At 70.6% G+C, this 54,958-nt stretch carries 51 protein-coding genes (1 of these 51 cut by a window edge); 26 read left to right on the forward strand and 25 right to left on the reverse strand.

Translation table 11 applies throughout. The features are described from left to right. The 4 genes from I7X39_RS23355 to I7X39_RS19595 form a co-directional block, all read left to right on the forward strand. Positions 1-212: hypothetical protein (locus tag I7X39_RS23355; protein ID WP_232352076.1), on the forward strand; the 212-nt coding region annotated here is incomplete at its 5' end. Further along, on the forward strand, positions 193-663 hold the full coding sequence (locus tag I7X39_RS19585; RefSeq protein WP_198112871.1) for a DMP19 family protein: 471 nt from the start codon (positions 193-195) through the stop codon (positions 661-663). The genes I7X39_RS23355 and I7X39_RS19585, both read left to right, overlap by 20 nt. Before the next feature lie 108 nt (positions 664-771). Beyond that, a complete protein-coding gene (locus tag I7X39_RS19590) occupies positions 772-1,296 on the forward strand; it encodes a P-loop nucleotide/nucleoside kinase family protein (RefSeq protein WP_198112872.1) in 525 nt (174 codons plus the stop codon). A gap of 512 nt (positions 1,297-1,808) precedes the next feature. Continuing rightward, entirely contained in the window at positions 1,809-2,291 is a 483-nt protein-coding gene (locus tag I7X39_RS19595; protein ID WP_198112873.1) for a hypothetical protein, read from the forward strand. 1,181 nt (positions 2,292-3,472) lie between these two features. On the opposite strand, the gene I7X39_RS19600 is transcribed toward I7X39_RS19595, so the two are convergent. The 15 genes from I7X39_RS19600 to I7X39_RS19670 form a co-directional block, all read right to left on the reverse strand. Further along, entirely contained in the window at positions 3,473-4,231 is a 759-nt protein-coding gene (locus tag I7X39_RS19600) for a TSUP family transporter (protein ID WP_198112874.1), read from the reverse strand. 12 nt (positions 4,232-4,243) lie between these two features. Next, entirely contained in the window at positions 4,244-5,743 is a 1,500-nt protein-coding gene (glpK, locus tag I7X39_RS19605; protein WP_198112875.1) for a glycerol kinase GlpK, read from the reverse strand. Beyond that, positions 5,740-7,215, reverse strand: a complete 1,476-nt coding sequence (locus I7X39_RS19610) for an NAD-dependent succinate-semialdehyde dehydrogenase (RefSeq protein WP_198112876.1) — start codon at positions 7,213-7,215, stop codon at positions 5,740-5,742. The genes glpK and I7X39_RS19610 overlap by 4 nt, the downstream gene beginning before the upstream one ends. 169 nt (positions 7,216-7,384) lie before the next feature. Further along, positions 7,385-8,971: a glycerol-3-phosphate dehydrogenase/oxidase gene (locus I7X39_RS19615; protein ID WP_198112877.1), complete on the reverse strand. Its 1,587-nt coding sequence runs from the start codon at positions 8,969-8,971 to the stop codon at positions 7,385-7,387. Continuing rightward, the gene (locus tag I7X39_RS19620) at positions 8,971-9,759 is read right to left on the reverse strand and encodes an SDR family NAD(P)-dependent oxidoreductase (protein WP_198112878.1); all 789 of its coding nucleotides are present in this window, start codon (positions 9,757-9,759) and stop codon (positions 8,971-8,973) included. The genes I7X39_RS19615 and I7X39_RS19620 overlap by 1 nt, the downstream gene beginning before the upstream one ends. Then, on the reverse strand, positions 9,756-10,670 hold the full coding sequence (locus I7X39_RS19625; RefSeq protein WP_198112879.1) for an SMP-30/gluconolactonase/LRE family protein: 915 nt from the start codon (positions 10,668-10,670) through the stop codon (positions 9,756-9,758). The genes I7X39_RS19620 and I7X39_RS19625 overlap by 4 nt, the downstream gene beginning before the upstream one ends. After that, positions 10,667-11,536 carry an aldose 1-epimerase gene (locus I7X39_RS19630; RefSeq protein ID WP_198112880.1) on the reverse strand — a complete coding sequence of 290 codons (870 nt, stop codon included), beginning with the start codon at positions 11,534-11,536 and terminating at the stop codon, positions 10,667-10,669. The genes I7X39_RS19625 and I7X39_RS19630 overlap by 4 nt, the downstream gene beginning before the upstream one ends. Continuing rightward, complete coding sequence (locus I7X39_RS19635; RefSeq protein WP_198112881.1) at positions 11,530-12,651, reverse strand: Gfo/Idh/MocA family protein; 1,122 nt, start codon at positions 12,649-12,651, stop codon at positions 11,530-11,532. The genes I7X39_RS19630 and I7X39_RS19635 overlap by 7 nt, the downstream gene beginning before the upstream one ends. Further along, a complete protein-coding gene (locus tag I7X39_RS19640; RefSeq protein WP_198112882.1) occupies positions 12,648-13,493 on the reverse strand; it encodes a carbohydrate ABC transporter permease in 846 nt (281 codons plus the stop codon). The genes I7X39_RS19635 and I7X39_RS19640 overlap by 4 nt, the downstream gene beginning before the upstream one ends. A 2-nt stretch (positions 13,494-13,495) precedes the next feature. Further along, positions 13,496-14,410 (reverse strand): carbohydrate ABC transporter permease, encoded by a 915-nt coding sequence (locus tag I7X39_RS19645; RefSeq protein ID WP_198112883.1) that lies wholly within the window; start codon positions 14,408-14,410, stop codon positions 13,496-13,498. Positions 14,411-14,421: 11 nt separating this feature from the next. Further along, positions 14,422-15,669: an ABC transporter substrate-binding protein gene (locus tag I7X39_RS19650; RefSeq protein WP_198112884.1), complete on the reverse strand. Its 1,248-nt coding sequence runs from the start codon at positions 15,667-15,669 to the stop codon at positions 14,422-14,424. Continuing rightward, positions 15,666-16,742, reverse strand: coding sequence for an ABC transporter ATP-binding protein (locus I7X39_RS19655; protein WP_198112885.1), 1,077 nt, complete (start codon positions 16,740-16,742; stop codon positions 15,666-15,668). Before I7X39_RS19655 ends, I7X39_RS19650 begins: the two co-directional genes overlap by 4 nt. Positions 16,743-16,749: 7 nt before the next feature. Further along, a complete protein-coding gene (locus I7X39_RS19660) occupies positions 16,750-17,544 on the reverse strand; it encodes an HpcH/HpaI aldolase family protein (RefSeq protein WP_198112886.1) in 795 nt (264 codons plus the stop codon). Continuing rightward, a complete protein-coding gene (locus I7X39_RS19665) occupies positions 17,544-19,844 on the reverse strand; it encodes a TonB-dependent receptor (RefSeq protein WP_198112887.1) in 2,301 nt (766 codons plus the stop codon). Before I7X39_RS19665 ends, I7X39_RS19660 begins: the two co-directional genes overlap by 1 nt. 41 nt (positions 19,845-19,885) lie before the next feature. After that, the gene (locus I7X39_RS19670) at positions 19,886-21,625 is read right to left on the reverse strand and encodes an IlvD/Edd family dehydratase (protein ID WP_198112888.1); all 1,740 of its coding nucleotides are present in this window, start codon (positions 21,623-21,625) and stop codon (positions 19,886-19,888) included. A 118-nt stretch (positions 21,626-21,743) separates the two neighbouring features. Here I7X39_RS19670 and I7X39_RS19675 point away from each other — a divergent pair, with 118 nt between their 5' ends. The 7 genes from I7X39_RS19675 to I7X39_RS19705 all read left to right on the forward strand — a co-directional run bounded on the left by I7X39_RS19675 (position 21,744) and on the right by I7X39_RS19705 (position 29,238). Continuing rightward, on the forward strand, positions 21,744-22,805 hold the full coding sequence (locus tag I7X39_RS19675) for a LacI family DNA-binding transcriptional regulator (protein WP_198112889.1): 1,062 nt from the start codon (positions 21,744-21,746) through the stop codon (positions 22,803-22,805). Between the two features lie 133 nt (positions 22,806-22,938). Beyond that, on the forward strand, positions 22,939-24,096 hold the full coding sequence (locus tag I7X39_RS19680; RefSeq protein ID WP_198112890.1) for a maltoporin: 1,158 nt from the start codon (positions 22,939-22,941) through the stop codon (positions 24,094-24,096). Positions 24,097-24,116: 20 nt separating this feature from the next. Beyond that, positions 24,117-25,355 (forward strand): ABC transporter substrate-binding protein, encoded by a 1,239-nt coding sequence (locus I7X39_RS19685; RefSeq protein ID WP_198112938.1) that lies wholly within the window; start codon positions 24,117-24,119, stop codon positions 25,353-25,355. A 118-nt stretch (positions 25,356-25,473) separates the two neighbouring features. Next, a complete protein-coding gene (locus tag I7X39_RS19690) occupies positions 25,474-26,352 on the forward strand; it encodes a carbohydrate ABC transporter permease (RefSeq protein WP_198112891.1) in 879 nt (292 codons plus the stop codon). Next, positions 26,349-27,194, forward strand: a complete 846-nt coding sequence (locus I7X39_RS19695; protein WP_198112892.1) for a carbohydrate ABC transporter permease — start codon at positions 26,349-26,351, stop codon at positions 27,192-27,194. Before I7X39_RS19690 ends, I7X39_RS19695 begins: the two co-directional genes overlap by 4 nt. A 3-nt stretch (positions 27,195-27,197) precedes the next feature. Next, complete coding sequence (locus I7X39_RS19700; protein ID WP_198112893.1) at positions 27,198-28,259, forward strand: ABC transporter ATP-binding protein; 1,062 nt, start codon at positions 27,198-27,200, stop codon at positions 28,257-28,259. Positions 28,260-28,266: 7 nt separating this feature from the next. Further along, a complete protein-coding gene (locus I7X39_RS19705) occupies positions 28,267-29,238 on the forward strand; it encodes an aldo/keto reductase (protein WP_198112894.1) in 972 nt (323 codons plus the stop codon). A 59-nt stretch (positions 29,239-29,297) separates the two neighbouring features. On the opposite strand, the gene I7X39_RS19710 is transcribed toward I7X39_RS19705, so the two are convergent. After that, a complete protein-coding gene (locus I7X39_RS19710) occupies positions 29,298-30,002 on the reverse strand; it encodes a cytochrome b/b6 domain-containing protein (RefSeq protein WP_198112895.1) in 705 nt (234 codons plus the stop codon). Positions 30,003-30,106: 104 nt separating this feature from the next. On the opposite strand from I7X39_RS19710, the gene I7X39_RS19715 reads away from it, so the two are divergent. The 4 genes from I7X39_RS19715 to I7X39_RS23360 all read left to right on the forward strand — a co-directional run bounded on the left by I7X39_RS19715 (position 30,107) and on the right by I7X39_RS23360 (position 33,040). Beyond that, positions 30,107-30,439 (forward strand): PepSY domain-containing protein, encoded by a 333-nt coding sequence (locus I7X39_RS19715; protein ID WP_198112896.1) that lies wholly within the window; start codon positions 30,107-30,109, stop codon positions 30,437-30,439. Positions 30,440-30,441: 2 nt separating this feature from the next. Further along, entirely contained in the window at positions 30,442-31,098 is a 657-nt protein-coding gene (locus I7X39_RS19720) for a response regulator transcription factor (RefSeq protein ID WP_198112897.1), read from the forward strand. Further along, the gene (locus tag I7X39_RS19725; RefSeq protein WP_198112898.1) at positions 31,095-32,465 is read left to right on the forward strand and encodes a sensor histidine kinase; all 1,371 of its coding nucleotides are present in this window, start codon (positions 31,095-31,097) and stop codon (positions 32,463-32,465) included. Before I7X39_RS19720 ends, I7X39_RS19725 begins: the two co-directional genes overlap by 4 nt. 86 nt (positions 32,466-32,551) lie before the next feature. Then, positions 32,552-33,040: a PepSY domain-containing protein gene (locus I7X39_RS23360; protein ID WP_232352078.1), complete on the forward strand. Its 489-nt coding sequence runs from the start codon at positions 32,552-32,554 to the stop codon at positions 33,038-33,040. Here I7X39_RS23360 and I7X39_RS19735 read toward each other — a convergent pair. Further along, positions 33,032-34,456 carry a hypothetical protein gene (locus I7X39_RS19735; protein ID WP_198112899.1) on the reverse strand — a complete coding sequence of 475 codons (1,425 nt, stop codon included), beginning with the start codon at positions 34,454-34,456 and terminating at the stop codon, positions 33,032-33,034. The two genes, I7X39_RS23360 and I7X39_RS19735, sit on opposite strands and share 9 nt — an antisense overlap. A 66-nt stretch (positions 34,457-34,522) precedes the next feature. Next, on the reverse strand, positions 34,523-35,257 hold the full coding sequence (locus I7X39_RS19740; protein WP_310739950.1) for a spermine/spermidine synthase domain-containing protein: 735 nt from the start codon (positions 35,255-35,257) through the stop codon (positions 34,523-34,525). 83 nt (positions 35,258-35,340) lie between these two features. Between I7X39_RS19740 and I7X39_RS19745 the strand changes: the two genes are divergently transcribed. After that, the gene (locus tag I7X39_RS19745; protein ID WP_198112900.1) at positions 35,341-36,687 is read left to right on the forward strand and encodes a ferredoxin reductase family protein; all 1,347 of its coding nucleotides are present in this window, start codon (positions 35,341-35,343) and stop codon (positions 36,685-36,687) included. Positions 36,688-36,888: 201 nt separating this feature from the next. Here the strand turns inward: I7X39_RS19745 and I7X39_RS19750 are convergent, their stop codons facing one another. Beyond that, a complete protein-coding gene (locus I7X39_RS19750; protein WP_198112901.1) occupies positions 36,889-37,437 on the reverse strand; it encodes a phasin family protein in 549 nt (182 codons plus the stop codon). A 139-nt stretch (positions 37,438-37,576) separates the two neighbouring features. Here I7X39_RS19750 and I7X39_RS19755 point away from each other — a divergent pair, with 139 nt between their 5' ends. From I7X39_RS19755 to I7X39_RS19770, 4 genes are read left to right on the forward strand one after another with little or no spacing between them, the layout of a single operon-like run. Further along, entirely contained in the window at positions 37,577-38,545 is a 969-nt protein-coding gene (locus I7X39_RS19755) for a histone deacetylase family protein (protein WP_198112902.1), read from the forward strand. Continuing rightward, complete coding sequence (locus I7X39_RS19760) at positions 38,514-39,218, forward strand: nitroreductase (protein WP_198112903.1); 705 nt, start codon at positions 38,514-38,516, stop codon at positions 39,216-39,218. The genes I7X39_RS19755 and I7X39_RS19760 overlap by 32 nt, the downstream gene beginning before the upstream one ends. A gap of 7 nt (positions 39,219-39,225) precedes the next feature. Beyond that, complete coding sequence (locus I7X39_RS19765) at positions 39,226-40,623, forward strand: sodium:proton antiporter (RefSeq protein WP_198112904.1); 1,398 nt, start codon at positions 39,226-39,228, stop codon at positions 40,621-40,623. Beyond that, positions 40,620-41,576: a 2-hydroxyacid dehydrogenase gene (locus I7X39_RS19770; protein WP_198112905.1), complete on the forward strand. Its 957-nt coding sequence runs from the start codon at positions 40,620-40,622 to the stop codon at positions 41,574-41,576. Before I7X39_RS19765 ends, I7X39_RS19770 begins: the two co-directional genes overlap by 4 nt. A gap of 15 nt (positions 41,577-41,591) precedes the next feature. Here I7X39_RS19770 and I7X39_RS19775 read toward each other — a convergent pair whose 3' ends face one another. Both I7X39_RS19775 and I7X39_RS19780 read right to left on the reverse strand, forming a co-directional pair. After that, on the reverse strand, positions 41,592-42,329 hold the full coding sequence (locus I7X39_RS19775) for a hypothetical protein (protein WP_198112906.1): 738 nt from the start codon (positions 42,327-42,329) through the stop codon (positions 41,592-41,594). A gap of 3 nt (positions 42,330-42,332) precedes the next feature. Next, positions 42,333-43,214, reverse strand: a complete 882-nt coding sequence (locus I7X39_RS19780; protein WP_198112907.1) for an alpha/beta hydrolase — start codon at positions 43,212-43,214, stop codon at positions 42,333-42,335. 83 nt (positions 43,215-43,297) lie between these two features. On the opposite strand from I7X39_RS19780, the gene I7X39_RS19785 reads away from it, so the two are divergent. Both I7X39_RS19785 and I7X39_RS19790 read left to right on the forward strand, forming a co-directional pair. Next, the gene (locus I7X39_RS19785; protein WP_198112908.1) at positions 43,298-44,713 is read left to right on the forward strand and encodes a DNA recombination protein RmuC; all 1,416 of its coding nucleotides are present in this window, start codon (positions 43,298-43,300) and stop codon (positions 44,711-44,713) included. Continuing rightward, a complete protein-coding gene (locus I7X39_RS19790) occupies positions 44,710-45,870 on the forward strand; it encodes an MFS transporter (protein WP_198112909.1) in 1,161 nt (386 codons plus the stop codon). The genes I7X39_RS19785 and I7X39_RS19790 overlap by 4 nt, the downstream gene beginning before the upstream one ends. A 35-nt stretch (positions 45,871-45,905) precedes the next feature. Here the strand turns inward: I7X39_RS19790 and I7X39_RS19795 are convergent, their stop codons facing one another. Continuing rightward, complete coding sequence (locus I7X39_RS19795) at positions 45,906-46,937, reverse strand: GlxA family transcriptional regulator (RefSeq protein ID WP_198112910.1); 1,032 nt, start codon at positions 46,935-46,937, stop codon at positions 45,906-45,908. A gap of 87 nt (positions 46,938-47,024) precedes the next feature. On the opposite strand from I7X39_RS19795, the gene I7X39_RS19800 reads away from it, so the two are divergent. After that, a complete protein-coding gene (locus I7X39_RS19800; protein ID WP_198112911.1) occupies positions 47,025-47,828 on the forward strand; it encodes an MBL fold metallo-hydrolase in 804 nt (267 codons plus the stop codon). Positions 47,829-47,843: 15 nt separating this feature from the next. Here I7X39_RS19800 and I7X39_RS19805 read toward each other — a convergent pair whose 3' ends face one another. The 3 genes from I7X39_RS19805 to I7X39_RS19815 all read right to left on the reverse strand — a co-directional run bounded on the left by I7X39_RS19805 (position 47,844) and on the right by I7X39_RS19815 (position 50,260). Then, positions 47,844-48,905, reverse strand: a complete 1,062-nt coding sequence (locus I7X39_RS19805; RefSeq protein ID WP_198112912.1) for an ankyrin repeat domain-containing protein — start codon at positions 48,903-48,905, stop codon at positions 47,844-47,846. A gap of 84 nt (positions 48,906-48,989) precedes the next feature. Next, positions 48,990-49,610, reverse strand: a complete 621-nt coding sequence (locus tag I7X39_RS19810; protein ID WP_198112913.1) for a LysE family translocator — start codon at positions 49,608-49,610, stop codon at positions 48,990-48,992. Further along, positions 49,610-50,260 carry an NADPH-dependent F420 reductase gene (locus I7X39_RS19815; RefSeq protein ID WP_198112914.1) on the reverse strand — a complete coding sequence of 217 codons (651 nt, stop codon included), beginning with the start codon at positions 50,258-50,260 and terminating at the stop codon, positions 49,610-49,612. The genes I7X39_RS19810 and I7X39_RS19815 overlap by 1 nt, the downstream gene beginning before the upstream one ends. A gap of 104 nt (positions 50,261-50,364) precedes the next feature. Between I7X39_RS19815 and I7X39_RS19820 the strand changes: the two genes are divergently transcribed. The 3 genes from I7X39_RS19820 to I7X39_RS19830 form a co-directional block, all read left to right on the forward strand. Continuing rightward, positions 50,365-51,279: a LysR family transcriptional regulator gene (locus I7X39_RS19820; protein ID WP_198112915.1), complete on the forward strand. Its 915-nt coding sequence runs from the start codon at positions 50,365-50,367 to the stop codon at positions 51,277-51,279. A gap of 58 nt (positions 51,280-51,337) precedes the next feature. Then, complete coding sequence (locus I7X39_RS19825) at positions 51,338-52,813, forward strand: peptide MFS transporter (protein ID WP_198112916.1); 1,476 nt, start codon at positions 51,338-51,340, stop codon at positions 52,811-52,813. Positions 52,814-52,905: 92 nt separating this feature from the next. Continuing rightward, positions 52,906-54,958: the 5' portion of a bifunctional salicylyl-CoA 5-hydroxylase/oxidoreductase gene (locus tag I7X39_RS19830; protein ID WP_198112917.1), read on the forward strand. The gene runs 278 nt beyond the window's last position; only the first 2,053 of its 2,331 coding nucleotides appear in the window; the start codon lies at positions 52,906-52,908; the stop codon falls past the right edge of the window.

Raw genomic sequence — 54,958 nt, forward strand, 5'->3', positions numbered from 1 at the left:
TGCAGGGCAAACACGTTCTTCGCCAGGTCGATGCCGACGCACACAATGGCCATGGACTTCCCCTTTCGAGTCAGTTGATGAGATTTCGCAACCCCATCGTGGCACTCGTTGCCGTTTCCCGCTTATTGCGGGCCGCTCGGGACGGGGAAGTCCCTTTCATTCGTTGGGCCGCAAGCAATGCCAAGAAATCAAATGCCTTCCGCTCCATTTGAGATTGCCGACGCAACTGCGTTCTGCAGCGCGCTCAACGCGGCAATTTGGTCACGGGTGCCGGAGACTGGCGCATTGGCTCAAAGGCTCTCGTTACTAACGCATCACGAGCGGGCATTTTTGTCGGTCGACATGTTTGGGAGAGACGCACTCTGTGAAGGGGTCGGGCACTTCTTTGAGCATGAGCAGGGTGAGCTCTACGAGGTGGTCATTTCGGGGCTTCGGGAAATCCGAGCTGATGCTCTCGCTGAGACGCTAATAAAATACGTTTCTATAGTATTTGGCGAAACCGTGCCGACGGATGAATTCCAACGCCAAAGGATATTGGACGCGAATCGCGAGGCTGAGGAAGAAGCAGATGAATTGTTTCGTCACTTTCTCGACATGCACGGCGAGTTGGAGAAGCGGCTTTCTGAATGGTCCCGCGCCAACAGGCAGCATTTCCGTGTGTAGGCCCAACCCGGCGCTCAAGCCGAACGGCCGCAAGAAGCGCGGCCGTCGTCTTGGCTGACGCATACAAGGGCTTCCCCACTGATTGCAAGCACCAAACAACCTACCGTGATGCCCATTGTTCGAATAATTGAAGGCCCTGTGGGTGCGGGCAAGTCAACGTTCTCTGCCTCGCTTGCCAGTCGTACTGGCGGCGTGCACATCGCCCTTGACGCATGGTTTGCGAAACTGTTTAGTCCAGATCGACCTACAGGCGATTTCATTCCTTGGTACGTGTCGAGGAAAGACCGTCTTCTCGACCTCATCTGGATTCATAGCCAAGCAATTCTTACCTCTGGCTCCGATGTGATCCTGGAACTTGGGCTCATTCAGCGTCAACCGAGAATGGATTTCTGCAGGAAGGTGATGGGCAGTGGCTTTGGTCTACTGATGTACGAACTTGATGCACCAAGAGAGGAGCGTTGGGCTCGGGTTCAGCGGCGGAATTCAGAGAAGGGCTCGACCTTCTCCATGGTTGTTCCAGCGCAGATCTTTGAGCTTGCAAGCAATATGTGGGAGCCCTCCGATTCACTTGAGCGCGAGGAGTACGAGATTGAGTTGGTATCCACAGGCTCCTGCGAAGAGGGAGATGGCTAACCGGTCGCTCGAGCCGACTCGCATGGGCAAGCCTCGGACTGCGGCTCCGCTTCAACGTTGAGCATCATGATGACCCGATACCGAGGCTTTATGCACTCGTCGACCTAAAGCTGTCTGCTCAGCGCGGAAGCAGAGGCGGAGCATCGGCAAAAGGGGTTGCTTCAAACTGATGCGGTGCTGCTCTGGGAATTCGATGCGGCCACTTGGGAAGAAGCGATGTCCATTCATCACCTTCGAATGGGTTTTGAGCCATATGAGCCATCCGGGGAAGGGCAGCCGTGCCCAAACTGCCAAGCTGTTTTCTATCCCGAAGGCTCAGCACAATGCTGGCGCTGTGGATCCATATGCTGAACGGGTGGATCAACTTTTCATAACAGCGGACTTGCGCAAGCTTCGCCGGCCAGTTCGCTTACGCGAACGTTAATCGCTAATTCATTAGAGGCAAGCCGCACTTCAACTTCGGCCGCCTGCGTTTAACCCCTCGATATCTCAAATCCATCAGGCGGACCCCCATGAAATGGCTCTCTTCAACCCTGGTCGCGATCTCTCTCGCCCTGGCGGGACCCGCCTATTCCGAGCCGATCGGACATTCAGGCTTGATCGGCAAATGGGCGGTCGATGTGTCTCGTCTGCCAATTCCTGCGGAGGTGCGGCCCAAAAGCGTCTCCGTCACGTTTGCAGAGGCGGAGGGCGGGCGGCTTTTCACGCGGGTGGAGGTGGTTGACCCGAACGGTGCGGTCCTCTATGCCGAGAGCGTCGCTGAGCTCAATGGCACGCCGGTGGTCGTCAAGGGCAATCTCGAGGCCGACACGGCCGCCGTTTCCATGCCGGCCCCAGGCGTGCTGGTGATGCAGCTTTCGAGGGCGGGCGTGCCGGGCTCGACGCGCATCTACACGGTCGCCGCCGATCGAAAGTCGATGACGGAGACCGCCGCCAACTTTGGTGAGGATGGCCGTCCCGTGATGCGGACCCATCAATTCAGCCGCGTTCAGTAGGTGCGCGCTCACGGCCCGCTCGGCTGACATGCCCCCGCGGCCGCCCCCTTCTGCCCAGGGGCCGGGTCTGCGGCAGGCTTCTTGCGTCGATCGCTGACCTGCAAGCCTCCGGCGGGGCCGCTCCGTGCCATCCCGGGCCGATGCGGGTCGAAGTCTTCCCTCGCGAGCCCCGTCGCTGGACTGGGTGATGCCGGCCTCGCCCCCAGACCGTGCGCCGCTGGCGCCCTTGCCGGCTGAGAATGGCCGCTCCCCCGCCGCCTCCGGCCCTCAACACCCCATGCCGATCCCCGCTCTGCCAGCGACCGGTTTTCCAGCGCCCAGGCCCGCGCGTGGCCGTGGCTGGCTGGCGGGGCTGCTGCTCGCCCTGGTGGCCGGGGGCAGTGCGGCGCAGACCACGGTGCGCTACCCGGCGCCGGAGATGAAGGCCGATGCGCGTGGTGACTACCCGGTGCAGGTGCTGGAGCTGGCGCTGCGCAAGAGTGGCCAGTCCTGGGAGGCCCGGCCGAGCCCGCAGCCGATGGTGAAGGGCCGGGCGGTGCTGGAGCTGCTGCGGCCGGATGGCGGGCTCGACGTGATCTGGGCGCAGAGCAATGCCGAGCGCGAGAACCTGCTGCGGCCGATCCGCCTGCCGATCGACCGCGGACTGATCGGCTGGCGCGTGGCGCTGCTGCGCGCGGGCGATGCCGAGCGCCTAGCGGCCGTGCGCGAGCTGGAGGATTTGCGCGCGCTGAAGGCCGGCCAGGGGCATGACTGGCCGGACCTGAAGATCCTGCAGGCCAATGGGCTGGAGGTGAGCGCCGTGAACAGCTACCCGGCGCTGTTCAGCATGCTGGCGCTGGGCCGTTTTGACTACCTGCCGCGCTCGCTGGGCGAGTACCGCGAGGAGCTGCGCCAGCTGGAGCCGCAGCAGCTCAAGCTGGACCGGTACCTGCTGCTGCACTACCCGGCGGCGCTGTACTTCTTCGTGCGCAAGGACAACGCCGCGCTGGCCCAGGCCCTGACGGACGGCCTGAACCAGTCGCTGCGCGACGGCAGCCTGAAGGCCTTGTTCGACAGCCATTACGGCGCGGCGATCCGCGCGGCCGACATTGCCAACCGCCGCGTGATCCGCCTGCACAACCCGCTGCTGCCCACCGAGCTGCCGCTGGCCCATGCCGATTGGTGGTGGCAGCCCGAGGAAGCTAAGTCCAGCCCGCCGCCGCTCGCAACGCCAGGCCCGCAGCGGTCAACACCAGCAGGGCGCAAACCAGGCGGCGCAGCGTCGGCTCCGGCAGCGGGGCTGGGCGGCCGGCCATCCAGCGGCTGAGGCCCCAGACCACCGGGAAGGCCTCGGCGCTGAGCTGCAGCACCGTGGCATCCAACTGGCCGGCGCCGCCCAGCAGGCCCAGGCGCAGCAGGGCGTTGACGGCAAACACGGTGACGAGCGCGTCGCGGATGCGTGCCAGCGCCAGCGGCTGGCGGTAGAAGTGGTAGACGAGCGGCGGCCCGGCGGTGGAAAACAGCCCGCCCAGCAGCCCGCCCAGCAGACCAAAGCCGGCGAAGGAGGCTGCCGTGGCAACCTGCGGCTGCGGGCGCTGCTGGCGCAGCAGCTGCAGGGCGGCCAGCAGGATGGTGAGCGCCAGCAGGGCCTGCAGCAGCGGCAGCCAGCGCTGGCTCAAGAGCACCAGCAAGCCCGCGCCCAGCAGCACGCCCAGCAGGCTGCCGGCCAATGTGGGGCCCATCACCCCGGGCGGGAACTGCGGGCGCGCGCGCCAGAACAGGCCGGCGGCGTTCACCAGCACCAGCACGCTCACCGCATGCGTGAGTGCGGCCAGCGGCGCCACCTGGCTGACGGCCACCAGGCCCAGCAGCACCAGGCCGAAGGCAAAGCCGGTGAGGTTCTGGATCACGCTGGCCAGGGCCACGAAGGCCAGAAACAGCGCGTGGTCTGCCAGGGTCATGGGGTGAAGGAATCAGCGCGTGCGCGCTTGGCGCACCGCCTGCTCCCAGCGCGCCAGGTGCTCGGCGGCCTGGGCGCGCGAACCCTGCGGCTCGAAGCGGCGGTCGACGCGCCACAGGCTGGCCAGCTCGTCCAGCCCGCTGTACAGGTCGGCGCCCAGGCCGGCCAGGCCGGCGGCGCCGAAGGCGGTGGTCTCCACCACCTGCGGGCGCAGCACGGGGATGCCGAGCAGGTCGGCCTGGAACTGCATCAGCAGGTCGTTCACCGCGGCGCCGCCATCCACGCGCAGCTCCTGCAGCGCGGCGGTGCCGCTGCGCTGGGCGTCGGCATTCATGGCCTGCAGCAGCACGGTGCTCTGCAGCGCAATGCTTTCCAGCGCGGCGCGGGCGATGTGGGCGGCGCTGCTGCCGCGCGTCAGGCCCACGATGGCGCCGCGCGCGTCGGCGTCCCAGTAAGGCGCGCCCAGGCCGGCGAAGGCGGGCACGAAGCAGACGCCGCCGCTGTCGGGCACGCTCGCGGCCAGGGCCTGCACCTCGCTGCTGCTGCGAATCAGCCCGAGGCCATCACGCAGCCACTGCACCACTGCGCCGCCGATGAACACGCTGCCCTCCAGCGCGAACTGCGGCGTGGCGTCGGCCTGTGCGGCGCGTGTGGCCAGCAGGCCGTGCTGCGAGTGGCGGCGCTCGCTGCCCGTGGCCAGCAGCAGGAAGCAGCCGGTGCCATAGGTGTTCTTGGCCAGGCCGGGGCGGAAGCAGGCCTGGCCGAACAGCGCAGCCTGCTGGTCGCCGGCGATGCCGGTGATGGGAATGGGCACGCCGAACAGCGCGGCATCGGTGTGGCCGAAGGGGTGAGCCGAGGGGTGCACGGCCGGCAGCAGCGCGGTCGGCAGCTGCAGGCGCTCCAGCAGGGTGTCGTCCCAGGCGTCGCGTTCGATGTCGAACAGCAGGGTGCGTGCGGCGTTGCTGGCGTCGGTGGCGTGCACCCGGCCGCCGGTCAGGCGCCAAAGCAGCCAGCTGTCCACGGTGCCGAAGGCGAGCTCGCCGCGCTCGGCGGCGGCGCGGGCGCCGGGCACCTGCTCCAGCAGCCATGCCAGCTTGGTGGCGCTGAAATAGGGGTCGATGACGAGGCCGGTGCGCTCGCGCAGGCGCTCGGCCAGGCCTTCCGCGCGCAGCTGCTGGCACAGGGGCTCGGTGCGGCGGTCTTGCCAGACCAAGGCGCGGTGCAGGGGCTGGCCGCTGCGGCGGTCCCACAGGCAGGTGGTCTCGCGCTGGTTGGTGATGCCGATGGCGGCGATGTCCTGCGCCTGCAGGCCGGCCTGCTGCAGGGCCTGGCGGGCGGTGGCCAGCTGGGTCTGCCAGATCTCTTCAAGGTCGTGCTCCACCCAGCCGGGCTGCGGGTAGTGCTGGGTAAATTCCTGCTGTGCCTGCGCCACCAGGCGGCCGTCGCGGCTGAAGACGATGCTGCGCGAGCTGGAGGTGCCCTGGTCCAGCGCCAGCAGGTAGCCGCCGCTCATCGCGCGGCCCCGATGCCGGCCAGGCACAGGTACTTCATCTCCAGGTACTCGTCCATGCCATGGCGCGAGCCCTCGCGGCCCAGGCCGCTGTGCTTGACGCCGCCGAAGGGCACCTCGGCGGTGGAGATGAGGCCGGTGTTGACGCCCACCATGCCGTACTCCAGCGCCTCGCCCACGCGGAAGATGCGGCCCATGTCGCGGCTGTAGAAGTAGCTGGCCAGGCCGAACTCGGTGGCGTTGGCCAGGGCAATCGCCTCGGCCTCGGTGTGGAAGCGGAACACCGGCGCCACCGGGCCGAAGATTTCTTCGCGCGCGCAGCGCATGCCGGCGTGGGCGTCGGCCAGCACGGTGGGGGCGTAGCTGTGCGGGGCCAGGCGGTGGCCGCCGGTGAGCAGGCGCGCGCCCTGGTCCAGGGCGTCCTGCACATGGGCTTCCACTTTCGCCAGCGCATCGGCGTCGATCAGCGGGCCCTGCTGCACGCCGGCTTCGAAGCCGTTGCCCACGCGCAGCTGGGCGGCGCGCTCGGCCAGCTTGGTGACAAAGGCCTCGTACACGCCGTCCTGCACATAGAGCCGGTTGGCGCACACGCAGGTCTGGCCGGCGTTGCGGTACTTGCTGATCATGGCGCCTTCCACGGCGGCGTCCACGTCGGCGTCGTCGAACACGATGAAGGGCGCATTGCCGCCCAGCTCCAGCGCCAGCTTCTTGATGCTGGGCGCGCACTGCGCCATCAAGAGGCGCCCGACCTCGGTGCTGCCGGTGAAGGAGAGGTGGCGCACGGTGTCGCTGGCGCACAGCGCGCGGCCGATGGCGACGGACTGCGCGCCGTCGCCCGTCACCACGTTCAGCACGCCGTCGGGCAGGCCGGCGCGGCGCGCCAGCTCGGCCAGGGCCAGCGCGCACAGCGGTGTCTGCTCGGCGGGCTTGACGACGACGGTGCAGCCCGCCGCCAGCGCCGGCGCCACCTTGCGCGTGATCATGGCCACCGGGAAGTTCCAGGGCGTGATGGCCGCGCACACGCCGATGGGCTGGCGCAGCACCAGGTAGCGCTTGTCGGGGTCGGTGGTGGGGATGGTCTCGCCGTACACGCGGCGCGCCTCTTCGGCGAACCACTCGATGAAGCTGGCGCCGAACGTAATCTCGCCGCGCGCCTCGGCCAGGGGCTTGCCCTGTTCGGCGGTCATCAGGCGCGCCAGGTCCTCGGCATGCTGGTGCAGCAGCGCGGCCCAGCGCTGCAGCGCGGCGGCGCGCTGCTTGGCCGGCAGCGCGGCCCAGGCGGGCAGGGCGGCGGCGGCAGCGGCAATGGCTTCGTGCGTGTCGGCCTCGCCCAGGTTGGCCACCTCGGCCAGCAGGGCGCCGGTGGCCGGGTCGTGCACGTCAAAGCGCCGCTCGCCCGCGCGCCAATGCGCACCGATGCGCGCGTCGCGCACGAGCAGGCTGGGGTCGGAGAGGGCGAAGGCGGGTTGTTGCATGGTCAGAGCCTGTGGATGAATCCGGCGCGCCCGAGCGGGTGCTCCAGAGGGTGTTGGACTAGGCGCAAAGCGCAGCCATAGCTCGGGCTATGGCGAGCATTTGCAACGACGGCCGGCGCCGTCTGGGGCGCACGAGCGGGTGTGCAGGATTTGTTCACAGGCTCTCAACTCAGGGCAGTTGGCGGTAGCGGCGCGCCAGGGCAATGAAGGGTTCCAGGCCGAGCTGTTCGGGCGTGCGGTCCAGTTCCTCCGCCAGCAAGGCGGCCACCGGCGCGGCCAGGGCTTCGGCGCGGGCGGCATCCAGGAAGAGCAGGCGGCAGCGGCGCGCCAGCACGTCTTCCACCGTGCGTGCCATCTCATGCCGGGCGGCAAAGCGCACCATGGCTTCGCTGAGGCCGCAGCCGGAGGTCTCGGCTTGCCAGAGCCAGTGATCGGCGCCGGGCAGGGCCTGCAGGACCGCGGCCTCGCTGCCGTAGCCGTGCAGACCGGGCGGGGCGGAGACGGGCGGCCCGCCGGCCTGGGCGCCCACCAGGGGCAGGCGCTCGGTGCCGCCGGCCGGGGTGGCGGGCAAGAGGCCGGCGGCGGCGCAGCGCGCCAGCACGTCCTCGGCCATGGCGCGGTAGGTGGTCCATTTGCCGCCGGTGACGGTGACCAGCCCGCTGCGCGCCACGCGCACGGTGTGCTCGCGTGAGATGCCGCCGGTGCCGCCGCCGTCCTCGCCCTCGGGCTTGACGAGCGGCCGCAGCCCGACCCAGTGGCTGCGCACATCGGCCGGCTGGGGCGCGCGGCGCAGCACGCGGCCGGCCTCGCGCAGGATGAAGGCCACCTCGTCCCGCAGCGCCTCGGGCTCCAGCGGCAGGGCGTCGCGCGGGGTGTCGGTGGTGCCCAGCAGGGTGCTGCCCAGCCAGGGCACGGCAAAGAGCACGCGGCCGTCGTCGGTGCGCGGCACCAGCAGGGCGTGATCGCCGGCCAGGAAGGCGCGGTCCACCACCAGGTGCACGCCCTGGCTGGGGCGCAGCATGGGCGGCGGCGCGGCTTGGGCATCGGCCTCGGCATCCAGCCCGCGCAGCGCGTCCACCCACACGCCGGTGGCGTTGACGACGCAGGCGGCCTGCAGCTCCAGGGTTTCGCCGCTTTCGCGGCAGCGCGCCTGCACGCCGGCCACGCGGCCGCCCTGGTGGCGCAGCGCCGTCACTTCGCAGTGGTTCAGCAGGTCGGCCCCGCGCGCCAGCGCGGTGCGGGCCAGGGCCACGGCGAGGCGGGCGTCGTCGAACTGGGCGTCCCAGTAGCGCACGCCGCCGCACAGGGCCTCGGGCGCGGCGCCGGGCAGCAGCTCCGTCACGCGGCGGCTGCTCAGGAATTCGGTGGGGCCCAAGCTGCGGCGGCCGGCCAGCAGCGCGTAGGCCTTCAGGCCCAGGCCGTAGTAGGGCGCCTGCCAGGGGCGCCGGGCGGGGGTGACAAAGCCCAGCGGCGAGGCCAGGTGCGGCGCGTTGGCCAGCACGGTGGCGCGCTCGTGCAGGGCCTCGCGCACCAGGCCGATCTGGCCCTGCGCCAGGTAGCGCACGCCGCCGTGCAGCAGCTTGGTGCTGCGCGAGGAGGTGCCCTTGGCGAAGTCCTCGGCCTCCAGCAGCGCGGTGCGCAGGCCGCGCTGGGCGGCGTCCAGCGCCAGGCCCAGGCCGGTGGCGCCGCCGCCCACCACGATGAGTTCGTAGCGCGTGCCGCGGCGCAGGCGCTCCAGGAGCTCGCGACGCTGCATCAAGAGATCACGGATTGCTGCGCGATGCCGGCGTCCACCAGCACATGCTGGCCGGTCATGCCGTCGCTGTCGTCCGCGGCCAGGAAGAGGGTGGGGCGCGCCACATGGCCGGGGTCGAGGCGGATCTTCAGGCACTGCGCGTCCAGGAAGGCCTGGTCGGCGGCGGGGTCGCGGTGCAGGGTGGTCTGGCGCTCGGTGACGATGGCGCCGGGCACGATGGCGTTGACGCGGATGTTGCGCGGGCCCAGCTCGCGCGCCAGGGTGCGGGTCAGGCCCAGGATGCCGGCCTTGGCCGTGGTGTAGCCCACCAGATTGGGCCGGCCGCGCATCCACGACACCGAACCCATGTTGACGATGGAGCCGCCGCCGGCCGCCGCCATGCCGGGCGCCACGGCCTGAATGGCGAAGAAGTAGTGCTTGAGGTTCAGGGCCAGGCGGTCGTCCCAGTACTCGGAGGTCACTTCCTCCATCGCATGGCGGTCGTCGCGGCCGGCGTTGTTGATGAGCACGCGGATGGGCCCCAGCTGGGCGGCCACCTCGCCCAGCAGGGCCTGGTAGGCGGCCACGTCGCGCACGTCGCAGGGGGCGAAGAAGGGGGCCTCGTGGCCGGCGGCGCGCAGCTGCTCGATCAGCTCGTCGCCGCCATCGGCGCGCAGGCCGCAAAAGGCCACGCGCGCGCCCTGGGCGGCGAAGGCGCGCACCAGCTCGGCGCCGATGCCGGAGCTGCCGCCGGAGATGAAGACGACGCGGCCCTGCAGCGAGGGGTAGCGGGTGAAGGCTTGGGTCATGGCAGGGGGTCCAGCTGGGCAAGCGTGGCGGGCAGGCCGGGAACGTCCACGCGCAGTTGCAGCACGCGGCCGGACCAGGGCATGGCCTCCAGCTCGGTGGCCGGGCGCTTTTCGCGCGCGGTGGTGAGGTAGAGCGTGCGCAGGTCTGCGCCGCCGAAGCAGGGCATGGTGGGGCAGCGCACCGGCAGGGGCACGGTGCGCAGCAACTCGCCCTCGGGTGAGAAGCGCAGCAGGCGCGCGCCCTCGAACATCGCCACCCAGTAGCAACCCTCGGCGTCCACGGCGGCGCCGTCCGGCCGGCCGCCGTAGAGCGCGGGCGCGGCTTCGTCCTTGGGCTCGAAGCGCAGGAAGAGCTCGCGCGGGCCCAGGCGGCCGGTTTGCGGGTCACAGTCCATGCGGTAGACCACATGGGCCTTGGTGTCGGCCCAGTAGGCCAGCCGGCCGTCGGGGCTCCAGGCCAGGCCATTGCTGACGGTGATGTCGCCCGCCTGGCGCTGCAGGGTGGCGCCCGCCAGGCGGTAGAGCGCGGCACGCGGCGCATCGCGTGGCTCGTAGATGGTGCCGACCCAGAAGCGCCCCTGCGGGTCGACCTTGCCGTCGTTGAAGCGCTCGAAGGCCGGGTCGTAGGGGGCGGGGGCGAGCGGGGTGCTGCGGCCGCTCTTGGGGTCGAAGCGCACCAGGCCGTCGCGCCGCGTCAGCAGCAGGTCGCCCGCGGTGGTGGCGGCGCAGCAGCCCAGGTCGGCGTCGAAGGCCCATTCTTGGTAGGCACCACTGCTGGGGTCATAGCGCTGCAGGTGGCGGCCCGGGATGTCCACCCAGTACAGCACCTGCTCCTGCGGGTGCCAGAGCGGCGATTCGCCCAGCACATTGGGGGGAACCGGCAGGGCGGCGATGAGGGCGTCGATGCTCATGGGAGGGGGGGCAGGCGCTGCAGGCGCATCCAGCCTTCCAGGCGCTGGCCCGGCGCCAGCGCCACCAGGCCCTGAGCCAGCGGGTCGGGCGCCTGGATGGCGTTGTTGACATGGCTCACCGGCTCGACGCAGAAATGCGGCGCGCCGGCCGGGGTGAAGACCACCAGATGCCAGGTGCTGGCGGTGAGGTGCAGGCGGTGGCGTGCGTCCTCCACCCAGGCCTCGCCGGACCAGCCATCGAAGCAGTGGTCCAGCGCCAGGCCGGCCACGGCGGCGTCCAGCGCGCCCTGCGCCACGCGCTGGCGCGGCAGCGCGTCCGCGCCCGCTTCCCAGCGGCCGGCCACCTGCGTGCGCAGGCGGCTGCCGGGGCGGTGCAGGAAGTAGGGGTGCCAGCCCAGGCCGGCGGGCTGCATGCGGGTGTCGGTGTTGCGCAGGCTGATGTCCCAGCGCAGCGCGTCGCCCAGCAGGGTGAAGCGCTGCGTGGCCTCGAAGGCAAAGGGCCAGTCGGCATCGGGCTGGTGGCGCAGGCGAAGTTCGGCGCGCTGGGGGTGGCGGCCGACGACTTCCCAGGCGCGCTGCCAGCCCACGCCGTGCAGCGAGTGCGGGTGGTCGCCAAAGTTCGGGCGCGTGCGGTGGCCTTGGCGCTGCCACTCGAACTGGCAGTGGCCGATGCGGTTCGAGTAGGGCAGCATGGCGAAGCCGGCCGACTGGCGCGGCCCCGCCAACTGCTCGGCGGGCGTACTGCGCAGCAGGGGCTCGTCGTCCCACCACAGGCCGGCCAGGCTGCCGCCCAGGTCGGGCCGCAGTTCGGCGCGCAGGGCGCCGCATTGCAGCGCCACGCTCGGGGCGGTTTCGGTGATCACCATCCGGGCGGCAGCAGCTCGCTGAGCTGCACGGGCAGGCCGGTTTCGATGGAGCGGTGCGCGGCCAGGCCGGTGATGACGCTGCGCAGGCCCTCTTCCAGCGGGATCTCGGGCGGCAGACCTTCGCGCACCGCGCGGGCGAACTGCTGGTGCTCGATGAAGGAGGCGCCGAAGTGCTGGCCGGGGTAGCGGATGTTGGTGTCCCACACACGCCGCACCGAAACGCCGCGGCCGGTGCCCGAGGGCTGGCCCCAGGCGGCGCGGCGGCCCCAGTCGGCGCGCCGGCTGTGGCGCAGCTGCAGCGAGGGCAGCAGGGATTCGAGCTTGCCCTCGTCGCCCACCACCACGATGTGCTCGTTGTCCATCGAGCCCTCGGCAAACATGCACAGGTCCAGCAGCGCGCGCGCCCCGCTCGGGTACTCGACGACGACATAGGCGCTGTCCAGGATGTCCGGGCGGCGGCCGCCGTAGTCTTCGTCCAGGTGGTTCACGCGCTGGGCGCCGGAGGCGAACACGCGCAGCGGCTGCTCCTTCAGGATCAGGTCCATCAGGTTGAAGTAGTGGCAGCACTTCTCCACCAGGGTGCCGCCGGTGTTGGCGGTGAAGCGGTTCCAGTCGCCCACCTTGGGGTAGAAGGGTTCGCGGTGCTCGCGGATCGCCACCTGGTGCACCGTGCCCACCTCGCCCGCATGGGTCATGCGGATCATCTCGGCCACCGGCGGCATGTAGCGGTATTCCTGCGCCACCCAGACGATGCCTTTGCGCCCCTGTGCCAGGCGCAGCATCTCCAGGCCGTCTTCCACGCGGGTGACGAGGGGCTTCTCGATCAGGATGTGCAGGTCTGGCTGTGCCAGCACGGCGCGCATCATGTCGATGTGGGTGAAGTTCGGCGTGGCGATGACCACCGCGTCGCACAGGTCGGCCTGCACCAGGGCCTGGGCGTTCGAGAAGGTGGGCACGGGCGCATCCAGCTGGGCCAGCGCGGCCTGCAGGCTGGGGGCATGCGGGTCGGCCAGCGCGGTGACGCGGGCGTTGCCCAGCGCGCGGATGTTCTCGATGTGCTCGCGGCCCATGCTGCCGCAGCCCACGATGCCGTAGCGAATCAGTTGCTGACTCATCCTTTCAAACCTCCTTGGGTGAGCCCGCCGACCACGCGTTCCTGGAACAGCGCGATCAGCACGGCCACCGGCACGATGGCGACCACCAAGGCCGCCGAGATGATGGGCCAGGGGAAGGCGAACTCCCCCTGGTACAGCGTGATGCCCACCGGCACCGTGCGCATGCCCGCGCTGGCGTTGAGCGACAGCGCGAGCAAAAACTCGTCCCAGGCGTTCACGAAGGCCAGGATGCCGGCCGTGAACAGCCCCGGTGCGGCCAGCGGCAGCACCACCTTCACCAGCGCCCCGATGCGGGTGCAGCCGTCGATCAGCGCGGCGTTCTCCAGGTCGCGCGGAATGCTCTGGAAGAAGCTCACCAGCACCAGCGTGCACACCGGCAGGTTCAGCACCACATAGGGCAGCACCAGGGCGGTGTAGGTGTTCAAGAGGCCGAGCACGCGCATGGTCTCGAAGATCGGCACCAGCAGGGTGACGAGCGGGAACATGCTGCTGGCCACGATGGCCGTGAGCACCAGCTGGCGGTGGCGCAGGTTCAGGCGGGCGATGGCGTAGGCCGCGCCGGTGGCCACCAGCAGCGAACCCAGCGTGGCCAGGCCCGCCACGATGAAGCTGTTGCCCAGGTAGCTGAGCAGCGGCTGGTCGGCAAAGGCGCGCGCGTAGTTCGCCAGCGAGGGGTTCTGCGGCAGGTAGCTGATGGGTTGCTGCACCAGCTCGGCCTCGGACTTGAGCGAGGTCAGCAGCACCCACAGAGCCGGGAAGAAGCCGTTGATGACCACGAGGGCCGCGGCCAGCCGGCGCAGCGCGGGGGATTCGAACCAGCGGTCGAGCGAGTTGCCGGTCATCGTCATTCCTTGCCGATGCGGCGCAAATAGGCCGCGGTCACGCACAGCGAGATCAGGAACATCGCCACCGCCTGGGTGGAGCCGTAGCCCACGTCCAGGTAATCGATGGTGGTCTTGTGGATCAGCATGGCCAGGGTCTCGGTGGTGTGGCCGGGGCCGCCGCGCGTCATCGTGAAGGGGATGTCGAAGGTCTGCAGCGCGGTGATGGTGCGAAAGATCAGCGCCACCACGATGGAGGGCATCAGCATCGGCACGGTGATCTGCCAGAACTGCTGCCAGCGGCTGGCGCCGTCCACCTCGGCGGCTTCGTACAGCGAGCGCGGAATCATCTGCAGCCCGGCCAGCAGGATCAGCGCCATGAAGCTGCTGGTCTTCCAGATGATGGCGATGCAGATGGCTGCCAGCCCGAGGCCGCGGTCGAGCAGCCACATCGGCGGCTCCTTCATGCCCAGCCGCACCAGCAGGTCGTTGACGATGCCGTAATCGGTGTGGAAGAACCAGGCAAAGATCAGGCCCACGAAGGACAGCGGCAGCGCCCAGGGCAGCAGCAGCGCCAGGCGCACCGGCCAGCGCCGCTTGAAGGGCAGGTTGGCCAGCAGCGCCAGGCCCATGCCCACCACCAGCGCGCCCGGCACGGTGATGGCGGTGATGAGCAGCGTGTTGCCCAGCGCGCTCCAGAACTCGCGGTCCTGCAGCAGGTCGGCGTAGTTCTGCAGGCCCACGAAGCGGGCCACGCTGCCGCCCGAAAGCCGCAGCTCGAAGCCGCTGTTCCAGATCAGGCGCAGGATGGGGTAGGCCACGATCAGCGCCAGCAGCGCGAACGCGGGGGCCAGCAGCAGCACAGCCAGGGTGCGGTCGCTCGGGTCCAGCAGGCGCTCGCGCCAGCTGGGCTGCCATTTCGATGGGGGCTGGTTCATCGCGTCGCCCTTCATCGCATGACCCGGCGCAGGCGGGATTCGACATCGGCGGCCGCGTCCGCGGGCTGGCGCGAGCGCGCCAGCACCGCATTGGTGGCGCTGCGCAGCGCGTCGCTGACCTCGCCGTAGCGGGCGCTCACCGGGCGGCTGCGCGCGTGGCGCACCACGGCGGCGGCGTCGGCAAACCAGGGCACCTGGGCCACCACCTCGGGGTGGGTGTAGAGCTCGGCGTAAGTGGGCAGCAGCGCACCGCGCACGGCCAGGAAGCGGCTGGCCTCCGGCGTGCTGAGGAACTGCACCAGGCGCGCGGCCTCGGCCTTGTGGCGGCTGAAGGCGCTCACCGCCCATTGCCAGCCGCCAGTGCAGGTGGCGCTCTGGCCCCCGGTCATGGCGGGCAAGGGCATCACGCCCACCTTGCCGCGCACCTGACTGTCGGCATCCTGCTCGAAGCGGTCCCAGGCCCAGCTCCAGTTCAGCGCGAACAACACCTTGCCGGCCTTGAACTCGTTCACCGTGTCGGGGGTCTTGACCTCCGCGACGTTGCGCTTGATGACGCCCTGGTCCATCAGCGTCACCCACTGCTGCAGGCCGCGCGCGGCGGCGGCGGCGTCGAACACCGAGCGGCCCTGCGGGTCCTGCACCGCCTTGCCCTGGCTCCAGTAGGGCAGCAGGAAGGTGCACACCGCACCCTCCACCGGCGCGCCCTGCAGGCTCAGGCCCTGCAGCTTGGGGTTGCCCTCGGCCTGCTGCACCTGGCGCGCCACGCGCCCCAACTCCTCCCAGGTGCGCGGCTGCGGCAGGCCATGCTTGTCCAGCAGGTCGCGGCGGTAGTACATGAACAGGGCATCGGCAAAGGCCGGCAGCGCGGCCACGCGGCCCTGCACCACATTGGCCTCGCGGTACACCGCCAGATAGGGCGCCAGCAATTGATCGGCCGGGCCCAGATGGGCGTCCAGCGGCTCCAGCCAGCCGGCCTGGAAGTACTGCGCGGGGTTGACGATGTCGATCAGGAAGGCGTCGAGCGCGTTGTCGCGCGCGTTCAGCACGGTGCTCAGGTACTGGCGCTGCAGGTCCGAGGTGGCGCCGCCGGTCTCGATGTCGATCGTCAGCCCGGGCTTGTCGGCCAGGTACTGGTCGAACAGCTTGCGCATCAGGTCGGGGCGCTGGTTGCTGCCGCCCACGAACACGCGCAGGCGCACTTCGGCGGCCGCACCCAGACTCAGGCACAGGCCCAGCAGCAGGGCAAGCAGGCGCTTCATGCGGAACGCAGCGCGCGGCCGTCGTTGGCGTCGAACAGATGCAGCTGGGCGCTGGCCAGGTGCAGGGTCAAGGCCTGGCCGCTTTGGCCGTGGAAGTCCGCGCCCACGCGCGCCACCAGCTCGTGCTCGCCCACCTGCACGGTCAGCAGGGTCTCGGCGCCCAGGGGCTCGATGAGCGAGAGCCGGCCTTGCAGCTGCAGGTCGGCATCGGGGCGCGGCTCCAGGGTCAGGTTTTCGGGGCGCACGCCCAGCACCTGGGTGCCGCTGTGGCCCCTCAGGTTGGCTGGCAGGGCCAGGCGCACGCCCTGGCCCAGCTCGGCCTGGCCGTCCTGCACCGTGCAGCGCAGCAGGTTCATGGGCGGCGCGCCGGTGAAGCCGGCCACGAACTGCGCGGCGGGGCGGTTGTAGACGGCCTCGGGCGTGTCGAACTGCATCTTGTGCCCGCCCTGCAGCACGCAGATGCGGTCGGCCAGGGTCATGGCCTCGGTCTGGTCGTGCGTGACGTAGACGATGGTGGCGCCCAGGCGCTGATGCAGGCGCTTGATCTCGGCGCGCATCTCATTGCGCAGCTGGGCGTCGAGGTTGGAGAGCGGCTCGTCGAACAGGAAGACCTTGGGCTGGCGCACGATGGCGCGGCCAATGGCGACGCGCTGGCGCTGGCCACCGGAAAGCTCGCGCGGCTTCCTCTGCAGCATGTGCTCGATGCGCAGCAGGGCGGCCACCTCACCGACGCGGCGCTGCACCTCGGCCTCGGGCGTCTTGCGCAGGCGCAGGCCGAAGGCCATGTTCTCGAACAGGGTCTTGTGCGGGTAGAGCGCGTAGTCCTGGAACACCATGGCGATGTCGCGGGCGCGCGGCGGGCGCTCGTTCACCACCTCGCCGTCGATCAGGATCTCGCCGCCGCTGATGGTTTCCAGCCCCGCGATCATGCGCAGCAGGGTGCTCTTGCCGCAGCCCGAGGGGCCGACGAAGACGACGAACTCGCCCTGGCGGACTTCCAGGTCGATGCCGTGGATGATGGGCACGCGCCCGTCGTAGCTCTTGCGCACCTGGCGCAGTTCGATGGCGGCCATGGCTCTCTCAATAGCCGCTGGAAGCGGCAGGGGCCGCGCCGTTCTGGCGCAGGGCGGCCAGGCCGGCCTGGGCGGACTGCATCAGCAGCCCCAGGTCCGAGGCCAGGGCCACGAAATCAAAGCCGGCGTCGCGGTAGCGCTGCACCGCGGCAGGGTTGCCGCCCACGGTGCCCACCGGCCTGCCCAGCTCACGGCAGCGCTGCGCGGCCGCGCGCATCAGCTCGAACACCTCCGGGTGCATGAGTTCGCCCACATGGCCCATGGCGGCGGAAAGGTCCGCCGGGCCGAGGAAGAGCGCGTCCACGCCGGGCACGGCAGCAATCGCGTCCAGCTGCGCCACCGCCTGCGGGGTTTCGAGCTGCAGCACCACGCAGAGGCCCTGGTTGGCCTGCTTCAGGTAGTTCGGTGTGGTGCCGAAGGCCGAGGCGCGGCTCATGCCCGCCATGCCGCGCACGCCCTCGGGCGGGTAGCGGGTGGCGGCCACGGCGGCGCGCGCCTCGTCGGCGTTCTGCACAAAGGGCACCAGCAGGCTGGTGGCTCCGGCGTCGAGCACGCGCTTCATCAGCACGGTCTCGTTCCAGGGCACCCGCACCAGCGGGGCCATGGGCGTGCAGCCCACCGCCTGCAGCAGCTGCGCCAGACCCAGCAGGTCCAGCGGGCTGTGCTCCATGTCCAGCACGCCCCAGTCGAAGCCGGCGCGGCCCATGGCCTCGGCCACGATGGGGCTGGCCGACATCACCCAGCTGCCCAGCGGGCAGTGGGTGGCGCGGGCCGCCAGCAGGTCGCGAAAGGCGTTGCGCATCAGAAGTCGTAGCGCAGGTTCACGCCGAAGTAGCGGCGGTCGTCGCGCGGCACGTAGCGGTTGATGTTGCTGCCCGAGTTTTGCACCAGGGTGGCGTAGGACTTGTCGCCCAGGTTGCGCCCGATCAGCGCCACGCTCCAGCCGTCGGTGCTCTGCAGCGCCACGCGGGCGTTGTAGATCGTGTACTCGGGCTGGAAGGAGTTGGGCTGCTGCTGCAGGTCGAACTGCACCTTGGTCTGCCAGGTGGCGTCAAAGCCGTAGTCCAGGCTCAGGCTGTCGGTGAGGGTCTGCGTGTACTTCAGGCGCAGGCTGGCCTTCCAGTCGGGCGAGAAGGGCAGCGGCTTGCCATTGATGTTGCAGCTGGCCGCCGCACCCGGCGGGCAGTTGAAGTTCTTCACGCGCGCCTTGATGTTGGCGACGTTGAAGCTCACGTTCAGTCCGGCGGTGGGGCGAGCGGTCAAGTCCATCTCGATGCCCTTGGTGCTGACTTCACCGGCGTTGATGAGGCGCGTGACGATGGTGCCGTTGACGAGGTCAGGCACATTGGCCTGGTAGCCGTTGTATTCGGTGTCAAAGGCGGCCAGGTTGACGCGCAGGCGGCGGTCCAGCAGCTCGCTCTTCAGGCCGATCTCATACGACTTGCTCTTCTCAGGGGCCAGCACGTTGTCCTGCGTGGGCGACATGTTGAAGAACACGTTGTAGGCCGGGCCCTTGTAGCCGCGCGAGTAGGTGGCGTAGGCCATCATGTCCGGCGTGATGTCGTACTGCGGGCCGAAGCGGCCGGAGACGGCGTCGACATCGGTGGAGCCGGTGACCGGCGCGCGCGTGGCGCCCACGCCCGAGAGGCCCGAGGCCGAGGCCACGCGGCCGTGGTAATAAGAGAGCTCGTCCTGCGTGTAGCGCAGGCCCGCGATGGTGCGCAGCTCGGGGCTGAAGTTCATCGTGCCCTCGCCGAACAGCGCCTTGCTCTTGCTGCGCACGCCATAGGTGGCCACGCCATTGCCGGTGACGACGGGACCGGCGGTGCAGGGCACCAGGCCCGAGGGCAGGGCTGCGGCGGTGCTGGCCGGGCAAGCCGTCACATCGCGGCGGTACACCTCGTCGTTCTTGCCGTCGAAATAGAACAGGCCGGCGACGTAGTCGAAGGTCTGCTTGCCGTTGCTGGCCACGCGCAGTTCCTGGGTGAACTGGCTGAAGTCGAGCGTGCCTTCATCGGCCAGCTGGGCGAACTGACGGTAGGGCTTGGGCAGGCGGTCCTGATCCTGGAACTGGTGGTTCTCCCAGCCGCGGTGGGCGGTGATGGAGGTCAGCGTCACGCTGGGCAGGGTGTAGTCCACCTGGGTCGAGAGGCCCTGGTTGGTGTCCGTCACGCGCGTCAGCATCTCGCTGTTGATCTGGCGGTTGGTGGGCGAGGGGATCACCGGCGCCACGGCCGCGGCGTAAAGCGGGTTGGCCGTCACCGCATTGGTGGGGTAGGTGGCCACATCGGTGCCATAGGGCACGCCGGTGGGGGTGGTGTCCTTGGAGCGCGTGTAGTCGGCGATCAGCGTGACCTTCATTTCGCGCATGGGCTGGAACTCGACGCGGCCGCGCACGCCGTCGCGGTCATAGCCGTTGACCTTGCTGCCATCGGCCACATTGGTGACGTTGCCGTCGAACTTGGCCGACATCAGCGACAGCGAGCCGCGCAGCTCGCTGGTGCCGCCGAACACGCCGGCGCGGATGCGGTGCTCACCGCCCTGGAAGGCCGACAGGTCCAGGTAGCCGCCCTTGCCCTTGGCCGCGGGGCGGGTGACGATGTTGATCACACCGGCCGACGAGTTCTTGCCGAACAGCGTGCCCTGCGGGCCGCGCAGGATCTCGATGCGGTCCACCTCCACCAGGTCCAGCGTGGCCTGGCCGGGGCGGGCGGTGACGACGCCGTCCAGCACCATCGACACCGTGGGCTCCACGCCCGGCGAGGTGGAGATCGTGCCCACGCCGCGGATGAACAGCGCCGAATCCTTGTTCGAGGCGTTGCTGCGGTAATTCACCGTCGGCAACTGGGCGGTGATGGTGGAGAGGTTGTTGAGGTTCATCTCCTCCAGCGCACCGCCGCCGATCACCGAGACCGCCAGCGGCGTCTTCTGCAGCGGCTGGATGCGCTTGGTGGCGGTGACGACCACGGCCTCCAGCTTGGTCGGATCCTTGGCCTCGTCCTTCGGGGCTTCGGCGCTTTGGGCTTGGGCGCCGAAGGCGGTGGAGGCCGCCAGGGCGAGCAAGCTCAGGCGGAAGGCGGGGATGCGGGGGGCGAAGGGCATGGTGGGTCTCCGGCGGGTGTTTTAGAAGGGGGTCGCAGCCATCAGAAGATGGTCGGCTCGGTACTCGGGATCGCGTCTTGCAAGAAATCGAAGTCGCACCCTTCGTGGGCTTGCGTCACATGCTCTTGATAGAGCTTGATGTAGCCACGCCGGTAGGGCGATACGGGGGGCTGCCACGCAGCGCGGCGGCGCGCCAGTTCGGCGTCGTCCACGCGCAGCTGCAGGCGGCGCTCGGGCAGGTTCAGCTCGATCAGGTCGCCTGTCTGCACCAGGGCCAGCGGCCCGCCCACCGCGCTCTCGGGCGAGATGTGCAGCACGCAGCTGCCGTAATGGGTGCCGCTCATGCGCGCGTCGGACAGGCGCACCAGATCGCGCACGCCGCGTGCCAGCAACTTCTTGGGGATGGGCAGGCCGCCCCATTCGGGCATGCCGGGGGCGCCCACCGGGCCGGCGTTGCGCAGCACCAGCACGGTGTTCTCGTCGCAGTCCAGCTCGGGGTCGGCGCAGCGCGCCATCATTTCGGCGGGGTTGTCGAACACCAGGGCCTTGCCCACATGGTGGAAGTAGCGCGGGCTGGCGGCGCTGGTCTTCATCACCGCGCCCTCGGGGGCCAGGTTGCCGCGCAGCACCGCCAGCGCGCCGGCTTCGCTCACCGGGCGGTCGAGCGGGCGGATCACCTCGTCGTCCAGGCTCTCGCGGCCGGCGATGGCCTCGCCCAGGCGCTGGCCGGTGACGGTCAGCTCGTCCAGGTTGAGGTGCGCGCGGATGCGGTTCAAGAGCGCGGGGAGGCCGCCGGCGTAGTGGAAGTCCTCCATCAGGCGGTCGCCACTGGGGAAGAGGTTGGCCAGCACCGGCACGCGGCGCGCCATGGCGTCCAGGTCGTCCAGGTTCAGGGCCACGCCGGCGCGGCGCGCCAGCGCCATCACGTGCACCGCGGCATTGGTGGAGCCGCCCAGCGCCATCTGGGCGGCCACGGCGTTCAGGAAGGAGCCGCGGGTGAGCAGGCGCGAGGGTTTCAAGTCCTCCCAGATCATGTGCACGATGCGCTCGCCGCAGGCGGTGGCCATGCGCACATGGGCGGAATCCATGGCCGGGATGGCGGTGGCGCCCGGCAGCGCCAGGCCCAGGGCCTCCACCATCGAGACCATGGTGCTGGCCGTGCCCATCACATTGCAGGTGCCGGGCGAGCGGGTCATCTTGGCTTCCAGATTGACCCACTCGTTGTCGCAGATGGCGCCGGCCTGGTATTCGTCCCAGAACATGCGCGTGTGCGTGCCCGCGCCCACCACGCGGGCGGGTTCGCCCTGCTTGAGGTAGCGGTCGCTCAGCATGCCGCCAGCGGGGCAGAAGAGGGTGGGCAGGTCGGTGCTGATGGCGCCCATCAGCGTGCCCGGCGTGGTCTTGTCGCAGCCGGCCAGCAGCACCACGCCATCCACCGGCAGGGAGCGCAGCAGCTCCTCCACCTCCATGGCCAGGAAGTTGCGGTAGAGCATGGTGGTGGGCTTGACCATCACCTCGCCCAGGCTGAGTGCGGGCAGCTCGAAGGGCATGCCACCGGCCATCAGCACGCCGCGCTTGATGCTCTCGGCCCGCTCGCGCAGATGCGCATGGCAGGGCGAGAGATCGCTCCAGGTGTTGATGATGGCGACGATGGGGCGCTCGAGCACGTCCTCCCGGCGCAGGCCCATTTGCTGGATACGCTGGCGGTGCGCAAAGCCACGCATGTCGGTGGCGTCGAACCAGCGACGGCTGCGCAGATCGGCGAGGGCTTTGCTTGTCATGGTCTGCAGGCGCTTTCGCACTCAAAAGTGCTGTGTTACCGCTAACATCATTCGATGCAGGAGAGGTTTTGAGCTATTCAAGGAAACCCTTGGTAACGGCCCGGAGGCCGCTGTGGCCGTGAGCCGCCGGCCCCGCCGCGGCCATGGCCGCCCCACGCTGGACGACGTGGCGCAGGCCGCCGGCGTGACGCGGATTACCGTGTCGCGCTTTTTCCACAGCCCGGACAAGCTGGCCCCCGAAACCGCCGCCCGCGTGCGCGCTGCGGTGGATGAGGTGGGCTATGTGCCCAATGCCCAGGCCGGCCAGCTGGCCAGCGGGCGCTCGCGCGTGGTGGCGGCGCTGGTGCCCAACCTCGGCTACTCGATCTTTGCCGAGACCATCCAGGGCCTGAGCGAGGGCCTGATGGACAGCGGCTACGAGCTGATGCTGATGCCCACCAACTACTCGCTGGAGCGCGAGGAGCGCCAGCTGCGCGCGCTGATGGCCTGGTCGCCCAGCGCCCTGGTGCTCACCGGCCGCCGCCATTCCGCCGCCGCTGAACAACTGCTGAATGGCTTGCGTGAGCAGGGCACGCCGGTGGTGGAGATCTGGGACCGCCCCGACGCGCCGAACGAGCCCGGGGCCCCTGCGCGCATCGGTTTCGACCACCGCGAAATCGGCATGCGCATGGCGTGCCACCTGATGGAGCTGGGCCACCGCCACCTCGGCTATGTGGACAACCCCGTGGCCGAGGACTACCGCGCCCGCGAGCGCCGCGCCGGCTTTGCCGCCGCCGCCGCCCAGGCCGGCGCCCGGCTGGACGAAGTGCAGGCCCCGCCCGGCGACAGCTTCGACTCCGGCCGCTGGGCGCTGCAGCAGCTGCTGGCGCGCCAGCCCGCGCCCAGCGCCGTGGCCTTTGCCAACGACCTGCTCGCCGCCGGCGCCTGGGTGGACCTGCAGGCGGTGGGTAGCTCCCTCAGCAGCTCCCCCACCAGCGGCCCGGCCCTGCTGGGTTTTGGCGACTTCCCCATCAGCCGCCAGGTGCGGCCCATGCTCTCCACCGTGCACACGCCCAATGCCGAGATCGGCCGCAGCGCCGCGCGCAGCCTGCTGGCCGCGCTGCAGAGCGGCGGCCCGCCCGAGGGGCAGGCGCTGGCCTGCGAGCTGGTGGCGCGCGGCAGCACGCCGCGCCATTCATGAAGTATTAAGGAAAACACCCATCGCGTTTCTTTAACGTCTCCTTAACATCCGCTCCGCTAGCAAATCTGAACGATTGCTGAATGCGGGCCCCGGAACCCGTTGTCAGCAGCACAACAAGGACCGAGGAGACCCCATGAACCCCACGCGCAAGCTTGCGCCCCTGGCATTGCTGCTGCTCGCCAGCGGCGCCGCCCAGGCCCTGGACTGGACCGGCTACTTCCGCGCCGGCCCGGGCCTGACCAGCAACAACGCCAACCGCGCCTGCTACGGCCTGAACGGCGGCAGCCCCGGCATGAAGTACCGCCTGGGCAATGAATGCGATCTGTACGGCGAGTTCCAGCTCGACCAGGCCTTCAAGAAGGACGGCCTTGAGTACAAGGTCAGCCTGATGACCAACCACTACACCGGCAACACCGACACCGACGGCAAGGGCCTGGCCATCGAGCAGCTCTGGGCCGAGGTCAAGGGCATCGACCTGGCGCCCGAGGCCACCTTCTGGGTGGGCAAGGAGCGCGGCCGCCGCGGCGATGTGCACATCACCGACACCCAGATCGTCGAGATGAAGGGCGTGGGCTTCGGCGTCAAGAACCTGGGCGGCCGCTTTGGCGTGGCCTATTACAAGAACGACGATCAGCCGCAGAAGCCCGGCCACCGCATCAACCTGGAATGGCTGAACCTGCCGGCCAACCAGGACGCCGCGCTGAACGTGTTCGCCACCCTCACCAAGGGCGACTTCCAGGGCGGCACCAGCGGGGCCGGCCTGTCGCTGCGGCACGATCAGAAGAAGCTCTTCGGCACCGGCCTGTCCAACACCCTGTGGCTGCAGTACGCCCAGGGCTCGGCCGCCGTGAACAGCAACTTCGGCGACCTGACGGCCGGCAGCCAGGCCAAGGGCTGGCGCCTGGTGAACGCCTTGAACGGCCAGAGCGGCGCGGTGGGCGGGCAGCTGCACCTGCTGCTGGCCAAGGAAAGCGACAAGTCGGGCAAGGACACCACCTCGGCCTCGCTGGGCGGCCGCGTGAGCGTGGGCATGAGCCGCAACCTCAAGTTCCTGACCGAGCTGGGTGTCTCGCAATACAAGCCCGAGGGCGGCAGCACCGCCCGCCTGAGCAAGCTGACCGTGGGCCCAGCGCTGTCGATCGACAACAGCTTCTGGTCCCGCCCCGAGCTGCGCCTGTACGTGACGCATGCGCGCTGGAACCAGGCCGCCGGTAACGTCACGGGCAATGCCGCCTTTGCGAACAAGACCTCCGGAACCTCTGCCGGCGCCCAGGTCGAATGGTGGTTCTGAACATGCACACGGAGACCCAGATGAAGAAGCAATCGATCGCCCTGGCCCTGGGCCTGTTGTTCGGCGCCGCCCAAGCCGGCGAAGTGGAAGTGCTGCACTGGTGGACCGCCGGCGGCGAGGCCAAGGCCGCGCAAGGCCTGAAGGCCAGCCTGCAAGCGAAGGGCCACAGCTGGAAGGACTTCGCCGTGGCCGGTGGCGGTGGCGATTCGGCCATGACGGTGCTGAAGAGCCGCGTGGTCTCGGGCAACGCCCCGGCGGCGGCGCAGATCAAGGGCCCCAGCATCCAGGAATGGGCGCGAGAAGGCCTGCTGGCGAACATGGACGCGGTGGCCAAGGCCGAGAACTGGGACGGCGTGCTGCCCAAGGTCGTCAGCGACGTGATGAAGCACCAGGGCCAGTACGTGGCCGCGCCGGTGAACGTGCACCGCGTCAACTGGCTGTGGGCCAATGCCGAGGTGCTGAAAAAGGCCGGCGTCAAGCCGCCCAGCAGCTGGGACGAGTTCTTCACCGCCGCCGAAGCGCTGAAGAAGGCCGGCGTCATTCCGCTCGCCCATGGCGGCCAGAACTGGCAGGACTTCACCACCTTCGAATCGGTGGCCCTGGGCGTGGGCGGTGCGGACTTCTACAAGAAGGCCCTGGTGCAACTCGATGCCGCCACGATCAACAGCGCCACCATGGACAAGGTGCTGGAAACCTTCCGCCGCGTGAAGGCCTACACCGACAAGAACGCCCCCGGGCGCGACTGGAACCTGGCCACCGCCATGGTCATCAAGGGCGAGGCCGGCATGCAGCTGATGGGCGACTGGGCCAAGGGCGAGTTCCTGGCAGCCGGCAAGGCGCCGGGCAAGGACTTCGTCTGCGTGGCCGCGCCCGGCACCGCCAAGGCCTTCACCTTCAATGTGGACAGCTTCGCCCTCTTCAAGCTGAAGAAGGCCGACGCCCAGGCCGCGCAGCGCGACTTCGCCTCCGCCGTCATGTCGCCCGCCTTCCAGGAGCTGTTCAACCTGAACAAGGGTTCCATCCCGGTGCGCACCGATCTGAAGATGGACAAGTTCGACGACTGCGCGAAATTGAGCAACCAGGACTTCCTGGCCACCGCCAAGGCCGGCAGCCTGGTGCCCTCGATCGCCCACGGCATGGCCGTGCCCTCGGCGGCCGAAGGCGCGATCAAGGACGTGGTGAGCCAGTTCTGGAACAACGACACCATGACCGTGGCGCAGGCCAAGCAGCGCATCGCGGCTGCCGCCAAGACCCAGTGAACGGGGTTTGACCCTTGGGGCGCCCACCGCCCCTGTCTGCATGCCGGTGGCACTCCCGCCGGTTTGGGATTCCCGCCCTGCCTTCAGGGCAGGGCGGGGCCCTTTTTTGGTTGCGGCTATGAACACACCCCTCGCGCGCACACCCTGGCTGCCCAAGCTGGTGCTGGCGCCTTCCTTCGCGCTGGGCCTGGCCTTCATCTACGGCCTGATGGCCTGGAACGGCTACCTCAGCTTCTCGGCCAGCCGCCTGCTGCCCAATTACGAGTGGGCCGGCCTGGTGCACTACCAGGCCCTGTGGGGCAACGAGCGCTGGTGGTTGGCGCTGCGCAACCTGGCGGTGTTCGGCGGCCTCTTCATCGGCGGCGCCATGGCCCTGGGCCTTTTGATGGCGGTGCTGCTGGACCAGAAGGTGCGCGCGGAAGGCGCGCTGCGCACGGTGTTCCTGTACCCGATGGCGCTTTCCTTCATCGTCACCGGCACGGCCTGGAAGTGGATCCTCAACCCCGGCCTGGGCCTGGAGAAGCTGCTGCACGACTGGGGCTTCGAATCCGCCCAGTTCAGCTGGCTGATCGACCCCGAGATGGCGATCTACTGCGTCGTCATCGCGGCCATCTGGCAGAGCAGCGGCTTCGTGATGGCGCTCTTCCTGGCCGGCCTGCGCTCCATTGACGACTCCATCCTCAAGGCCGCTCAGGTGGATGGCGCCAGCCTGCCGCGCATCTACTGGCGCATCCTCATCCCCAGCCTGCGCCCGGTGTTCTTCTCCACGCTGATGATCGTGGCGCACCTGGCCATCAAGAGCTTCGACCTGGTGATGGCGCTCACCAGCGGTGGCCCCGGCTACGCCACCGACCTGCCGGCCACCTTCATGTACACGATGGCCTTCACGCGCGGCCAGATCGGCCTGGGCGCCGCCAGCGCCACCATGATGCTGGCCACGCTGGCCGCCATCGTCGTGCCCTATCTGTACTCGGAACTGCGGAGCAAGAAGGCATGAAGCCGCATCGCTTGATCCTCTGGGGCGCGCTGCTGCTGCTCGCGCTGTTCTTCCTGCTGCCGCTCTACGTGATGCTGGCCACCGCGTTCAAGAGCATGGACGAGGTGCGCATGGGCGGTTTGCTGAGCCTGCCGCAGGCGCTGGACTTCGGTGCCTGGGCCAAGGCCTGGGGCACGGCCTGCACCGGCATGCAATGCGGCGGCCTGAAGCCCTATTTCTGGAACTCCGTGGCCATGGTGGTGCCGGCGGTGGCCATTTCCACGGCACTGGGCGCACTGAACGGCTATGTGCTCACGCAATGGCGCTTCCGTGGCAGCGAGCTGCTGTTCGCGCTGCTGCTGTTCGGCGTGTTCATGCCCATGCAGGTGGTGCTGCTGCCCATGAGCCAGGTGCTGGGCTGGTTCGGCCTGGCCGACCACCTGGGCGGCCTGGTGCTGGTGCATGTGCTGGCCGGCCTGCCCAGCACCACCCTGTTCTTCCGCAATTACTACCTGGGCGTGCCGGGCGAGCTGCTGAAGGCCGCGCAGCTGGATGGCGCGGGTTTCTGGACCTTCTTCTGGCGCGTGCTGCTGCCGCTGTCGGGCCCGATCGTCGTGGTGACGGTGATCTGGCAGTTCACCGCCATTTGGAACGATTTCCTCTACGGCGCGGTGTTCAGCGGCTTCGACAACAAACCCATCACCGTGGGCCTGAACAACCTGGCCAACACCAGCAGCAGCGTCAAGGAATACAACGTGGACATGGCCGGCGCGCTGATCGCGGCGCTGCCCACGCTCGCGGTGTATGTCCTCGCCGGCAAATATTTCGTCCGCGGCCTCACGGCCGGAGCAGTCAAGGGCTGAGCCATGCAAGCACTCAAGATCGAAGGCATCCGCAAGACCTTCCACCAGACCGAAATCCTCAAGGGCATCGACATCGCCATCGAGCCCGGCGAGTTCCTCATCCTGGTCGGCCCCTCGGGCTGCGGCAAGAGCACCCTGCTGTCGATGATCGCCGGCCTGGAGCAGCCCAGCAGCGGCCGCATCCTCCTGGGCGAGCGCGACATCACCGCGCTGCCCAGCAAGGACCGCGACATCGCCATGGTGTTCCAGAGCTACGCGCTTTACCCCAACATGAACGTGGCGCAGAACATCGCCTTCGGGCTGGAGATGCGAAAGGTGCCCAAGCCCGAACGCGCCGCCACCGTGGCCCGCGTGGCGGCCATGCTGCAGATCGAGCACCTGCTGGAGCGCCGCCCGGCGCAGCTCAGCGGCGGCCAGCGCCAGCGCGTCGCCATGGGCCGGGCGCTGGCGCGCGCGCCGCAGCTCTTCCTGTTCGACGAGCCGCTCTCCAACCTGGACGCCAAGCTGCGTGTGGAGATGCGCGCCGAGATCAAGCTGCTGCACCAGCGCACCCGCACCACCACGGTGTACGTCACGCACGACCAGGTCGAGGCCATGACCCTGGGCGACCGCATCGCCGTGATGAAGGACGGCCAGGTGCAGCAGTTCGGCACCCCGCACGAGATCTACACCCGCCCCGCCACCGTGTTCGTGGCCGAGTTCATCGGCTCACCGCAGATCAACTGGATTGCGGCGCAGCGCCAAGGCGCCGGGCTGGCGGCGCATGGGCTGGAGCTGGGGCTGAACGGCGAGCAGGCTGCGGCGCTCTCCGCCGTGGGGGGTGAATGCCTGTACGGCCTGCGGCCCGAGGCCCTGCAGCTGGCGGGGGAAGGGCTGCCGGGGCGGGTGCACATGATCGAACCCACGGGGCCGGAGACGTACCTGTGTGCCGACACGCCGGTGGGCCGGCTGACGGCGCGCGTGCCCGGCGAAGTGCGCGAGCGCGTGGGGGATGCGGTGCATCTGCGCTGGGTGCCGGAGGCGGTGCATTTGTTTGATGCGGGGACGCAGCGAAGGGTGGCTTAATCCGCGCATGAAAACTTTTCCCTTGCAAGAACACCTTCCCCAAACCAGCCGCTTGGTGCTGGGCTGCATGGGGCTGGGCGGCGGCTGGAATCACGACCCGATCGGCGAGGCGGAAATTGCCCACGCGCAGGCGGCGGTGGAAGCGGCGCTGGACATCGGCATCCGCCTGTTCGACCACGCCGACATCTACACGCACGGCAAGGCCGAGCAGTGCTTGGGTGAGCTGTTGCGGCGCCAGCCCAGCTTGCGAGATCAACTGCAGATCCAAACCAAGTGCGGCATCCGGTTTGGGGACGCCGAGGGCCCCAAGCGCTACGACCTCAGCGCGGCGCACATCCAGGCCAGCGTGGAGGCCAGCCTGCGGCGCCTGAACACCGAGTATCTGGACTTGCTGCTGCTGCACCGGCCCGACCCCCTGATAGAACCCGACGAGGTGGCCGAGGCGCTGCAGCGCTTGCGCGCCAGCGGCAAGCTGCGGCATTGGGGGGCCTCCAACATGCATGCGGGGCAAATGAGCCGCCTGAGCCGCGCCATGGGCGAGCCGCCGCGGGTGAATCAGCTGGAGATGAGCCTGCTCAAGTTGGACTGGCTGGACGCGGGCACCTGCTTCAACGACCCCCAGGGCCGGAATGGCCTAGCGTGGGGGGAGACCCTGGAGTTTTGCCAGAACCAGGCCGTGCAGCTCCAGGCCTGGGGGGCCATGGCGCGAGGCTGGCTGAGCGGCGCGGCACCCGAGGGCGCTTCTGCGGCGGTGGTCCGCACGGCGGAGCGGGTGCGCACCGTGGCACTGCGCCATGGGGTGCCGCCCGAGGCGGTGGTGCTGGCCTGGCTGATGCGCCACCCGGCCGGCATTCAGCCCGTCATCGGCACCACCCAGCCCGCACGCATCCGCGCCTGCGCGCAGGCCGAGCAGCTCACGCTCACGCGGGGGGAGTGGTATGGCCTGTACGAAACGGCCCGAGGCGTGGAGCTGCCATAGCGTGACGGTGCGGTAGGGGATCGGTGCACAGCGCGTCGGGTGCCACCGCCGCGCCGGGCTCAGTCGTCGTCGTCCTCAGGGTGCCCCCGCTCCCCCCGGTGCCCATGCTCCCCCATCGGCATCGCCGCCTGTTCCTGCGTCCACACCCAGCCCGTCCCCAGCACCAGCCCCGCGGCCAGCAGCGCCGCCACCGCACGCCGGTCGCTGCGCACCAGGTCCGGCCCGGCGCCCGGCAGCTTGCCGCTGCCCATCGGGCGCAGCAGGTTCTGTCCGCGCTGCCAGCTGCTCAGCAGGAGCAGGGTGGGGTGCAGCAGGGCGATCAGGCCCAGGCTGTTGGCGAAGAACTCGTGCACCTCTTCCATCGCCTCTTCCAGGCCGAACCATTCCTGGTAGGTGACTAGGCCGCTGAGCAGCAGCAGGGGCAGGCCCAGCAGCAGGGTCAGGGGCAGGGCGGCCAGCAGCAGGTTCTGGCCCTGGCGCCAGAAGCCCGGGCGCGCGGCGCCGCTGCCCTGCAAGGCTTCGCGCAGCCAGGCCGGGCCGCTGCCCAGCCGCCGCAGCAGCAGGGCCCAGCGCGCCGGGCGCGGCCCGAAGAATTGGTAGAGCAACCAGGCGCTCAGCAGGCCGGCAATGCCGTAGCCCAGCGCCACATGCAGGGCGCGCCAGTCGTCGGCATCGCCGGTCAGCCAGGCCAGGCCGAAGCCGAGGGCGAGCAGGGCGTGGAAGACGCGGGTGGGGGCATCGGTGACGCGGCGGCTGGGGTTCATGGCGGCTCCTTGAAGCATGGCGGCCATTCTTTGCAGCGGGGCTTGAAGCGAAGCTGAAGCGCGCGTTCATCTCCGGTTCAGACAAGCTGCTCACAATCGGCGGCATGAAAGCCCGCGCCCGCCCCTTCTGCGTCGCCCTCGGCCTGGTGCTGCTGGGCGGCTCGGCCGTGGCGGGCGACCGCGGCGAGGCCGAGCGCGTGCGTGCTGCGGTGCTGGCCGGTGAGGTGCTGCCGCTGCCCCAGCTGCTGGAGCGCCTGCAGCGCAGCCACCCGGGCCAGGTGCTGGAGATCGAACTGGAGCGCGGGGACGGCCGTTGGATCTACGAGATCAAGCTGCTGCAAGCCGGCGGCCGGCTGCTGAAGCTGGAGGTCGAGGCCAAGAGCGGCGCCGTGCTGAAGCAGCGCGTGCGCAGCGCCCCGGCTTCGGCCCCGCACTGACCATGCGCGTGCTGCTGGTGGAAGACGACACCCAGCTGCGCGAGCCGCTGCGCCGCACCCTGGTGGAGGCCGGCTACGCGGTGGATGAGGCCGCCACCGGCCCCGACGCCCTGCACCTGGGCCAGACCGAACCCTATGACGCCGCGGTGCTGGACCTGGGCCTGCCCGGGCTCGATGGCCTGAGTGTGCTGCAGCGCTGGCGTGCGGCGGGGCGCACGCTGCCGGTGCTGATCCTGACCGCGCGCGACAGCTGGCACGAGAAGGTCGCGGGCATCGACGCCGGGGCCGACGACTACCTGGCCAAGCCCTTCCACACCGAGGAGCTGCTGGCGCGGCTGCGCGCACTCATCCGCCGCGCGCAAGGCTTGGCCTCGCCGCTGCTGCAATGCGGCGGCCTGGCGCTGGACACGCGCAGCGGCCGCGTCAGCCTGGACGGCGCCACCGTGAACCTGACCGCGCACGAGTACCGCCTGCTGGCCTACCTGATGCACCGGCCCGGCCAGGTGGTGTCGCGCACCGAGCTGACCGAACACCTGTACGCGCAGGACTTCGAGCGCGACTCCAACACCATCGAGGTCTTCGTGGGCCGGCTGCGTCGCAAGCTGCCCGGCGTGGCGCTGGAAACCGTGCGCGGCCTCGGCTACCGGCTGGCGGCATGAAGGCTGCGGGTTCGCTGCGCTGGCGCCTGCTGGGGCTGACGGCGCTGGCCGCCGCGCTGATCGTCAGCGGCGCCGGCCTGCTGCTGGCCGGCCTGTTCCGCGACACCGTGCTGCGCCAGTTCACCAGTACCCTGGTGAGCCAGCTGGACCAGGTGACGGCGCGCCTGGAGCCCGGTGACGCGGTGGGTGTGCAGCTGGACCCCGCGGCCCTGAGCGACCCGCGCTGGACGCGCCCGTACTCGGGCCTGTACTGGCAGATCGATGGGCCGAAGGCGCCCGGCCTGCTGCGCGCGCGCTCGCTCTGGGACGCCCAGCTGCAGGCCCCGCCCGACGCGCTGGCCGATGGTGAAGTGCATGTGCACGAGATCCCCGGCCCGAACGGCGCGGCCCTGCTGCTGGTGGAGCGCAGCGTGCGCTTCGACGGCTCCGGCCCCTGGCGCGTGCTGGTGGCGGGCGATCTGCGTGATATCGAGGCCGCGCTGCGGCGCTTCAACACCACTCTGGCCCTGGCGCTGCTGGCCTTGCTGGCCCTGCTGGCGCTGGCGGCCTGGGCGCAGGTGGGCATTGGCCTGGCGCCACTGCGCCGCCTGCAGGCCGCGCTGGCGGCGCTGCGGGCCGGCCAGGCCCAGCGCATCGAGGGCCAGTACCCCAGCGAGCTGCAGCCCCTGGTGCAGGGCTTCAACCAGGTGCTGGACCAACAAGCGGAGGGCCTGGCGCGCGCCCGCACGCAGGCCGGCAACCTGGCCCATGCGCTGAAGACGCCGCTGGCGGTGCTGCAGCAGTCCGCCGAACAAGCGGGGCCGGGCGAGGCCGCGCTGGCGGTGCTGGTGGCCGAGCAGGTGCGCCAGGCGCGCCGCCAGGTGGACTGGCACCTGGCCCGTGCCCGCGCCGCCGCCGCCCAGGCCCAGCCCGGCCTGCACACCCCCATCGCCCCGGCGGCTGCGGGCCTGCTGCGCGTGCTGGCGCGCGTGCATGCCGAACGCGGCTTGCACTTCGACGCCAGCGGCCTGCCGCCCAATCTGGCCTTTGCCGGCGAGGCCCAGGACCTGCAGGAGATGCTGGGCAACTTGCTGGACAACGCCGGCCACTGGGCGCGCACGCGGGTGCGCCTGAGTGGCGAGCGGCAGGGCGAGCGCCTGCTCTTGCGGGTGGAGGACGACGGCCCCGGCATCCCCCCCGCGCAGCGCGCGCAGGCGCTGGCGCGCGGCGGCCGGCTGGACGAAAGCCTGCCCGGCAGCGGCCTGGGCCTGGCCATCGTGGCCGAGCTGGCCGAGCTCTACGGTGGGCGGCTGCAGCTGGGTGATGCCGCGCTGGGCGGCCTATGCGCCGAACTGGAGCTGCCGGCTTTTGGGGCGCCGCCAGCCTGAACGGCGTGTTCAGGCCCGGTTCAGGGCCTGAATCGCACAGTGGGGGCGCAGTCTGAATCCGGGCTGTTTCCAACAGGAGAAGCACCATGAACGCCACCCGCCTCATCACCTCGGCACTGATCTCTTCCGCGCTGCTCGCCGGCCTGGCCTGGGCGCAAACGCCCGCGCCGCAAACCCCGCAACCCGCCGCTGCCAGCACCGCCGCGCCGCTCACCCTGGCCCAGCTGCACGCCCGCCTGCAGGCCGCCGGCTACCGCCAGGTGCTGGAGCTGGAGCAGGAGCGCGAGCGCGTGGAAGCCAAGGCGCAGGACCGCGACGGCCGCTGGGTCAAGCTGGAACTGGACGGGCGCACCGGCGCCGTGCTGCACAGCAAGCCGGGCTCGGCCCCGCGCGACGCGCAGGCCAGCGGGCTGGACTTCGGCCAGCTGCTGAGCCAGCTGGAAGCGGCCGGCTACCGCGCCGTCCAGAAGATCGAGCGCGAGCGCGACCGCGTGGAGGTGCGCGCCGAGGACGCGCAGGGCCGCCGCGTCAAGCTGGCGCTGGACCCGCAGACCGGCGCCGTGCGCTCACGCTGAAGCCGCGCGCCACTCGCGCACATAGCCGTCGTGGCGCAGCAGGCTGGGGTCGGCATCGGCCGAATGCGTGCCGGGGCCGTCCGCCAGCCCGCCCAGCAGCCAAGCCCCTTGCCAAGGGCTCAGGCTGCGCAGCTGGTTGTGGCGCGGGCCCGCGGGCAGCGCCAGGCGCTGCAGCAGCCTGCCCTCGGCGTCCAGCTGCGCCAGCAGGGGCTGCGCCGCCTCCGAGATGCTGGCCCCGGCCGGGTTCTGCGTGTAGCCGCTCACCCCGGCCACCAGCAGGCGGCCATCGGGCTGGGCGGCCACGTCAAAGATCAGCTCGCCGGCGTCCAGCTGCAGCACGCGGTACTGCGCCACGCCCGCGCCACCTTGGCCGGCCTGGGGCAGCAGGGCCAGGTAGGCGTCCCAGCCCTCGGCCGTCTGCTGGCTGCGCACGCGCCCGGCCAGGGCCCATTGGCCGCGGCCGCTGAGCCAGCGCAGCGCATGGGGCTCGCTGCGCTGCTGGGTGTTCAGCACCGTGGTGCCGCGGCGCAGGCCGTCGGCGTCGTACTGCGTCAGCAGCGCGCCGGTGCGCAGCTCGGGGTCCAGGGCCTCGCCGAAGTAGCTGCCATGGCCGGCGGCCAGCTCGGTGAAGTCCAGGCTCAGGGCCACGGCCAGCTGGCCCTGCGGCCCGCTGTCCAGCAGCAAACGCCATTGGTGGTCCAGGCTCTTGAAGGGGTCGAAGCTGCCCGAGGTGACGAAGCGCGCGCCGATGGCCACGCCCGGCTCCACCAGGCGGCGCCACTGCGGCTCGAAGCCGGCGGCGGCGCGCCAGCCCAGGCGGTGCAGCACCACGGCCTGGCGGCCGGAACGGAAGGCCAGCGCCAGGTCCTCGCCCAGCGGGGCCAGGCGCGCGGCGTCGCGCGTGGCGTGCGGCAGCAGGGCCGTGGGGTCGCGCAGTTGCAGCGGGTCGTCCATGAAGGGGTCGCTGGCGGCCTGCGGGTCGGCAAAGGCCAGTTCGCGCAGCAGCTCACCGCTGGCGCTGCGGCGCTGCAGGAAGAGGGCGCGGTCGCTGGCCTGCAGCAGGCTGAACTCGCCTGAGGGGTGCAGCGCGAAGTCCAGCAGCGAACGCCCGGCCTCGGCCTGCAGCACGCGCGGGCTGCCCTGGCCTTGCTGGCCCGAGACCCAGAGCTCGCGCTCCGGCCGGCTGCGCTCCTCCAGCGGGCGCGCCCGCTCCACCAGGCCCAGCCAGCGGCTGGCGCTGCTGCTCAGCTTGACTACGGCGCGGCCGCTGACGGCCAGCTGCAGGGGAGGGGGCGGCGGTGGGGGCTCCACCGGGGGTGGGGCACTGCCGCCCCCGCCACCACCACAGGCACTCAGACCCAGCCCGGCCAGGGCCAGCAGGCCCTGGCGGCGCGACAAAGGGGGAACAGCAGACACAGGCAGCACTCCGGCGCAGTCACAAGGGCTGCGCAGGCTAGGGCAAACCCGTATCCGGGCCGAAAGTCAGCCGGCTGTGGGCTGTGCCAGCGCTTGCTGCACCGCACGCACCCCACCGCGCACCTGGGCCCAGGCGGCGGGGCTGAGGCCCGGATTGCGCGCCTCGCCCAGGCGCGCGCGCAGCGGCTGGCGCCCGGCGAACACGATGGTGTTGCTGCACTCGGGGTCGGGCAGCTGCAGCACCTGGTGCGCGAAGGCGCGCTCGATGCGCGCGAGCTGGCGCTCGTAGTCGGGGTCGCCGGCGTAGAGGTTGGCCACCAGCACGCCCTCGGGGCTGAGCAGGGCGGCGCAGTCGTCGTAGAAGGCCTGCGAGGCCAAGGCGGGCGGCTGGCCGTGGTAATCGAAGCCGTCCACCAGCAGCACGTCAAAGGGCTGCGGCGGGCTGCGCACGAAGTCCGCGCCATCGGCCAGGCGCACGCGGAAGCGCTCGCTGTCGGGCGGCACCTCGAACTCCTCGCGCAGGGCGATGACGTGCGGGTTGATCTCCACCACCTTCAGGAAGGCCTGCGGCAGTTGCTGGTGGATGAACTTGGCCAACGAGCCGCCGCCCAGGCCGATCATGGCGATGGCTTGTGGCGCCGGCTGCAGGGCCAGAAAGCCCATCATGGTGCGGGTGTAGGCCAGCTCCAGGCGGTCCGGCCGGTCCACGCGCATGCGGCTCTGCACCGCGTGCAGGCTGAAGTGCAGGGACTTGGTGTCCTCGGTGCGGCAGACGAAGGGCGGGACGGGGGAATCGGGCACGGGAGCGGGGCAGGGCGGGTCGGGGGGTGATTGTCCGGCGAGCTGCCGCACACTGGCTGCTGGACCCAGCCCGAATTCCTGCCATGCGCCCGATCCGCATTGCCTTCCTCGTGTCGCTGCTTGGCCTGACCCTGCTCTGGCTGCTGGCGGCTGCGCCGCAGCTGGTGCAGGCCCAGACCCTGGCGGCCTGGCGTGGCCAGCTGCTGCAGGCCAGCGGCCTGCTGGCCCTGGGCGCGATGGGCCTGGCGCTGGTGCTGACCCTGCGCCTGCCTGCGCTCGAGCGCCTGCTGGACGGGCTGGACAAGATGATCCGCCTGCACCGCTGGCTGGGCGGGGCGGCGCTGGGTTTTTCGCTGCTGCACTGGCTGCTGGTGCAGGCGCCGCACTGGGCATTGCAGGCCGGCTGGCTGACGCGCTGGAGCCGCGGCCCGCGCGCACCGGTCAGCACCGCCTGGCAGGAATGGCTGCAGGGCCAGCGCAGCGTCGCCGAAGCCGCCGGAGAGTGGGGCCTCTATGCCCTGCTGCTGCTGGGCGGGCTGGCGCTGCTGCGCCGCTTCCCCTACCGCTGGTTCCTGAAGACGCACCGCCTCCTGAGCCTGCTCTACCTGCTGCTGCTGGGGCATGGCCTGGTGCTGCTGAACTGGGCGAGCTGGTCGTCGCCGCTGGGCCTCGTGCTGGGGCTGCTGCTGGCGGGCCTGCTGGCCGCCGGCGCGCTGGCCGCGCTGCTGAGCCTGGCCGGCCGCATCCGAGCCGGGCGGCGGGCGCTGGGCGAGGTGGAGGCGCTGGAGCGCCTGGACGGCGTGGGCGTGAGCGCGGTGCGCGTGTGCCTGCACACGCCCTGGCCCGGCCACCAGGCGGGCCAGTTCGCCTTCGTCTGCTTCGACGCCAGCGAGGGCCCGCACCCCTTCACCATTGCTTCCGACTGGCAGGGCGATGGCCGCCTGCTGTTTCTCATCAAGGGCCTGGGCGACTACACCCGTGCCCTGCCCGAGCACCTGCGCGTGGGCGATGCGGTGACGGTGGAGGGCCCCTACGGTCGCTTCGACTTCGAGGGCGGGCGCGCGCGCCAGGTCTGGGTGGGTGCGGGCATCGGCATCGCGCCCTTCGTGGCCCGGCTTCAGGCGCTGGCGCACCGCCCCGGCGCGGGCGCGCAGGTGGACTTGATCCACTGCACCGCCCAGGTGGACGAGCGCGCGCTGCAGCACCTGCGCGAAGACGCTGCGGCCGCCGGCGTGCGCCTGCATCTGCTGATCGACGCGCGCGATGGCCTGCTGACGCTGGAGCGCCTGCGCGAGCTCGTGCCCGACTGGGCCGAAGCCGAGTTCTGGTTCTGCGGCCCGGCCGCCTTTGGCACGCGCCTGCAGCGCGAGCTGCTGGCCCTGGGGCTGCCGGCGGCCCGCTTCCACCAAGAGCTGTTCCGGCTGCGCTGAAGGCCGCAGGCGCAAAAAAACCCCACCAGTTGCCTGGTGGGGTCAATCGATCCCCTTTATCAAAGGACCGAGGAGACGTCGCCTGGGCACAAACGGTCCTGAGGACCGTTTGTGCCTGCCGACGCGCCAGGGCCTCCGGCCCTGGCGGGGCTATCACTTAGCGCTTACCGGCGCACAGCGCCGGCCAGCCGCTGAGAAAGCTCAGGCCGCAGCCTTCTTGCTCGAACGCGAAGCCTTAGCCGCCGTCGCAGTCATGGTCTGGAAGTTCGACTCGGCCACTTCAGCCGCCTGCTTGGCCGCCTTCTGCACCGACTCAAACGCGTTGTTGGCGGCGGCCAGGCCCGACTTGGCCAGGGCGACGACGTTCTCGGTGCCGGCCGGGGCGTTCTTGGCCAGGTTCTCCACCAGACCGTCGAACTTCGACTTGGCTTCGCCGATCTGCTCTTCCACCAGCTTGCCCAGCTCGGCGCCGGTGCTCAGGGTGATGTCGGCCACGTGGCGGCTGTAGGCGGTGGCCTTCTCGCCGCTGGGCTGCAGCAGGCTGGTCTGCAGGGCCACCAGCTCTTGCACGTCCTTGACGGACAGCAGGGCCGAGGTGGTCTCGGCGGCTTCGGTCAGCGCGGTCTTGGCCAGTTGCAGGTGCAGCTCGGCCAGCTTCTCGGCGCCTTCAAAGGCCTTGGCCTGGAAGCCGAACAGGGCGGCAGCGGCGGTCTTTTGATTGGCGAAGAATTGCTCAGGGGTCACAAACATGATGAGGCTCCTATAAAAACAGCGTCGGGATCGACAGCGGTGTTTTTGTGCACCGCAACATGGAGCGAAGTATTCAGCAAGCCTGACGCCCTTGCAAGCACTTTTTGTGCGCTGCAACAATTTCTTCACACGGCACCCCATGCAGGCCTTCCATTTCGACGCGCAGCCCCTGAGCCTGCCGCCCGGCCACCGCTTCCCGCAGCACAAGTACGGCGCCCTGCGCGAGCGCCTGGCGGCACGCGTGCCGGGCCTGCGCCTGCAGCCCGCGCCCAAGGCGGCGCTGCCGGCCGTGCGGGCCGTGCACACGCACGCCTATGTGGACAAGGTGCTGCAGGGCGGTTTGAGCGCCGCCGAGCAGCGCGAGATCGGCTTTCCCTGGCACCCCGGCATGCCGGTGCGCGCCCTGCATTCCGTGGGCGCCACGCTGGCCGCCACCCGCGCGGCGCTGGCAGAGGGCCTGGCGATGAACCTGGGCGGTGGCACCCACCACGCCAGCGCGGCCCAGGGCGGCGGCTACTGCGTGTTCAATGACGTGGCCGTGGCGGCGCGCTGGGCACAGCGCCAGCGCGGCGTCACGCAGGTGCTGGTGATCGACCTGGACGTGCACCAGGGCAACGGCACGGCGGCCCTGTTTGCCGGCGACCCCACGGTGTTCACGCTCTCGCTGCACGGCGCCAAGAACTTCCCCTTCCGCAAGGTGGCGGGGGATTTGGACGTGGACCTGCCCGACCACTGCGGCGACGCCGCCTACCTGCAGGCGCTGGATGCCGCGCTGTCCGAAGTGGAGCGGCGCCTGCCACGCCCGCCTGAACTGGTCTTCTACCTGGCCGGAGCGGACCCGCACGAGGGCGACCGGCTCGGCCGCCTGGGTCTGAGCACGGCCGGCATGGCCGCGCGCGACGAGCGCGTGTTCGCCTGGCTGCGCCGCCACCGCGCTGCCACCGTGTTGCTGATGGCCGGTGGCTACCCCACCGAGCTGGAGCAACTGCTGGATGTGCAGCAGGCCACCGTGGAGCAGGCGTTGGCGCTCTGGGCCGAGTGGAACAATCCCGCGCCTTCCCTGAACCCGACGCCTGATGACGCTTTCGGAGCCGCTGCCGGCGGCTGATGTCCTCTCCCTGCTGCTGCGCGAACGCCGCTCGGTGCGCGCCTTCCTGCCGCGCCCGGTGGAGCGCGCCCTGATCGAGCGACTGCTCGCCGACGCGGCGCGGGCGCCCTCCGGCGCCAATCTGCAGCCCTGGCAGGTGCACGTGCTCACTGGGGCCAGCCTGCAGCAGGTGGTGCAGCGCGCCCAGGCCATCCACCACGACCCCGAGCAGGCCGTCCCACTGCAAGCCGAGTACCGCTATTACCCGGCCGACTGGAAGCCCGAGTACGCCGCGCGCCGCCGCAAGATCGGCCTGGACCTGTATGCGCTGCTGGGCATCGGCAAGGGCGACAAGGCGCGCATGCACGAGCAGCACGGCCGCAACTACGCCTTCTTCGGCGCCCCGGTGGGCCTGCTCTTCACCATTGACCGCAGCCTCACGCAGGGCTCGTGGCTGGACTGCGGCATGTTCATGCAGAACCTGATGCTGGCCGCGCGCGCGCAGGGGCTCGACACCTGCGTGCAGGCCGCCTGGATCCACTACCACGCGCAGCTGGCCGAGTGGCTGGCGCTGCCGCCCGAACAGATGCTGCTGTGCGGCATGGCCCTGGGCTATGCCGACCCCGAAGCCCCCGAGAACTGCCTGGTGACCGAGCGCGCGCCGGTGGCCCGCTTCACCACCTTCCACGACTGAGGTCCCCATGCGCACCTGGCCCTTGCTGACCCTGCTGCTGACCCCGAGCCTGGCGCAGGCCGCCAGCCTGGATGCCAGTGCCTTCGGTCCGCTCTGGGCCTTGCCCTTCGTGGGCATGCTGCTCTCCATCGCCCTGGGCCCGCTGCTGGCGCCGCGCTTCTGGCACCACCATTTCGGCAAGGTGGCGCTGTTCTGGGCCGCCTGTTTCGTGCTGCCGCTGGCAGCCACGCAGGGGCTGGGCGTGACGGCCGCCGCGGTGTGGCACACCCTGCTGGCCGAGTACCTGCCCTTCGTGCTGCTGCTGGTGGCGCTGTTCACCGCCTCGGGCGGCATCTATGTGCGCGGCAATCTGCATGGCTCGCCGGCGCTCAATACCGGTCTGATGGCGCTGGGCGCGGCCCTGGCCTCGGTGATGGGCACGACCGGTGCCTCGATGCTCTTGATCCGCCCGCTGATCCGCGCCAACGACAACCGGCGCCATGTCGTGCACGTCATCGTGTTCTTCATCTTCATCGTCTCGAACGCCGGGGGCTCGCTGACGCCCTTGGGGGACCCGCCGCTGTTTCTGGGCTTCCTGCAGGGCGTGAGCTTCTTCTGGACGGTGCGGCATGTGGGGCCGGAGATGCTCTTCGTCGTCGGCCTGCTGCTGGCGATGTTCTATGCCATCGACCGCCACTGGTACGCCAAGGAAGGCGTGCTGCCGCAGGACCCGACGCCGGACACGCCGCGCCTGGGGCTGGACGGCGCCATCAACTTCCTGCCCCTGGGCCTGGTGGTGGGCCTGGTCCTGCTCAGCGGCCTGTGGAAGCCGGGCGTGGTGTTCGATCTGTTCGGCACGCCGCTGGCCCTGCAATCCCTGGTGCGCGATGTAGGCCTCATCGGCGTGACCCTGCTCTCGCTCGCTCTCACGCCCAAGGGCGTGCGCGAGCGCAACCAGTTCAGCTGGGCGCCGATGGCCGAGGTGGCCAAGCTCTTCATCGGCATCTTCCTCACCATGCTGCCGGTGCTGGTGATGCTGCAGGCCGGGTTGAATGGTCCGTTTGCGGGCCTGGTGCAGTGGGTCTCCACGGCCGAAGGCCAGCCAATTCCGCTGGCCTACTACTGGCTCAGCGGCTGGCTCTCGGCCTTCCTGGACAACGCGCCCACCTACCTGGTGTTTTTCAACCTGGCTGGGGGCGACGCCGCCCAGCTCATGGCGAGTGGCGCGGCCACGCTGGCCGCCATCTCGGCCGGTTCGGTCTTCATGGGGGCGATGAGCTACATCGGCAACGCCCCGAATTTCATGGTCAAGGCGATTGCCGAGGACCGCGGCATCGCCATGCCCAGCTTCTTCGGCTACATGGCTTGGAGCTGCGGCCTGCTGCTGCCGGTGCTGGCCCTGATGAGCTGGATCTTCTTCCGATGAGCAAACCCAAACTGCTGGTGGCGCGCCGCCTGTTTCCCGGGCTGTTGGAGCCGCTGCGCGCCCACTACGAGCTGGACCTGCACGACAGCGATACCGCGCTGGAGCCCGCGGCGCTGCGCGCGCGCCTGCAGGGCTGCTGGGGGATGCTGGGCTCGGGCAGCGAGCGCGTGGACGCCGAGCTGCTGGCCGCCTGCCCGGCGCTGCGCGCCGTCGCCCTCATCACCGTGGGCTACAACAACCTCGACGTGCCGGCCTGCCGCGCGCGCGGCCTGCAGCTCAGCCATGCACCGGGTGTGCTGACCGAGACCACGGCGGAATTTGGCCTGACCCTGCTGCTGGCCACCGCACGCCGCGTGGGCGAGGGCGAACGCTACGTGCGTGCGGGCCTGTGGCAGGGCTGGTCCATCGACCAGTTCGCCGGCGCGCCGGTGTGCGGCACGGTGCTGGGCATCGTCGGCATGGGGCGCATCGGTGGCGTCATCGCGCGCCGTGCCGCACTGGGCCTGGACATGCGGGTGCGCTACTTCAACCGCCAGCCGGTGGCGGACTGCGAGTTCGCCCAGTGGCGCCCCTTGCCCGAGTTGCTGGCCGAGGCCGACCACCTGATGGTGGTGGTGCCCTACAGCGCCGCCACGCATCACCTGATTGGCGCGGCCGAGCTGGCGCAGATGAAACCCAGCGCCACACTGATCAACATCGCCCGCGGCGGCGTGGTGGACGACCGTGCGCTGGCCGCCGCGCTGCGCAGCGGCCGCCTGGCCGCGGCGGGCCTGGATGTGTTCGAGGGCGAGCCGGCCGTGGCGGCTGAGCTGCTGGCCTGCGAGAACGCGCTGCTCACGCCTCATATCGCCAGCTCCACCCTGCCCACCCGCCAGGCGATGGTGCAGTGCGCGGTGGACAACCTGCTGGCCTGGGCGCGCGGCGAGCCCGGGCCAACGCCGATTCCGGGCTGATTCGCAGCGCCGCGATCAGCTGAGCTGCAGCGCGAACTCGCGGCGCTGCTGGCCCTTCTCGCCCGCGCCGCTGCCGCTGCCGGTGGTGAGCTTGCGCGTCACCACCAGGCGCTCGCCGCTGACGGCGAAATGCCATTCGTCCTGCGAGTTCATCTCGAAGCTGATGACCACCATGGCGCGGCCCGAGATCTTTTGCGTGCTGCGCGCGGCCAGCGGCGTGCCGTCGGCCGCCACCCACACATCGAGCTGGCCCTCGTACTTCTTCACGTATTTGTCCGGCCGGCGCTGCTGCAGCTCGAAGCTCAGCAGCTTGGCCGGCTTGCCCTGCCAGCTGTCGGCCTTTTCGCCCTTCAGCGTGGCGCGCGCCAGCTGGCGGCTCAGCACCTCGGCCGGGCGGGTCAGCTCGCGCACTTCCTTGTAGCCGAGCTCGCGCAGGCCGTTGGCCGTGGGGGTGGCGGCCTTCGGGTCCTGGTCCTTGGCCTGGTCTTCCGAAAGCGCCTTGTTCAGCAAGGTCTGCGGGTAGGCCAGGCGCAGGCCCTGCGGGCCGTCCTCGAAGCTCAGCTGGGCCTGGCCGGGCTGCACCTCGGCGTCGTCCTTGCCTTCGTTGTTGCGGTTCTCGCTCTTCAGCGTCACCTGGCCGCGGATCGGGGTTTCGGCCTGCAGGCGCTGCAGGGCGGCCTTGAGGTCGGCGAGGGTGTCGGCCTGCACCGGCAGAACCGTCAGCAGCAGGGCAGCAAGGGGGATCAGGCGCATGGTCTATGGCAGGGATTGGGCAAGAAATTCCACCAGCGCACGGCCGATGGCATCGGGGTCGCGGCCAAAGTCGGCATGGCCGGCGCCGGGGATCACGATCAAGCGGCCCGGTGCGTTGACCTGCACCCCGGCGGCAGCCAGGCGGTAGGCCTGCTCCAGCGGCACCACGGGGTCCAGTTCGCCGTGCAGGATCAGGCTCGGCACCGTGCCGTAACGAACGTAATGGGTGGGGCTGGCCTCCTGCAGTTGCAGGGCCGTGGGGCTGCGGGTGCCGAGCAGGGCCTGCACGGTGCCAAGCGCCTGCGCGCTGGCGCCGGCCAGCGCGCTCAGGTCGTACGGCCCGCCATGCAGCACGGCCGCGGCCACGCGCGTGCTGCCCTCGCGCGGCAGGCCCCGGCCCTCGAAGCGCGGGTCGTCCGGCGTGTAGGCCAGCAGCGCGGCCAGATGGGCGCCGGCAGAGCCGCCGATCACCGCCACCTTCTCGCCGTCCACCTCCCACGCCGCCGCCTGGCTGCGCAGCCAGCGCAGCGCGCACTTCAGGTCTTCCAGCGGGGCCGGGTGGTGCACGGCGGGGGCCAGGCGGTAGTCCACGCTCAGGCCGGTGTAGCCCAGGCCGGCCAGGTTGCGGGCCAGGGCCTCGTAGTCCGCGCGGCTGCCGGTGCTCCATCCGCCGCCGTGCACGAACAGCAGCGCGCGCCGCCGGTGCGCGCCGCTCGGGGGCTGGTACAGGTCGCCCAGCAGGCGTTCGCCATCCACCTGGCAGACCGTCAGACCGCGCGTGATGCGCGGCGCCGGTGGCTCTGCGGGGGCGGCCGGAGCCGGGCCCGTGCCGCCGCCGCAGGCCAGCAGGGTCATCAGGCTCAGCAGCAGGGCGCAGCGACGCATGGCGGAACAAAGCAGAGTGCCGGGGGCGGCCATTGTGGGCACGCGCGGGCAGCGGGTGAGTGCTTGCCCCGAGAATGCGGGCCATGCCTTGGTTAGAGCTTGTGACAGCGCTGCTTGCGCTGGTGACGCTGGTGCTGGTGTTCCTGCTGCTGAAACGGCCGCCCCCCGTGGCGGACCTGCAACCGGTGCAGCAAGCCTTGTTGAACAGTGAGCGCGGCCTGCGCGACGACAGCCAGCGCCAGGCCCAGGCCCTGAGGCAGGAACTGCTGGGTCAGCTCGGCCAGTTCCAGACCAGCCTGATGGCCCAGGGCGGCGACGTGGCGCGCACCCAGAACGAGCAGATCGACGGCCTGCGCGTGCAGGTGGCCGGGCTGCAGCAGGGCCTGATGCAGGGCCTGCAAAGCACCACCAGCGCGCTCAACCAGGCCCAGGCCGCGGCGCGCGAGGCGCTGGATGCGGCGCTGATGCGCAATGCCACGCAGTTGCGCGAGCAGCTGGCCGCGCTGACCACCGCCAACGAGCAGCGCATGGCCGATCTGCGCCACACCGTGGAGCAGCGCCTGGCTGGCATCCAGCAGGACAACGCCGCCAAGCTGGAGCAGATGCGCGCCACCGTGGACGAGAAGCTGCACGCGACGCTGGAACAGCGCCTGGGCGAGAGCTTCCGCCAGGTGGCCGAGCGCCTGGAGCAGGTGCACCGCGGCCTGGGCGATATGCAGAACCTGGCGCGCGACGTGGGGAGCTTGAGCCGCGTGCTCACCGGCGTGAAGACGCGCGGCGTGTTCGGCGAGGTGCAGCTGGCCGCGCTGCTGGAGCAGGTGTTCACGCCCGAGCAGTACGGGCGCGAGGTCATCACCGTGCCCGGATCAAACGCCCGCGTCGAGTTCGCCGTCAAGCTGCCGGGGCAGGGAGAGAGCCCGATCTGGCTGCCGATTGACGCCAAGTTCCCGCGCGAGGACTACGAGCGCCTGCTCGACGCCCAGGAGCGCGCCGACGCCACCGCCGCCGAAACCGCCGGCAAGGCCCTGGAGGCGCGCCTGCGCCTGGAGGCCCGCACCATTGCCGACAAATACCTGGCACCGCCGCACACCACCGATTTCGCGCTGCTCTTCCTGCCCACCGAGGGTCTGTACGCCGAGGCCTTGCGCCGCCCCGGGCTCTTCGAGGCCCTGCAGCGCGAACACAAGGTGATGCTCACCGGCCCCACCACCCTGCTGGCCACGCTGGGCAGCCTGCAGATGGGCTTTCGCACCCTGGCGCTGGAAAAGCGCAGCGCCGAAGTCTGGAGCGTGCTGGGCGCCGTCAAGACCGAGTTCGGCAAGTTCGGCGAGGTGCTGGCCAAGACCAAGAAGAAGCTGCAGGAAGCCAGCAACACCATCGATGCCGCCGAGGTGCGCACGCGCGCGATGACGCGCCAGCTCAAGACCGTCGAGGCCCTGCCCGAGACCGAGGCGCAGCGCCTGCTGGAGATTGCCGACTCTGAGGACGAGCCCGCTTGAGCCATAGCCTGCCCGCGGGCTTCTGGCGCCTGATTGCCGCCATCGTGGCCGTGCACGCCTGCATGGCCACCACCCGTGTGGCCAGCACGCTCTGGCTGCTGCACACCGGCCATGGCGAGGTGACGGTGGGCGTGCTGCTCGCCCTGGTGGCCCTGGCCCCGGCCCTGCTGGGCCCGGCGGCGGGCGCCTGGGCGGACCGCTACGGCCTCTGGAAGCCCATGCAGATTGCCACCGCCCTGGCCCTGGTGGGCACGGCCGCGCCGCTGTTGTGGACGCATGTCAGCACCCTGGTGATCGGCGCCATCGGCACCGGTGGAGCCATCGGTGTGGCGGCGGTGGCGGTGCAGCGCGAGGTGGCGCAGCGCGCCCGCGAGCTCACCGACCAGAGCGCTTCCCAGCGCATGTACTCCTGGGTGGCGCTCGGCCCGGCGCTCTCCAACACCCTGGCGCCGCTCTTGGCCGGCGCCCTGATCGACACCGTCAGCCACCGCGCCGCGTTTGGTGCCGCGGTGCTGATGGTGCCGGTGGGCCTGTGGCTGCTGCGTGAGCGCCGCCACCTGCCGCGCCCGGTGCTCACGCAGCGCGTCAGCACCCGTCCCGCCTGGGACCTGCTGGAGGCCAAGAGCCTGCGCCAGCTGCTCGTCATCAACCTGGTGCTGGCCGCGGCCTGGGACGCGCACAGCTTCGTCGTGCCCGTGCTCGGCCACGCGCGCGGCTACTCGGCCTCCACCATCGGTGCCATCCTGGCCTGCTTCTCGGTGGCCGGCATGGCGGTGCGTCTGCTCATCATCCGCTTCGCGGGCGCCTGGAGCGAACGCCTGATGCTGCGCAGCGCCATGGGCGTGACGATGGCGATGTCGGCCGTCTACGCCTTCCTGCCCGGGCCGCTGGGCCTGATGCTGGGCTCGGCCTGCCTGGGCCTGGCCCTGGGCTCGGTGCAGCCCACCGTGTTGGCGGCGCTGACGCACGCCACCCCGCCCGAGCGCCACGGCCAGGTGCTGGGCCTGCGCATGATGGCCACCAACGCGGCGGGCGTGACGCTGCCAATGGGCTTCGGCCTGCTGGCCGGCCTGGCGGGTGTGGGCGGGCCGCTGTGGCTGACTGCCGCGATGGTGGCGGCGGTGTGGCCGGCTACCAAGGTTTTGCGCGCGGTTTGAGCGGGCGGGCGGCCGAGGGCGGTGGCTGACGCGCGTCAGCGCCCGCGCTGCCGAAAACGCGCCGGGCTCTCGCCCACTAGGCGGCGGAACAGGCGGGCGAAGGTGGGCACGTCCTGGTAGCCCACGGCCGCCACGATCTGGGCCGTGCTCTGGCGGGTGCCGAGCAGCAGCTGCTTGGCCTTCTGCACGCGCGCCTGCTGCAACAGGGCCAGCGGCGTGCTGCCGGTTTCCTGGCGGACGCGCCGCAGCAGGGTGCGGCTGCTGATGTGAAAGGCCGCGGCCAGGCGCGCCAGGTCGAAGGGTTCGGCCAGGCGGGCCTCCAGCCAGCCGCGCACCGCCTGCGCGAACGAGGGCGGGGCAGGCGGCAGCAGGCGCTCGTCCACATAGGGTGCCTGGCTGCTGCGCGGGGGCTGGAGCAGGGTCACGCGCGCGGTGCGGCTGGCCACGCGGGCGCCGTACAGGCGCTTGATGAGATGCAGGGCCAGGTCGAACACCGAGCTGACGGCGCCGCTGCTCAGCAGCGCGCCGTCCTCCACCAGCAGCTCCTGCGCCTGGAGCTGCACCTGCGGGTAGCGCGCCGCGAAGGCCGGGGCGAACAGCCAGGAGGTGGTGGCGCGGCGGCCGTCCAGCAGGCCGGCCTCGGCCAGCAGGAAGCTGCCCAGGCAGACCGTGGCCACCACGCTGCCCCGGGCCGCGCAGCGGCGGATGAAGCGCTGCTCCTCGGCCAGGGCTTGCAGCTGCAGCGCCAGGGCCTCGGGCCGGCCCAGCTCCATGCCGGGCACGAGCAGCAGGCCGTAGCGGCCCCGCGGGCGCCCGGGGCTCAGCACGAAGCCGCCCGCCAGGCGCACCGGGCCGGGCCGCAGGGCCACGAGTTCCAGCACCGGGGCAGGCGGCAGCGCCTGGCCTGCCGTTGTGCCTGTCGTTTGATCCATTGCCTGCGCCAGCTGCCCCGCCAGCCGCAGCAGGTCGGCCAGGCCCAGCAGCTCGGTGCCCAGGCAGCCGGGGTAGGCCAGCAGCGCGATGCGCAGGGTCTCGGGGGCGGGAGCGGTGCTGGGCGTTGTGGCCATATCGAACCCAAAGATGGCGATGCCGCCATGCTGCCAGATGCCGGAGCCCACCGAGCATGGCGGCCTGATCCACACCGAGATTCCGCCATGCAGATCACGCAACTCCGCAGTGCCACCCTGGTCATCCACAGCGGGCCGCACCACATCCTGGTGGACCCGATGCTGGCGCCCCGCCACGCGCTGCCGCCGCTACGACTGCTCGACGGCCGGCGTGAGCGCAACCCCACCGTCGGCCTGCCCGCGGCGGCCGCCGGCGTGCTGGAGCAGGTGACCCATGTGCTCATCACCCATTGCCAGAAGGGCCACTTCGACCACCTGGACCGGGCCGGCAAGGCCTGGCTGCGCGAGCGCCAGCTGCCGGTGATCTGCACCCCGCACGACGCCGAGTACCTGCAGGCGCGCGGCCTGAACGTGCAGGTCCTGGCGCCCGGGCACGATCAGCCCCAGCCCTTTCTGGGCGGGCGCATCCGCACCCTGCGCTGCACCCATGGCCGCGGCCTGGTGGGCCGGCTGATGGAGCATGGCGTGGGCTACTTCATCGAGCTGCCGGCCGAGCCCACGCTCTACCTGGCCGGCGACACGGTGCTGACGCCGGCCATCGTTGAGTTCCTGCAGCGCGAGCAGCCCGATGTCTGCGTGCTGCCGGCCGGCGGCGCGCACTTTGACTTCGGTGGCGAGCTCATCATGGGCGTGGACGAGGTGCTGGCCTGCACCCGCCTGACGCAGGGCCTGGTAGTGGCCAATCACCTGGAAGCCCTGAGCCACTGCCCCGTGACGCGCGCCGAGCTGCGGCAGGCCGCTCAGGCGGCCGGCCTGGCAACCCGCCTGTGCGTGCCGGAGGATGGTGAGACCCTGAACCTGGCCGCGCCCGCACTCGCCTGCGCCGCCTGAGGTTGGGCCACCCGCTCAGGTCTTGGGCGGCAGTGGCTGGGCGCCCAGCTCCAGCAGCAGCTCGGCCAGCGCCTTGCGCTCATCCCCCTGTGCCCAGGCCAAGGGCGGGGCGCCTTCACTGTCGCGGGCGTCCAGGGGCGCGCCCTGCGCCGCCAGCCAGCGGATCAAAGCTGGCCGCTCGCCCGCCACCGCCAGGTGCAACGGGGTCATGGCCAGGCCGGAGGGCAGGGCGGCGCGGTCCACCCGGGCGCCTTTTGCCCGCAGGGCTTGCGCCACGGCCAGATGGCCCTCGCGGCAGGCTTCCATCAGCGGCGTGAAGCCGATGGGGTCGGGCGCGTCCACCGCGGCGCCGGCCTCCAGCAGGGCCACCACGGCCTGCAGCCGGCCCTCGCGTGCGGCGCGGGCCAGCAGTGGGCGGCCGGTCTCGTCGCTGCCGTTCGCCCGCGCCCCGGCGGCCAGGGCGGCACGCAGGGCGGCAGGGTCGTCGGCGTCCAGCGCGCTCAGCAGGGCCTGGGTGGCGGCATCGGGTGTGTGCAGCGTGCCGCGCTGCGCCAGCAGGCGCTTCAGCACGGGTTGGTGGCCGCGCCGCATGGCCACCTGCACCGCGTCGCCATGGCCCACCAGGTCGGTGCGGGCGCCATGCGCCAGCAGCAGGTCCACCAGCGGCAGGTCGCCATAGAAGGTGGCCCAGTTCAGCGCCGGGTCGCCGAAGGAATCGACGGCATTCACCTCGGCACCGTGGCGCAGCAGCATCTCGGCCAGGGGGCGGTAGCGGTTGTTGACCGCGATCATCAGCGCCGTGGCGTTGTAGTAGGAGGCCAGCCGCGGGTTGGGCGGTGCGCCGCGCGCCAGCAGGCGCTCTGCAATCGCCTGGTGGCCGCGCGACACCGCGATCAGCAGCGGTGCGGCCTGATCGGGGCGATCGGTGGCTTCGGCCGAGGTGCCCGCCGCCAGCAGGGTGCGCACCCGCTCGCTATCGCCGGCGCGGATGGCGGCGGCCAGCTCCTCGTACGCCGTGGCGGCCTGGACCGGAGTCAGGGCGGCAAGGGTCAGGGCAAGGGCGAGGATGCGCAGCATGGCCAGGCTTCAAGGCGTGAAAGCGGAGCAGCATGCCGATTCCGGCGCGGGCCGCGCAGTGCCGAAAGTCGGTGCGGAGCGCGCCTAGCGCTGCTGCACGGCCAGGCGCAGCCCCAGCCCGATGAGCACCAGACCGGCGACCCGGTTGCCACCGCGCTGCAGCCGCTGCCAAGGCGGGCGGGCCCGCCCGACCAGCGCGGCCAGCGCGGATTCGTACAAGGTGTCCAGCAGCGCCAGAGTGCCGCCCAGCAGCAGGCATTGCAGCCAGAGCGGGCCCCGCAAGGCATCCAGAAAGGGCGGCAGAAAGGCCAGGAAGAACAGCGCCACCTTGGGGTTGAGCAAGCCGTTGAGCAAGCCCTGCAGCAGCAGCCGAAGCGCCGTGGCTTGGGGCGCGGCCGGCCCTGCCGCCGTGCTGTGGGCGGGGCGGCTGCGCCAGAGCGCGAGCCCCATCCAAAGCAGGTAGGCGGCTCCGGCCCCCTTGAGCAATGCAAACGCCAGCTCCGAGCGGGCCAGCAGCGCCGAAAGCCCGAGGCCCGCCAGCGTGGCATGCACCAGGGTGCCAAGGTTCAGGCCCACGGCGGTCCAGATGCCGGCGCGGGTGCCGCCTTCCAGCGTGCGCGCCAGCACCAGGGCCTGGGCGGGCCCCGGCACCAGGATCAGCGCCGCGCTGCTGAGCAGGAACAGCCCGTAGAGCCCGGCGTCCATCACGGCGCGATGACCTTGAAGGCGTGCGCCCAGTCGCCGCGCAACAGGCCGGGCAGGCACCACAGTTGGCACAGCGGTTCGGTGGCTCGTGCGCCTTCGATGCGGCCGCAGTCATAGGGCTCCCAGCCGAAGGCGCGGACCAGCGCGGCCACCTCGGCCTTGGCCTCGGCGTCATTGCCGGCGATGAACATGGAGCCCGGCCCGCCGGCAAAGCGCGGCTGCACGAAATGTGCGGCGCCCACGGTGTTGAAGGCCTTCACGATGCGCAGGCTGGGAAAGGCCTGCTGCAGCCGCTCGCCCAGCGAGTCGTTGGGGCCGGTGAAGAAGCGCAGCACGCCGTGCTCTGGGGTGGCGTCCTCGATCGGGTTGGTGGCGTCGATCAGCAGCTTGCCGTTCAAGGCGCTGCCCGCGGCGTCCAGCACCGCGGCGGCCGCGTGGCCCTTGACGGCCAGCACCACGGTCTGGCCGAAGGCGGCGGCCTGCGCGTAGCTGCCGGTCTGGCTGCCCGTCTCGCCGGCGAAGTCGGCCAGTGTGGCGGCGGTTTTGGCGGCGTCGCGGCCGGCCAGCATCACGGGATGCCCGAGGCCGCGCAGCCCGCGCGCCAGGCTCTTGGCGACATCACCGGTTCCGAGGATGGCATAGGGGGTCATGGAAATCTCCGAGGGGTTCAGGGTGGCGATGGGGCGGATTCTGGAAATGGGCTCGGCGTTCGTGAAGACACAATCCAGATTCAAACTGTCACCAAAAATTGACAATGAACGAGCAGGACCTGCGCACCCTCTGGGTCTTGAGCCGCGTGGCGCAGCACGGCAGCTTTGCGGCGGCGGCGCGTGAGCTGGGCCTGACCCGCGCCGCCGTGAGCCGCCTGGTGGCGCAGTCCGAACGCCGCCTGGGCGTGCGCCTGGCCGAACGCAGCACCCGCCAGGTGGTGCTGAGCGAGGCGGCGCTGCACCTGGTGGAGGCGGTGCAGCCGGCGCTGCACACCCTGCAGGCGGCGCTGACCGCCTTGCCCGAGGCCCACCATGCGCTGCGCGGGCCGGTGCGCCTGGCCTGCAGCCATGCGCTCGGCCAGCACCTGGTGCTGCCGCTGCTGCAGCGCTTCCTGCACGCGCAGCCCGGCGTGAAGCTGGAGCTGCTGTGGTCGGACCGTGTGGAGGACCTGGTGGGCCAGCGCGTGGACGTGGCCGTGCGCCTGGGCGATTTGCCCGACAGCACCCTGGTGGCGCGGCCGGTCGGGCGCGTGGCGCTGGCGCTGGTGGGCGCGCCGAGCCTGTTCGAGGGGCGCCGCCCGCCGCGCCGGGTGGCCGAGCTGGCGGCCTGGCCGCACTTGGTGCTGCGCCCGCCGGGCGTCAGCGAGGCCCGCCCCTGGCGCTTCATCACCCCGAGCGGGCGCGAGTACTTCCGTCCCCATGCGCCGGTGGCGGAGCTGAGTGCGCTGGAGCCGGCGGTGGACCTGTGCCTGGCGGGCCTGGGCCTGGCGATGCTGCCGCGCTACCTGGTGTCCGAGCACTTGGCCGCCGGCCGCCTGCGCGCTCTGTTGGCCAGCCAGCTTGCCGAAGGGCCGGCGGTGCATGTGTGCACCACGCAGCGGGAGCTCTTGCCACAGCGCGTGCAGGTCTTGCTGGCCCTGCTGGTGCCGGGCCTGAAGGCGGCACTGGCGGCCGCCTGAGCCGCCCCTGGGGGATGCGAGGGCCTGGAGCGCCTGCCACGCTGCCGACAATGCCCGCATGACCTCCCTGCGCCAGACCCTGGCCCGCATCCCCGAAGGGGCGGGCGTGCTCTTCTTCATCCAAGTGGTGTCCACGCTCGGCTATGCCGTGCTCTATTCCAGCCTGGTGCTCTATGCCAGCCAGGCCCTGGGCTACAGCAACGAAAAGGCCGCGCTCATCATGGGCGTGTTCGGCGCCTTCAACTACGGCCTGCACCTGTTCGGCGGCTACCTGGGCGGGCGCTTCCTGAGCAACCGCAACCTCTTTCTGGGCGGCATGGTGCTGCAGGCCGCCGGCTGTGCGGCCATCGCGCTGGGCGGCGAGACCCCGCTGATCTGGGGCCTGGCCCTGTTCCTGACCGGCAGCGGCCTCAACGTCACCTGCCTGAACATGATGCTCACGCAGCGCTTCGCGCCCGAAGACACGCGGCGCGAGGGCGCCTTCCTGTGGAACTACGCCGGCATGAACGTCGGCTTCTTCATCGGTTTCGCGGTGGCCGGGCATTACCAGCTCAGCCAGGCCTACGGCAGCCTGTTCAGCTTCGCCACCGTGGGCAATATCGCCGCCATCGCGCTGACCCTGGTGTACTGGCGCGTACTGGCCGACCGCGACACCCCGCTGCTGCAGGCCACGCCGGCCCAGTTCCGCCTGCGCTTTGCGGCCGGCATGGCCATCCTCGTCGGCCTGGTGCCGGTGCTGGCCTGGCTGCTGCGCCACCCCGGCGAGACCTCTTGGCTGCTCAAGGGCGTCAGCGCACTGATCGCCGTGATCCTGGTGGTGCTGACGCTGCGCCACCCCGAGCCGGCCGAGCGCCGCCGCATGGTGGTGTACCTGGTGCTGACCCTGGGCTCGCTGGTGTTCTGGTCGCTCTACCAGATGGCGCCCAGCGGCCTGCAGCTCTTCGCCGTGGGCAATGTGCACATGGAGGTGGCGGGCCTGGCCATCGCCCCGCAATGGGTGCAGAACATCAACACCATCGTCATCGTCATCGGCGGCCCCTGGCTGGCGCTGCTGTTCCAGCGCTGGCGCGCACGCGGCTGGCCGGTGGACATCCCCCAGCAGTTCGCCGCCGCCCTGCTGCTGATGGGCCTGGGCTTCCTGGTGCTGCCGCTGGGCATCCAGTTGGCGGGTGCCGACGGCCGCGTGGCCTTCGCCTGGCTGGCGCTCAGCTATGTGCTGCAGGCGGTGGGCGAGCTGCTGATCTCGCCGATCGGCTACGCCATGATCGGCCGCCTGGCGCCGCAGAAGTACCAGGGCGTGATGATGGGCAGCTGGATGATGGTGACCGGCCTGGCCTCGCTGTTCGCGGCCGATTTCTCCGGCCTGGTGGCCCAGCCGGCCGACGGCTCGCCGCTCACCAGCAACCCGGCTTACGCCACCTTGTTCACGCAGCTCGGTGCGGGCAGCCTGGTGGTGGGGGTGGTGCTGGTGGCGCTGGTGCCGTGGCTGGGGCGAATGATTGGCCCGGCGACCACTTCCAAGCAGCCGGGTTGATATGCTTGTGAAATAAATGATTCAGTTCTAAAGTACTTCGCATCGCGGGCCACCTGGGTCCGCCTTGCGCAGCGCTGCGGGAGCTGGATCTCATGAACATCGTCTGCATCGGTGGCGGCCCGGCCGGCCTGTACTTCGGTCTGCTGATGAAGGCCCGCCACCCCGAGCACAGCGTGCGCGTGGTGGAGCGCAACCGCCCTTACGACACCTTCGGCTGGGGCGTGGTGTTTTCCGACGCGACGATGGAGAACATGCAGCGCTGCGATGCGGGCACCGCCGCCGCCATCGAGGCCTCGTTCGCGCATTGGGACGACATCGAGCTGCGCTTCAAGGGCCGGCGCATCCGCTCGGGCGGCCATGGCTTCGTGGGCATCGGGCGCAAGAAGCTGCTCAACATCCTGCAGGCGCGCTGCGAGGAGCTGGGCGTCGAGCTCTGCTTCGACAGCGAGGTCGAATCCGACCTGGAGTTCGCCGACGCCGACCTCATCATCGCCAGCGACGGCATCAACTCGCGCATCCGCAACCGCTATGCCGCCACCTTCCAGCCCGAGCTGATCACCCGGCCGAACCGCTACATCTGGCTGGGCGTGAAGAAGCGCTTCGAGGCCTTCACCTTCGACTTCCGCCGCACGCCGCATGGCTGGTTCCAGGCGCATGTCTACCAGTTCGACGACGAGACCAGCACCTTCATTGTCGAGTGCCCGGAGTCCGTCTGGCTGGCGCATGGGCTGGACCGCGCCGGGCCCGAGGAATCGATCCGCTTCTGCGCCGGTCTGTTCGCCGAGACGCTGGAAGGCGCCGAGCTGCTCAGCAATGCCCGCCACCTGCGCGGCTCGGCCTGGCTGAACTTTCAGCGCGTGGTCTGCGGCCAGTGGTGGCTGCGCAATGAGCAGGGCGCGCATGTGGTGCTGATGGGCGACGCGGTGCACACCGCGCACTTCGCCATCGGTTCCGGCACCAAGCTGGCGATCGAGGACGCGATCGAGCTGGCGAACCAGTTCGAGCAGGCTGGCCATGGGGCCGAGCAGATCCCGGCCGTGCTGGCGCGCTACCAAGAGCTGCGACGCGTCGAAACGCTGAAGATCCAGAACGCCGCCTGGAACGCGATGGAATGGTTCGAGGTCTGCGGCGAGCGCTATTGCGACCAGCTGGAGCCCGAGCAGTTCATGTACTCGATGCTGACGCGCAGCCAGCGCATCAGCCACGAAAACCTGCGCCTGCGCGACAAGGCCTGGCTGGAGGGTTACGAGCGCTGGTTGGCGGCGCGCACGCCGCTGCAGGCGGACAAGCCCGTGCCACCGATGTTCACGCCGTACACGGTGCGGGGTGTCAGCTTGAAGAACCGGGTGATCGTCTCGCCCATGGCGCAGTACATGGCCGAGGACGGCCTGGTGGGCGACTACCACCTCGTCCACCTGGGCGCCCGCGCCCTGGGCGGCGCGGCCCTGGTGATGGCCGAGATGACCTGCGTGAGCCCCGACGCGCGTATCACCCCGGGCTGCCCGGGCCTGTGGACGGATGCGCAGGGCGAAGCCTGGGCGCGCATCGTCGCCTGGGTGCACACGCAGAGCGACGCCAAGATCGGCATGCAGCTGGGCCACGCCGGGCCCAAGGGCTCGACACGCCGGCCCTGGGATGGCGAGGACCTGCCGCTGCCGGCCGACGGCCCCGAGCCGAACTGGCCGCTGCTGGCCGCTTCCGGGCAGCAGTACCTGGAGGGCGTGAGCGCCTTCGCCCAGGCGATGACGCGCGCCGACATGGACCGCGTCACGGCCGACTTCGTGGCCGCCACGCGCCGCGCCGCCGCCGCCGGCTTCGACTGGCTGGAGCTGCACTGCGCGCATGGCTACCTGCTGTCCAGCTTCATCTCGCCGCTGACGAACTGGCGCACAGACGACTACGGCGGCACGCTTGCAAACCGCCTGCGCTACCCGCTGGAGGTGTTCGCCGCCCTCCGCGCCGTTTGGCCCGAGCAGCTGCCGATCTCGGTACGCATCTCGGCGCACGACTGGGTCGAGGGTGGCATCACGCCGGCCGATGCGGTGCAGATCGCCAAGGCCTTCAAGGCCGCGGGCGCGGACCTGATCGACTGCTCCTCCGGCCAGGTCAGCAAGAAGCAGAAGCCCACCTACGGGCGCATGTTCC

Origin of the sequence: Inhella proteolytica (genome assembly GCF_016093275.1) — a bacterium.
Classification (GTDB): Bacteria; Pseudomonadota; Gammaproteobacteria; order Burkholderiales; family Burkholderiaceae_C; genus Inhella; species Inhella proteolytica.

Coding starts and splice junctions, on each gene's coding strand:
- I7X39_RS19585 (WP_198112871.1), top strand. CDS start 193: ATGCCTTCCGCTCCATTTGAGATTGCCGACGCAACTGCGTTCTGCAGC.
- I7X39_RS19590 (WP_198112872.1), top strand. CDS start 772: ATGCCCATTGTTCGAATAATTGAAGGCCCTGTGGGTGCGGGCAAGTCA.
- I7X39_RS19595 (WP_198112873.1), top strand. CDS start 1,809: ATGAAATGGCTCTCTTCAACCCTGGTCGCGATCTCTCTCGCCCTGGCG.
- I7X39_RS19600 (WP_198112874.1), bottom strand. CDS start 4,231: ATGACCCTGGCAGACCACGCGCTGTTTCTGGCCTTCGTGGCCCTGGCC.
- glpK (WP_198112875.1), bottom strand. CDS start 5,743: ATGAGCGGCGGCTACCTGCTGGCGCTGGACCAGGGCACCTCCAGCTCG.
- I7X39_RS19610 (WP_198112876.1), bottom strand. CDS start 7,215: ATGCAACAACCCGCCTTCGCCCTCTCCGACCCCAGCCTGCTCGTGCGC.
- I7X39_RS19615 (WP_198112877.1), bottom strand. CDS start 8,971: ATGCAGCGTCGCGAGCTCCTGGAGCGCCTGCGCCGCGGCACGCGCTAC.
- I7X39_RS19620 (WP_198112878.1), bottom strand. CDS start 9,759: ATGACCCAAGCCTTCACCCGCTACCCCTCGCTGCAGGGCCGCGTCGTC.
- I7X39_RS19625 (WP_198112879.1), bottom strand. CDS start 10,670: ATGAGCATCGACGCCCTCATCGCCGCCCTGCCGGTTCCCCCCAATGTG.
- I7X39_RS19630 (WP_198112880.1), bottom strand. CDS start 11,536: ATGGTGATCACCGAAACCGCCCCGAGCGTGGCGCTGCAATGCGGCGCC.
- I7X39_RS19635 (WP_198112881.1), bottom strand. CDS start 12,651: ATGAGTCAGCAACTGATTCGCTACGGCATCGTGGGCTGCGGCAGCATG.
- I7X39_RS19640 (WP_198112882.1), bottom strand. CDS start 13,493: ATGACCGGCAACTCGCTCGACCGCTGGTTCGAATCCCCCGCGCTGCGC.
- I7X39_RS19645 (WP_198112883.1), bottom strand. CDS start 14,410: ATGAACCAGCCCCCATCGAAATGGCAGCCCAGCTGGCGCGAGCGCCTG.
- I7X39_RS19650 (WP_198112884.1), bottom strand. CDS start 15,669: ATGAAGCGCCTGCTTGCCCTGCTGCTGGGCCTGTGCCTGAGTCTGGGT.
- I7X39_RS19655 (WP_198112885.1), bottom strand. CDS start 16,742: ATGGCCGCCATCGAACTGCGCCAGGTGCGCAAGAGCTACGACGGGCGC.
- I7X39_RS19660 (WP_198112886.1), bottom strand. CDS start 17,544: ATGCGCAACGCCTTTCGCGACCTGCTGGCGGCCCGCGCCACCCACTGC.
- I7X39_RS19665 (WP_198112887.1), bottom strand. CDS start 19,844: ATGCCCTTCGCCCCCCGCATCCCCGCCTTCCGCCTGAGCTTGCTCGCC.
- I7X39_RS19670 (WP_198112888.1), bottom strand. CDS start 21,625: ATGACAAGCAAAGCCCTCGCCGATCTGCGCAGCCGTCGCTGGTTCGAC.
- I7X39_RS19680 (WP_198112890.1), top strand. CDS start 22,939: ATGAACCCCACGCGCAAGCTTGCGCCCCTGGCATTGCTGCTGCTCGCC.
- I7X39_RS19685 (WP_198112938.1), top strand. CDS start 24,117: ATGAAGAAGCAATCGATCGCCCTGGCCCTGGGCCTGTTGTTCGGCGCC.
- I7X39_RS19690 (WP_198112891.1), top strand. CDS start 25,474: ATGAACACACCCCTCGCGCGCACACCCTGGCTGCCCAAGCTGGTGCTG.
- I7X39_RS19695 (WP_198112892.1), top strand. CDS start 26,349: ATGAAGCCGCATCGCTTGATCCTCTGGGGCGCGCTGCTGCTGCTCGCG.
- I7X39_RS19700 (WP_198112893.1), top strand. CDS start 27,198: ATGCAAGCACTCAAGATCGAAGGCATCCGCAAGACCTTCCACCAGACC.
- I7X39_RS19705 (WP_198112894.1), top strand. CDS start 28,267: ATGAAAACTTTTCCCTTGCAAGAACACCTTCCCCAAACCAGCCGCTTG.
- I7X39_RS19710 (WP_198112895.1), bottom strand. CDS start 30,002: ATGAACCCCAGCCGCCGCGTCACCGATGCCCCCACCCGCGTCTTCCAC.
- I7X39_RS19715 (WP_198112896.1), top strand. CDS start 30,107: ATGAAAGCCCGCGCCCGCCCCTTCTGCGTCGCCCTCGGCCTGGTGCTG.
- I7X39_RS19720 (WP_198112897.1), top strand. CDS start 30,442: ATGCGCGTGCTGCTGGTGGAAGACGACACCCAGCTGCGCGAGCCGCTG.
- I7X39_RS19725 (WP_198112898.1), top strand. CDS start 31,095: ATGAAGGCTGCGGGTTCGCTGCGCTGGCGCCTGCTGGGGCTGACGGCG.
- I7X39_RS23360 (WP_232352078.1), top strand. CDS start 32,552: ATGAACGCCACCCGCCTCATCACCTCGGCACTGATCTCTTCCGCGCTG.
- I7X39_RS19745 (WP_198112900.1), top strand. CDS start 35,341: ATGCGCCCGATCCGCATTGCCTTCCTCGTGTCGCTGCTTGGCCTGACC.
- I7X39_RS19750 (WP_198112901.1), bottom strand. CDS start 37,437: ATGTTTGTGACCCCTGAGCAATTCTTCGCCAATCAAAAGACCGCCGCT.
- I7X39_RS19755 (WP_198112902.1), top strand. CDS start 37,577: ATGCAGGCCTTCCATTTCGACGCGCAGCCCCTGAGCCTGCCGCCCGGC.
- I7X39_RS19760 (WP_198112903.1), top strand. CDS start 38,514: ATGACGCTTTCGGAGCCGCTGCCGGCGGCTGATGTCCTCTCCCTGCTG.
- I7X39_RS19765 (WP_198112904.1), top strand. CDS start 39,226: ATGCGCACCTGGCCCTTGCTGACCCTGCTGCTGACCCCGAGCCTGGCG.
- I7X39_RS19770 (WP_198112905.1), top strand. CDS start 40,620: ATGAGCAAACCCAAACTGCTGGTGGCGCGCCGCCTGTTTCCCGGGCTG.
- I7X39_RS19775 (WP_198112906.1), bottom strand. CDS start 42,329: ATGCGCCTGATCCCCCTTGCTGCCCTGCTGCTGACGGTTCTGCCGGTG.
- I7X39_RS19780 (WP_198112907.1), bottom strand. CDS start 43,214: ATGCGTCGCTGCGCCCTGCTGCTGAGCCTGATGACCCTGCTGGCCTGC.
- I7X39_RS19785 (WP_198112908.1), top strand. CDS start 43,298: ATGCCTTGGTTAGAGCTTGTGACAGCGCTGCTTGCGCTGGTGACGCTG.
- I7X39_RS19795 (WP_198112910.1), bottom strand. CDS start 46,937: ATGGCCACAACGCCCAGCACCGCTCCCGCCCCCGAGACCCTGCGCATC.
- I7X39_RS19800 (WP_198112911.1), top strand. CDS start 47,025: ATGCAGATCACGCAACTCCGCAGTGCCACCCTGGTCATCCACAGCGGG.
- I7X39_RS19805 (WP_198112912.1), bottom strand. CDS start 48,905: ATGCTGCGCATCCTCGCCCTTGCCCTGACCCTTGCCGCCCTGACTCCG.
- I7X39_RS19810 (WP_198112913.1), bottom strand. CDS start 49,610: ATGGACGCCGGGCTCTACGGGCTGTTCCTGCTCAGCAGCGCGGCGCTG.
- I7X39_RS19815 (WP_198112914.1), bottom strand. CDS start 50,260: ATGACCCCCTATGCCATCCTCGGAACCGGTGATGTCGCCAAGAGCCTG.
- I7X39_RS19820 (WP_198112915.1), top strand. CDS start 50,365: ATGAACGAGCAGGACCTGCGCACCCTCTGGGTCTTGAGCCGCGTGGCG.
- I7X39_RS19825 (WP_198112916.1), top strand. CDS start 51,338: ATGACCTCCCTGCGCCAGACCCTGGCCCGCATCCCCGAAGGGGCGGGC.